This window comes from Flavobacterium sp. UBA7680, assembly GCF_002482975.1.
GTDB lineage: Bacteria > Bacteroidota > Bacteroidia > Flavobacteriales > Flavobacteriaceae > Flavobacterium.
Genome location: NZ_DLHA01000052.1, coordinates 1 through 57,671, shown reverse-complemented (window position 1 = coordinate 57,671; position 57,671 = coordinate 1). Strand labels below are relative to the sequence as shown.

Here is a 57,671-nt window from a genome sequence, read left to right as displayed (position 1 = left end):
GTATATCCAAAAATCTAGAGTTAATGTATAACGGAATTTTTACATCACTATTAATAGTAGCATTTGCATGGAATTTACACTCTATGGCATACGCATTTCCATTCTTTTCTGCTAATACATCAATTTCGTGTGTCACACATTCGCCATCTAATATTACACCAACTTTCGTTTCATATCCCTTTCGTTTTAACAAGGTTCCAACAAGCTTTTCAAAAGGGTATCCAGTTGGTCCTAAATTAAAAATAGCACGTTTTAGATTATATTTAGAAGCAAAAACAGTATTTTCTTGTTTCAATAAATTAAATGCAATTTTGTGTATTTCATTAGTTGTTATGTTATTATAAACAAGATTTTTTATAGTATTAGCTATATTATCTGACTGTTTTTTTGTTGACCCACATGATTCTAATGATTGCTTTAGTTTATTAATCGAAAAAGTTTCTTTTTCATTGGAATTCTTCTTAACCAGTATTTTTTCTATGTCCATAAATAATTTTTTAAAATCGTAAAACCTCTGTCATTATACCAAAACGAATTGTGCTAATTTGATGTTGAAAATAAATATTATAGTAATCCATGCCGTGATAAAATTGGACAAAAAAGCCAATATCTTCTAAAAACTTTGGATGATAATAAATAATTAAACTAGCATTAAGTCGATTTACATTAAAAGTATCCCAATTATTGATGTTATCAAACATCCATGTAGTTTCAGCTTTTACAGAAAAGTTTGCTCTTTGTTCTCTGTTTTTTATTAAATTACTTTTCATTGGAAGTTTATAAGCTAAAAAAGTATTGTGCCATCGAAGTCCACTATATTGACCTTGAAGTTCTTCTAACATCCATTTTTTTGGATGAATTTCAATAGAGCTTTTAATAAATTTGAAAGCATTGAGTTGGTTACTGTAGGAAGATTTTAAAAATCCAAGTTCTATATAATTAGTTGCAAAGTTTCCTGATTGTAAATTGACATCTCCATTTTCGGTATAGAAATTTCCGTTTTGACCATTCGAATGATGTGCAATTTTGCCAAATAGTGTTAATTTATTGGCTGATTCTTTATGTCCTGTTAGAAAATAAAATGCTATTTGAGGAATATAACTGGGTGTTTTTACTGGATATGAATATTCATCAAACATTCTTATAATGATTTGAGAGGTAAGCACTGCCATTAATCTTGAATCTTTACGTTCTCGAATTTTAAAATTAGGACTAACATTTGCTTCAAACATTAAAGGTTCTAAATTCCCAATATCAAAGGGAAAAGTAACATAACTTTCTCCTTGATTTACTTGCGCTATTTTATCTAAACTAAGAGATACTATTGAATCTGTTTTAGTTTGCGCAGATGCAATGTTTGATATTAAAATAACAAAAGCCAAAACTACCTTATTTTTCATAATTTAATTTATTCCATTAATAATTAGTCTAATTGCCCCGATTACTTGTAAATAATTTTTATGTTTTTAATTAAATTTTCATTAATAAGGAAACTTGCTTTAGAAAAACTGGGACGATTGCTAAGGTTTATGATTTGAAAATTTGAAAAACCAATTCCTTCAGTAGGTAAAATAAATTTTTTATCAATTTTATTGTTTTTATTTTCATCATGCAAAACAAATACAGCATAATTCCCTTTTGGAAGATTATCAAATGTCACCGTTGCTGAATTCCTTGTAATAGCAACGAATTCTTTTTTATAACATTTTTTTAATTTTTCGTCAGGAATAGAACCGTCTTTGTTGTATAATGCAAATACAACAACTCCTGTAGAATTTCTTAAATCAGTTACTTTAAGAGCTAAAGAATAAGATTCTTGACTATATGAATAATTGAAAAATAGGAGTAAAAATAGTACGGATATAAGCTTTTTCATTTGTTTCTTGTGTTTTCCAAAAACCACCATTTTGGTTTGTATTGTTTTTTTATTAATCCAAATTTTTTTATCGAGTGTGTTTCAATATGTGCTACCAAATCAGAAATTGAATCCGTTACATAAAGTAATTTGATATCATCGGCACCGATACTTCCGTTATCTACCATAATTTTAATATGACGGCATAACTCTTTATGATATTTTGAATCAAAAATGACAATCGGAAAGTCTTTAATGACCTTGGTTTGTACTAATGTTAGTGCTTCAAATAATTCGTCTAAAGTACCAACTCCACCAGGCATTACTATAAATGCATACGAATATTTTATCAAAACAACTTTTCTTAAGAAAAAATAAGGAATGTTAATCCATTTATGTAAATACGGATTTGGTTTTTGTTCAAATGGCAAAACAATATTGCAACCCACAGAATATCCTCCATTTTCAAATGCTCCTTTATTTGCGGCTTCCATTATTCCTGGTCCACCACCAGTCATTATTGTAAATCCTAATTTAGAAATTTCAGCTCCAATTTTTTCAGCATTTTTATAATGTTCTGATTCGGGTATAAACCGAGCCGAGCCAAAAATAGTTACACATGGACCAATAAAATGTAATTTTCTAAATGCTTGTATAAAATTATATTGAACCTTAAAAGTGAACATCAATTCTCTGAATCTCGACAATGGACCTCGAATAAATAAAGATTCACTAGTGATTAATTGGTTTTTATTAGTTTTCATTTATTATTTAAAATTGGTATTTACTTTTACGTTTCAAAAGTGTTTTTTTTAAAATTTATTATCTCTTTAAACCCACTCAAGTTCGAATGTTTAACTCTAAAAAATATATTATGCTAAAAATATTCATAGATTTGTATCTTAAATTTGCTAACTATAAAGTTTAGGTTTTGCACCAAAAAAAATTCCTGTTTTATATCATTATTGTAAACTTTAATTAATAAATGCCTCAAAAATATTCAACATTAAATACTCTATAATTTTGGACGAACTTCTCGCATTAGATAAAGAAATTTTTGTTTATTTAAATAATCTCGGCTCTGTACCATTTGATGATATTTGGAAAATCATAACCAATCAAATCTATTGGACACCTATGTTTATATTGGTTTTTTATTATATTCAGAAAAAAATCGGAATAAAACAATTATTTTTAATAATTGTTTTTCTTGCATTATTAATCACTTTTACGGATCAAATCACGAATCTTTTTAAAAATGCTTTCCAACGATTGAGACCATGTAATGATCCTGAAATAAAAAATGTAATTAGAATTGTAATAGAGCGAGAGTCACCAAGTTTTTTTTCTGGTCACGCTGCAAATTCTATGGCTTCAACTTTTTTTATTTATTTAATTATTAAAAAATATTATAATCATACGTATTTATTATTTTTATTTCCTTTGATATTTGCATATAGTAGAATTTATTTAGGGTTGCATTTCCCGTTAGATATACTTTCTGGTTATGTTTTTGGTTTGATGACTGGTTTTTGTTTTTATAAATTGTATAATTACTTTTATTTCAAATATAATTTTCAAAAAGTTTTTAAAAAGACTAGATCTAAGGACTAGAAATATCATTTTGAAAGAACATTTTCTATAATCTCAATTATTTCATTCGTATTCATACTATTTGTGTTTATTCCTATATTTTTGTTATAATATGGTTGATAAACCTCAGTATTGGTAATCGAAAATAATCCAATAGTTGGTGTTAGTGAGGCGCTTGCTAAATGCATCATTCCGCTGTCTGCACCCACAAAAACATCTGTATTTGCAATAAAAGAACAAATTTGGCGTATATCTTTACTGTAAAAATTAGGGGCTTTAAAATTAATTTTAGAGATATTCTCAACAGGCAAAATTTCAATTATGTTATAATTTGTATATTTTACTGTTAATGCTTCATAGAGTTCTAACCACCAAGTTTCTGAATAACATTTATCTCCAGTTGCATACGTAAATAAACAAATCGTTTTTTTGTCATTATTAACTAATTCCTTTAATAATTTTTTTCCTTCAGCAATTTCTAAATCACTTAATTTAATATCTAAAGATGGTATTTTAGTTTTATTGATATCAATACCTATTTTTGATAAATAATTTCGAAGGGCATAAACAGGACATTTAGCAATGTGAATATGGTCTTTATTTTTAAGATTCTGCACGGAATCATTATTGCAATCTCCAAAGTATTTATGTTTTGAATTTGAAAATTTGGTTGAAAGTTTTCCTGATGAAGAATTGCCTATAGCGTTTATAACTAAATCATATCGTTTTTGTCTTAACTGAATCCATCCCCACAAATACTTAAAAATATGTTTAAAATGCTCTTTTGGTAATGAAATAATAGTGTCAATATTATCGTAATTTTTAAAAATAACAGATGCTATATTTCCTTTAACAAATAAATCAATTTTGCTGTTTGGAAAAATTTCTATTAGTTCTTGTACTATGGGAGTGATTAATAATTGGTTGCCTAATCTATGGTTAGGTCTGCAAATTAAGATTCTTTTAATATCCTCTTTATTTACCAAATCGTAATTTTCATATATCTGTGTGTTTCCAATGTTTTTAGTTAATAGCTTGGTTAGCTTTCTTCTAAAGGCATTTATTTTTTTTAAAGTTTTCATATTAAATTAATTAAAATTTCTAATTCATTTTCTTATAACTCCAAACCGCCATGCCATTTACAAATACTGCAAATCCGGAAACAATTAACAGGTTTGGTAGCACTTCAGAAAATCCAGAACCTTTTAAAAGTACCATTCTTATGAACTCTACAAAGTATCGAATAGGGTTTAACAATGTTAAGCTTTGAGCCCATTTTGGCATACTTTCGATAGGTGTAAATAAACCACTCATTAATATGAAAATTACCATAAAAAACCAGGCAATAAACATGGCTTGTTGTTGGGTTTCGGTATGATTGGATATGTACAGTCCGAAACCTAAAATTAAAAGTAAATACACCGATGTGAAACCATAAACCAGCAAAATATTACCTAACATTGGAACATCAAATACAACTTTGGATATTACTAAACCCACCGTTAAAATCACTAATCCAAGTACCCAAAACGGAAATAATTTTCCAATAATAAACTGGTATTTTTTTATGGGTGTTACATTTATTTGTTCTAATGTGCCCAATTCTTTTTCTCTAACTATATTCATTGATGACAGAAATAAAGTAAGCATTGTAACCAATAAAACCAAAATACCAGGCACCATAAAAGTTTTATAATTTAAAGTATTGTTGTACCAAAAAGAGGGAATAACCATTATGTTTTGGGGGACTTCTTTATTTTCAGAGAAGTATTTTGACTGCATTTGAATGTTTTGATTGTAGGAGTTTAGTATCTGTGTTACATATACATTTTCAACGCCAGCCGTTGCGGCATCAATGGCATTAATACTTACTGAAATGCTCGCTTTTTGGTCTTTTTGCAGGTCACGATTGAAGTGAACAGGAATATTTACAATAATATCGGTTTTTCCTTTTTGCATTTCTTCGACAGCTTCTTTTTCAGAAAAATGAGGTGCTGTAACTTTAAAATAGGTTGAGGCTTTAAAAGCATTTATTAAATCTCTTGATTCCCGACTTTGGTCATTGTCGACAAAAGTAATTGCGATGTTTTTAACATCAAAAGTGGCTGCATTTGACAAAATTAATAATTGCAAAATGGGCAAAATAAATATCAGTTGGAGCATACTTTTATCTCTAAAAATTTGCTTAAACTCTTTCTGTATGATGAATAATATTGTTTTCATTGTGTGATTTTTAGCCCTGATTGCAGTGGAAATCCTTTTCTTTTTTTCTTTAAAAAAGAAAATATTGGAGCGGAAAGCAGGAAATAGCTCCTAAAAATTATTCTAATCTAATTTTATATTTTTTGATGCTCAATGTTATAAAAAATACGGTCATCCCAATTAATATAAGGGTTTCTTTCCAAATATATTGAATTCCGACTCCCTTGAGCATAATGGCTTTTACAATAATAATGAACCATTTTGCAGGAATGATGTTACTGATAACTTGCATTGGCAAAGGCATACTATTTATAGGGAAAATAAATCCCGAAAGAATGATTACCGGCAGCATTAATCCCATTAAGGAAAGCATCATTGCGGTTTGTTGTGAATTAGAAACGGTGGAAATTAATATGCCCAATGAAAGTGCGGAAATGATAAATAAAATACTTTCGAAAGCCAACAAAAACAAGCTTCCATTTATTGGCATTTTGAAAACAAAATAGCCCAATGTTAAAATTACAATTGCATTGATAATGGAAAGAAAAATATAAGGAAATACTTTGCCAATAATTACCTGAAATGGTTTTAATGGGGAAACCAGAAGGATTTCCATGGTTCCTAATTCTTTTTCTCGAGTAATAGAAATAGAGGTCATCATGGCCGAAACCAGCATTAAAATTACAGTCATAACACCAGGGACAAAATTAAAAACACTTTTGAGTTCTGGATTATAAAACATTCTCGATTGTACTTCAACCTTTACCTGATTGCTATTGTATTGTTTTTTTTGAGCCTGATAATTCTGAATAATTGCCGAGGTATAATTAGCTATGGTATTGGCTACATTAGGTTCAGTTGCATCTGTAATTGCTTGAACGACAGCTACTTTTTTTGTTTCCAGATTTTTACTGAAATTAGGTTCAAAAATCAGAACTGCTTTAATTTTTCCTTTTTTAAATTCTGATTCTATGTCACTTTCTTTTTCAATTTGGTTTGCAACATTGAAATAAGGGGAAGATTTTATTTTATAGATGATTTTCTGTGTTTCAACATCATTTGACTGGTCTAAAATAGCGATGTCAACATTGTTAATTTCATTTGTTATGGCAAAACCAAAGAGCAAAATTTGAGCAATTGGCATACCAAACAAAATAAACAAGGAGCGTTTATCTCTGAAAATATGGTAGAATTCTTTTTTTACAAATCCGATAAATCTTTTCATAATTGTCATTGCGAGGAACGAAGTAATCTTCTCCTCTTTTTTAATTATTTATTCAATATTCCGCGCTAATTTTAAAAAAACATCATTCATAGAATCTACTTTGAATTGTTCTTTCAATTTTTTTGGCGAATCCAGTGCTTCAATAGCACCATCTACCATAATTGAAACTCGGTCGCAATATTCAGCTTCGTCCATATAATGGGTGGTGACAAAAATGGTCGTTCCTTTGTAGGCTTGTGTGTAAATCATTTCCCAAAATTGTCTTCTCGTAATAGGGTCAACACCACCTGTAGGTTCGTCCAGAAAAACAATTTTTGGTTCGTGCAACAAGGCTACAGAAAACGATAATTTTTGTTTCCAACCCAATGGTAACGATCCCACTAAATTATTGACCACATCTTGAAGCTGTAATTCTTCGACTAATTGGGCTATTTTTTGTTTAATTTGAATTCTTGACAAACCATAAATTCCTCCAAAAAAAGTAATGTTTTCTTTTATCGTTAAATCATCGTACATAGAGAATTTTTGGCTCATATATCCGATACTTTTTTTAACCATTTCGGCTTGTGTATGTACATCAAAACCAGCCACATTGGCTTCTCCAGAAGTGGGATTTGAAATTCCAATCAACATTTTCATTGCCGTTGTTTTTCCTGCTCCATTGGCTCCTAGAAAGCCAAAAATTTCTCCTTTATACACATCAAAAGAAATACCTTTGACAGCCGTGAAGTTGCCAAATTGTTTGGTTAGGTTATGTACAGATATAATTTTTTCTTTGTCCATTTTTTTATTTATAAGTCCATAAAAACATCTTCAATCGTTATTATTGCGGGTTTAATAACGATATCCGCATGATTTTTATTTTTTAAATAATCGTGTAAATCATTTGGATTAAAATCTGCTTTTTTATCAATGTAATGAATGAATTCGCCAAACGCATAAACACTATATTGATTGGGATAATTTTTCAAGTCGTGAATCAATCCATGTGTGTTTTTTGCTTGTACATCATAAATTATTTTTTCATAATTATTAATGATATTTTCTGGGGAATCTATTTTTAAAATTTTACCTTTTTGTATCAGTGCAATCCTGTCGCAAAGCGAAGCTTCGTCCATATAAGGAGTTGAAACCAAAATGGTAATGCCTTTTTTTTGCAATCGTTTGAGCATAATCCAAAATTCTTTTCGGGAAACGGGATCAACTCCTGTGGTTGGCTCGTCCAGAAATAATACTTTTGGCGCATGAATTAACGCACAACACAGCGCTAATTTTTGTTTCATTCCGCCAGAAAGTGCCCCAGCTCTTCTTGTTTTGAAAGGCTCAATTTGAACGTAAATGTCTTTGATTAAATCATAATTTTCTTCGATGGTGGTTCCGAAAATAGTGGCAAAAAACTCCAAATTTTCTTCTACGGTTAAATCCTGATACAATGAGAATTTACCAGGCATATATCCCACAGAATTTCTAATTTCTTTGATTCCGTTGATTACATCATAACCAGCTACTTCTGCGCTACCTTCGTTAGCTACTAAAAGCGTAGTCAGGATTCTGAAAATAGTTGTTTTTCCGGCACCATCTGGTCCAATTAAACCAAACAGTTCGCCGTCATTTACATTAAAAGTAATGTTTTCGACTGCTTTTATGTTTTTGTAAGATTTTGATATGTTGTTGACTGAAATACTCATTATTTTATTAATAAAAAATCACTCTCTTCAATCGCTTTTACTTCATGTTTTACATTTTCTTCAATCATGACATAAACACCAGAATTGAGATTAACGACTATTCCTTTTTCATCGGTAAAAACAGCGTTTCCTGAAACGCAAACTAACAATGCTGGTACTTTTGAAACGTGTTCTTTTAGTGTTTCTCCTTTTGCAATTTGCAACGAAATTACTTTAGCGTCTTTTGGTTCAAATAACAATTGCGTTTGAACAGGTTTATTTTCGGTATGTAAGTTTTTTAAAATCATTGGAAATATTGATTAAATGTTTTGAACGAATGTTGAATCTCTGTAAATTGATTTGCCGATTTCTCTTTAGAAAACGAATCAACTAATGCTATATAAGGCACTAACCATTTGTGAAGTTCATCGTGAGCTTCTCCTTTCATGGTGCAATTGGAGGTCAGTAAATCAATATTTGTCTTTAATTTATCTGCCAATAATGAATAATTTGTGTCGCTTTCTTTGCTAAAATTGGCTACATCTTTTTCCATATTACGAATGTGAAGTATCATATTATCATCGACTTTCCACTTTTTTCCTTCATTTAATTGAATGGTTTCACTTTCTGAATGTTTGTGTTCTTCCGTTTTGATTTCAGTGGTTTTTTCTTCTTTCGATTTCGTATTACAAGAGAAAAGAAATAATGAAATTGTAGCTAAAAGGGCAATTTTTATTTTTAACATATTCTATAATTTTTTAATTAGTATTAATTTGTTTCTTCTTGTTGATAGTGAAATAGGCAAATGCAACAAAGATTAAGGTTACGGTAATTCTAAAAAGCATTGCTCCAATTGTTTTAGTTTCATGCACTCCGTCTGCGTATATATAAATAATAAAACCTATGAATGCATTTATGAGAATTAGCGTCGAAATTCCTAAAATAGTGGTTGTCCATTTTCTGTTTTTAATGAATCCATAACTTGCAACGAGATAAATTAAGCTACTAATGAAATTTGCCCAAACGATAAACAAAACATAATTTCCTTCTTTGGCTCTAATTCCAAATAAGTCAAAAATTACTGAAGCACTCAAAAACAAGGTAAGTAAACCAAAAGCAGCCAATAGAAATGCTATACTAAATGAAATTGTTTTTTGCATAATTACTGTATATTTATTTTTGAATTCATAGTAATTTTTGAAATTATTGAATTAGAAATTAAGCATGCAGTTTCCGATTTTTGTAACACTCTTTCAGCTCTTTCACGGTCTTTTTCATCAGTTATAGTTACTGTTGGTTCTAGGATTATTTCACTCATCATAAATTTCCCTTCTACTTGTTCTAAAACACCTTTTGATTTACAATTAAAACTTGTAAATTCAAGTTTAGAATTTTCTGCTATTGATAAAAAAGTAGTCATTAAACAACTATTAACAGCGGCGGTAAACAAATGTTCTGGCGACCAAATACCAGGCATTCCTTTTGGAAATTCAGGAGGAGTTGCAACTTCAATACATTTGTTTTCAGTATTAAATTGGTTTATTTCTGGAGAACATAGATTTCCTTTTCGGTCATTACTCCAATTAACATTTACATTATAATAGTGCTTTTCCATTTTTATGATTTTATTATTATTTGATTAATCGAATTCATTTTAAAGAAAGAAATTCCAAGCCATATTACCGATGCTGTCATTGCAATTGCACCAATTAAGACTAAAGCTGGAGGTAATCCAAAATATACTTCGGATAAAATACCTAATGGCATCAGTAAACCTGTAAGAGCCAACCAAGAAATTATTTTACTATTTTTTAGTTTTGTTTGAAAATGAAGTAATAAATAACCAATTACAATATTTAGAAATGCAAATAAGTTTCCATGAACGTGAGCTAATCTAGTTTCAAAATGCTTTCCAATACTATACGTATTTACCCATTCTTCCTTACCGGGAGCAAAATCTCTCAAATAAATCAAGAGAAATCCGTAAGCCATAAAAAAGCCCATTGTAAGAAAACCAATTGCGATGTTGTTTTTGCCATTCATGATTTTTAGTTTTTTATTGTTAAAAAAATTATTTGTTTCTACCTCTTCCCATTCCTTGTCCGTTTTTATGATTTTGTTGAAAATGATCTTCAAACCACTCTGGAGTTTCAATTTCATTATCATAAATGTAAGATGCAATTTTGGTTAAATCTTCTTTTGTGAATTTTTGTTTTGGCATAGCTTTAAACTTATCGACAGCTCCAATCATCAACGCATTTTCAGCTTTTGGGTCACTTGCATAAGCAACAACTGCTTTTACAAAATCTTCTTTAGAATCATATTCTTTCATATATCTTCGTTTTACAGCTGCCATTGGCGGTGCGATAATTTCTTCATGAGATTTTGTTGTAACACTATGGCAAGCATAACAATTTTGCTGAAATAGTTTTAAGGCTTCAATATTTTCAACCTCTGTAGTTGAGCTAATTTCATTTTTTGAATTTTCATTTTTTTGCTTATTACAACTTGAAAAAATAACAACTAGAGTTGCAATTAGTATAAAATTTGTTTTCATATTTATAAATTTAATTTTTGCCACAACCACCATTTGATTCGCTCAAAATAGTATTGTAATATTCAACAGAAATAAATTGAGGAATATATGTTACTCCATTTGAAGAAAGTTGACTCGTGTAGGAGCGAATATGATTTTTAGAACCACAAGTTAAATTGTCATACACGTTTAATAAATCTGATTTAGTCGTATTACTAATAAAATCATCTATATCATTAATGTCTAAATCTTCAATTGTTGCTCCTGCTTTTAATGCGTCTACAAGAGAAATATTAGATTGAGCAGTCAAACTGGTGTAAAGTGCTTGTAAATCTGTGTTGTTGAAAACTCCAATTTCCGTCGAAGCAGAGTCTGGAACTCCATATTTAGTCATTAGATTTAAAACACTATTCATGTGTTTTTGTTCACTTTGAGAAATACTACTAAAACTGCTCACTTGATATTTGTCGTAGGAAAACAAATACACATCTCTAGCTAATTTTTCCTCTTCTCTTAAAAATTTTAAATCATCAATTTCCGCTTGCGTTATCGGAGTTGAACTTTGATTGTCATTGTCGTTTGAGCAGCTACTAAACATAATTAATGTTAAAACAGTAGCAAAAAGATTTTTTTTCATAATACAAATATTTTATTGTTTAGTACTACTCAAATTTAGTTTTTGTTAAAATATTGGACAGTAACAAAAGTTACTTAATCTATTCAAATCAAATAACTTAAGTAAATATTAAGCAACTATTTAATCCACATTTCGGCAGGCATTCCAATTTTAAGACTGCCATCGTTTTTTACTTTCACTTTCACGGCATAAACCAGATTTACACGTTCTTCTTTGGTTTGGATAATTTTTGGCGTAAACTCTGCCGAAGAGGCAATCCATGAAATGGTTCCTTGATATGATTTCATATCTTTTTCAGCATCAATTTTCACCGATACATTTTGTCCTACTTTTATTTTGGATAACTGTGTTTCGCTTACATAGATTCGCAAAGTCATTTCTGAAATATCGGCAATTTTATATAGTGGTTTTCCGAATGCGGTTATTTCGCCTGGCTCTGAATACTTAGTCAAAACAGTTCCATTAATAGGATTAATAATTTTGCTTTTTGCTATTTGGTCGTTAATTTTTTCGATTTGAACATCAACAGATTTCAAGTCATTTAAAATGGGTGCGTTTTGCGTTCCAACGCTTTTTATTTGCTCTTCGATGACTTTTGCTTTTCCATCAATTTCGTCCACTTGGCGTTTGGTTGCAGCATTTTCTGCATACATATTACGGATTCTATTTTTCTCTAAATTGGTCGTTTTTAATTGCTCTTGCAAGACACTTTTTTGCGATACCACATTTGCGGATTTAGACGAAATGGTACTTTTAGAAGCAATTAATTGCTGTTTGGCAAAATATAATTGTAATGTGTCAACCAACCCAACTTGTGATTGCGATTTCAATTCATCGCCATCTTCGACTTTTAAAAACTCAATTTTTCCGTTAGCTTCGGAGGAAACCGTTATTTCAGTTGCTTCAAAATTTCCGTAACCGTCGGCTTTATCGCTATTTTTATTACAGGAAATTAATCCTATTGTTGCTAAAATTATGATACTTATTTTTTTCATTTTTTTAAATTTTTCTGATACTTTTTTATTTTCCTTTGATTATTTCGTAATTCGATTTAGTTGCAGCCAATTGGACTTCATGCGTTTTCAAAATGTTTTTTGCTTCAAATAAATTGGTTAATTCTACAAGATATTCTGATGAGGTTATCACACCATTTTTCAATTGAGCGTCTGAGGATTTAATAACTTTTTCACGAATTTGAATTATTTCGCCATCAGAAAGTAGGAGTTCTTCCATTTTTTTAACTTCATAATTGAGCTCTTCTAATTGCATTTTGTTATTCAGTTCAAATGTTTCTTTTTCTGATGTCACTATTTCTTTTGAAATATCTAATGCCTTTTTGTCTGTTTTGTTTTTACCCCAATCAAAAACATTCCAATTAGCTTTTAAGCCCACTACATAAAAGGTTTGAAAAGAATTGTCTAACATATTCAGTCCTGGATTTCCGTAACCAGCTTGACCAAAAGCATTTATTTTAGGAAGATTTGATTTAGATATAACACTTTTAGAAAACTCTAATTGCTCATTCTGTAAATCATAAAAAGCAATTTCAGGTCTTGTTGCATTGGTGTAATTTGGGTTTGATATTGGTAGTATTAAAATTGTTTCAGCATCAATTTTTGTAAAAGTTAATTCAGAAAGGTTATTTAGTAATTTGATGTTTTCAAATTTAATTTCCGTTAATTGCTGATTGATTTTAATGATTTCAGCTTCCAAAACCTGTTCGGATGCGGGAAGAATAGCACCAAATTTTACCGCCGATTTTACTTCTTTTACTTTAGATCCAAGTAACTCCTTTTTAGATAATAATAAAGCTTTCTTTTCTTGAAGTAATAAAATTGTGAAATAATATTGATTGATACGACTTTTTAATTGGTATAAACTGACCTCAATTTGTTGTTGTTGTGTTTTGGTCTGTGCTTCTTTCAATTTAGCACTTGCATCAATTACACCGCCATTATAGATTAGTTGATTTATATCTAAAGTCGCTCTATATTGGTCTTTATTTAAAGACTGAACTCCAGGTAATGTCGCAGGTAATCCTATCACTTCGGATTGATAAGTTGCTTGAGCATTTACATCAATTTTTGGTAATTTCCCTTTGCTTAGTGCGTCAATTTCATATCTTGATTTTTGTTGTATAAATCCCGTTTGTTTTGATAAAGGATAATTTTTAGTAACCAATGAATAACAATCTTCCAAGGTCAAAGTTTGTTGCGCATTTGAATTTATTGATAAAAGCAATAATAATAGTATGATTAACTTAGTTTTCATTTTTTTTCATTTTTTATAGAATTAATTATAAACTCAGCCACTTCAGTTTTTCTATTTTCTAATATTTTATTGTAGCTTTCTTTATCTACATTAACAAGAGCCATTAAAAGTGGTTCTCCGATAAATGGAAAAATGTTTAAAGAGATTATATTAATAAATAATTGTTCTGCTTCAATTGGTTTAATAACTCCTTGTTTGATAGCATCACTAACTTGAAGCTTGAATTTATCAATAGAAGGGAAATTTTTTTCTGACCGAAGCTTTAGTACAAACTCTGGATTTTTATTTAATTCTTGAATTACAAAGTTTGGCAAATAGGGATGTTTGATTACAAACGAAACATAATTTTCAGTGAACTTTCGTATTTTTTCAAATAGGTCACTATCATCATTTAGCACTTTATTTAATTGTGGTGCTAAAAGCGAAAAAGCACTTTTGAAAACGGCTTCAAATAATAATTGTTTGCTTCTATAATAATAATGCAATAATGCTTTATTAATTTTTGCTTTATCTGCTATTTCTTGCATTCTTGCGCCAGCCATTCCTTTTTGCTGAAAGATTTCTTTTGCAGCTATTAATATTTCAGTTTCAGTATTTTCAGTTTTAATTTTATCCATATTGTTTAATTATATAGTTTAACTATTTGGTTAACAAACTTAATAAAAAAAAGTTAGTAAAATGGTGTTTATGCTTTTTTTAACAAATAATAATGTCATAATAACTTTAAGTAGCCTTGATTACAAGGAATGTTTAGCTCGTGACAGAAGATTTTATTAATAATTTATTGTCTAAAATTGAAAATTTATCTTTCAAAATCTTCATATCATCACTAACTTTTCTATCCAATACTTTTGCATAATGCTGAGTTGTTCTCAAATTTTTGTGTCCAAGCATCTTACTCACACTTTCAATAGGTACACCATTAGTAAGTGTTACTGTTGTTGCAAAAGTGTGTCGAGCAATGTGAAAGGTTAATTCTTTATCAATTTCGCAAACTCCGGCAATTTCTTTTAGATAAGCGTTCATTTTTTGGTTGGATAGAATAGGCAGTAGTTTATCTTCGTTATTACATTGTGGATGATTTTCATATTTGTCGATTATCATTTGTGTAACTGGAAGTATTGGAATTTTGGAAGCACTTTCGGTTTTCTGTCTATGTGTAAATATCCATTTATCCCCATCGATACCGATACTTATATGGGACTTTGTTAAGTTTTTTACATCAATATATGCTAAACCTGTAAAACAGCTAAAAAGAAATATATCACGAACTAGAGATAATCTTTCAGTTTTAAAATCTTTTTCAATTATACTTTGAATTTCTTCTTCAGATAAATAAGTGCGTTCAACTTCTCTAACTTTAGATTTATAATTTGCAAATGGATTTTTATCTAACCAATCATTAGCCAAACATATCTTGATTATTTTATTGAAATTTTTGATGTATTTAACGGCGGTATTATTGGCGCAATTTCTAACACTTCTTAAATAGAATTCGTAATCGGTAATAAAGGCGTGGTTTATTTTGGTAATATCTATATCAGATACTTTGTATTTCCATTCAAGAAATTCAATTGTATGTTTCAATGAAGTTGTATAACGTTCTAATGTACCCGAAGCATATTCTTTGCCAACCAACTCTTTTATTTTATTGTTGTGGTCTTGAAAGATAGGGATGAGCATACGTTGTTTTTCTTCCAATCCAAAAAGTTTACTTTTAAAATTCTCAATGTTTAATTCTTGTTTTTTATGGATTAGTTCCATTTGAATATCCAATACTTTAGATTTCATTAAATCAAGATAACTATTGATTGAACGAGCTTCTTCTGTAGTGCCTTTCATTTTGGCTAAATCTGCCGACCATCTGCTAGAATCAACAAATTTCTTTGTGCTGAATTCTAATCGATTCCCGTTTACTGTAAGTCTTATATAAATTGGAAATTGTCCAGTAGTATTTGCTTTGGTGGATTTTGCATAAAAATGCAAGGTAACTTTTGCTTTCATTTTGTTGACTGATTAATTATTCTTCAAGTTAAATTCCTAATTCAAATCAAACAAGATGTTTACTGAGTGAACAAGCTATTGAACACGTTGATAAACCCAATGCTTGAAAGGGTTGAGAGAATTTAGCGAGACCCTAATTTTTGATTTTTTCTAGGGTCTCGATTTTATCTCGCATGAGATAAGATTCAATGAATAATTTGATATGTCTGTAAAAGCAAAAAACCCCGAAAATCATAGGATTTTCGAGGTTTTGATACCATTTAGGATTTTTTTCAGCGGAGAAAGAGGCTCCGCTATTCTTTAAACAATTTCAATATTGATAAGACTTCGCAAGTTAAATCATTTATAGGTGTACCAATAGGGTAACTAGTATAAAACCAATAAACTAAGTAATGTAAAAGTAGAAAATTTAGGATAAAATTTTTCATTTTTTTGTGATTATTATTTAAAGTAATTATTCCACCCAATATTTCTTGACAAGAAATTGTAATTATTAACAATTAATTATTCAAGAGGTATGATTCAAAGAAATTGATATAAAATATTATAAAAAATCAACGTTAACACATGTGTCAAAACATTAGAAAATAGGTGGTCTTTTCTCTACTGTAAAACAACTGCTTTTCAGAAATATTAAAATAATAAGCACATTAATTATAATTTGAAAAAAAATATACATAGAAACTTAACAAAATTAACACTAGATAAAATGATTTGCTTGGTTATTATATTATTATCTACTTTGAAAATTATAGTAATTGAAAGTATTGTTGTCGTAATACAATTTAATTTTTCATATGAAAAAGCCTTTCTTCTTTAAAAATTTTTATGTTAACAATCAAAATTTATTTTCAAAAAATATTCAGTAACTGTAAGTTTTTATTACATTTGCTTTTATAGAAAAAAATCCAATTATGAAAAAAATTCTAATCTTAACACTAGTTACTTTTCTATTAATTAGTTGTAGCAGTGATGACGATTCAAGTACAACCATTCCTGAAAATTTATTCAGAGTAGAGACATCATCAGTCAATAATTTAGGGCACCAATCTGCAACTGTTTTTGGCGGTTTTAATCCTACTTTCATAGGCGGAGTTTCTGCGTATGGTATATGTTATGGTTTATCACCAAATCCAACTACTGCCGGACCTCACACCACAGAAACAAATATTAATGCAACTGGTACTTTCTTTAGTAATCTAACACCGCTTTCACAAAATACAACTTACTATGTTAGAGCCTATGGAACAAATTCTGAAGGGACGTTTTATGGTGATCAAATCACATTTACTACATTGAGCCAATTATTTACAAATGCGGGTACCGTTACCGATGTTGATGGAAACAGCTATGCAAGTGTTATAATTAATACAAAACAATGGATGAAAACAAATCTGAACGTTAGTAAATATAGAAATGGTGATGTTATACCACAAGTAACAGATGTAACTGAATGGGAAAATTTAACCACTGGAGCATGGTGTTATTATGCTAATGAAACCGATAACGGAACTACTTATGGCAAATTATACAATTGGTATGCCGTTAATGACCCAAGAGGATTAGCACCTACTGGTTGGCATATTCCTACTGACCAAGAATGGACAGCATTAACCACTTTTTTAGGCGGTACAACTAGTGTTGCCGGTGCTAAAATGAGAGACACCGGAGCACTTTGGTCTCCTACTGCCGCTATAGCAACAAACCAATCAGGTTTTAGTGCCCTACCGGGAGGACAAGGCTATTTAACCACAACAGTAACAGGCGAAGATCCATTTAAGTTTTTAGGTGAAGTGGCTTATTGGTGGAGTGCCACCTCATCAAGCGCCAATTCAGCCTATACGGTAAATGTAAGCCTAACCAACTCGTTAACGAGAAGTTCAATAAGAAACAAAGCGGCTATCTCTGTGCGTTGTGTGAAAAATTAAGTTGAAGATTATATATTTATAAAACCCCAAGCGAAAGCTTGGGGTTTATTTTTTATTTTCATAAAGCATTAAACAAACTATTATTACCTGCGTTAGTGCAATAAATCGCAATATCTTGGAGATAAAATTATCCATTAATAGTCCGAAACAACATTGCTGTTAATCATGATTTGTTTTTGTAGTTCTTACTAAGTGATCTGGTTTATTTTACCAATAGCTTTGATGGCTCCAAATATTTCCTCTAATATTATGACCAATAGGTAACCAATAGATTTTATTTTTTCTAGTATTGGTATACCATTCAATCCCATCAGGAAATCAAATTTATTGGTTTATTTCCGCAGTAAACACAATGACTAATAGTTTATATCTCTATATCAATGGGTCCACAATAATAAAGCCCTCAAATGAGGGCATTAAATTTTACCAATAATTTTAAATTTAGTGTACCTCTACATCAAATGAAAGTGTGTCGTTAATGGCAGGCACAATATCATCTTTAAACTCATATTTCACGACAGCTCTTATTGTATTTTTACCTTTCTTAGTTAGAATTTCTTTTACATCAATAGTTGTTGGTGGCTTTGGAGTGATTGTTCTTTTAACTTTTACATTATCATTACCAACATTCTCTACGGTAAAACTACGCTTGGCATTTGGAATATTTGCAACCAAATATTGATGTATTAAAGTGTCACCTACTCTAAAATATTGGTTATCTTGAATATCGTTATGCTTTTTAGAATTAAATTTTTTATGATAAATATTCTTTATGGTAGGACCTTCATATTGTGTTGGTCCTTTTTCATCATAGCTGATAATAAAGTACGGTTCGCCTAAATCATTAAAGAAAACATATTTCTCAATTTTGCCATTTGGATAGTTCCAAAGATATTCTGCATCTTTTTTATTACCAAGTACGTATTTTATAGATTCTATTTTACCATTATCATAATAATAAATAAACTCCCCTTTAGGTACATTATTTATTAAATTACCTTTGGCTACTTTAATCCCCTTTTTGTTGTATACTATGACATCTCCATGAAGGATGGTATCTCCATTTCTTATAATATACTGGTGTACATAAGTTTTTTCAGAATCTGAATAATATCGTTTCAAGGTCTGTACTTTTTCATCTTTAAAACAAAAAACAAATACTATCAGTCCAATAAATATAACAAAAAATGCGATTAATATTATTTTATATTTACTTTTTTCCATTTTTCTTTTTCTCTTTTTCCTTTTTTTTCATTGCTTCATAAGCATGTGTACTCATATGACGATTATTATTTGGGTTTTCGTCGTCTTTGACAATTTGTATCATATCTGCGCTTTTTTTCCTACGTTCCTCTTCTTCTTTTATTGCATCCGACGCACTACCAACAGCATCAACACCGTAATCAATTTTATCAACAGTTGTTGGCTTTCCACCATTTGTTCCTTTATCAACAGAACCTTTTGGACTGGTAACTTTACCTGGATGTCTTCCAAGCAATAAATTAATAAGTTCTATCATGTTTCCAAAACTAAACAACCACTCCACTTTCCTGCCTCCATTTGTTAGCGTACTTCTTTCTTGAGTACCAGTTCCACTAAATGCATAACCACCATAGCTACTATCAGGGTTTTTATTAAAATCATGAAGAACTTTGCCGTTGTAAATTATTTGTTTTGTATCCCCATCCATTAAAAGTCTATTTCCATTTACATCAGTGTATCCCCAAATATACTCGAGGTGTTTATAACCAAATCGTGAATCACTACCATTTTTCCAAGAAATGCCACCAGTAAAATAATTTACATACCAATCTCGTCCATCGGGATCAATGTATAGCACTGGATTATTGGCGCAATATACATATGGTGAATAATCGGGATACTTCTCCGCCAACGGATCCACACTATACCAAATACTAACCTTAGGATCGTAATACCTCGCCCCATAATAATACAACCCAGTCTCTTCGTCTAACTCCTTACCGTTAAACTTGTATGGCGTTTGGTAGTCGCTACTTGGCAACTGCTCCGCCATAGTCTCTCCAAAAGGTAAATTTAAGAAAAATTGGTACGCATCGCCATTTATATCTGTTAAAGCGGTACTGGTACCCAAATGGTCAGGATGGTAAAAGTACAAAGGTTGTAGCGTAGGTTCTTGCTGTACCTCGGTAACAGATTTGCTTTCACCCTCATTTTCTTCATCCAGTATTTTTTGTATCTCTTCATAAGTATATGGCTTAAACTCTTTAAAGAATACATTTTTCCTACCCACTTTTTCAGCCAGTTGTTTTACATCGGTAATTTGAGCTTTTTGCAATTTTTTATCATCAAAAGTAGTATCACCGCTCATTCTCGGCTCGTTGCCACTAAAAATCTCAACTGCATTTCCGTTGCCAATTCGGCTCACTATTCGCTGGCTTCCTGCATAATAATGCTTGCTGTAAATACCCAACTGGTTGGTCACTATAAAGGCACTAGGGTACGTGGTATAACCGTTAATAGTTACAGAATTTGCAACTAAAGTACCATTTTGATACACAACTTCGATATCAGTATTGGCTTTTAATACCCGCTCACCACTGCCATCATAAATGTAATGTTGCATACTACTATTGTCATTCACTACACGCAAACGATTATATTCATCCCAACGTATTTGCGTGATATTGTCGTTATTAACATACTTAGCAATCAGGTTTCCATTGAGGTCATAATTAAAAGTCTCTTGATTGCCGCTGTTGCTATCGATAACAGTGTGCACTTTGTGTGTCCCGGGATGGTACGCATAATCATTCTTATAGGAATTAGGTATGAAACCTAATCCGTTTTTATTGTGCTTTTGATCTTTTTGTACAATACCATGTGTATTGTTATAGGTCATTGAAACATCATAATTACTACTATAATCATTCCCTAATGGTTCTTGCGAAGATTGATCACCGTTAAAATACCCTGTAGCAAATTGAAGTCGGTTTAAATTGTCATACTTAAAATCATGACGGTAATTTCCTCCCATACCGTTTGAAGCAGGATTAGCATTGTTTTTCAAACTAATTACATTACCTACTTTATCATATTCATATTCGTTTAAGAATAAGTCTTGACCGTTAGACATTTTTACATTCAAAACATTTAATCGTCTTAATGAAGGTAAATAGTTATAAAAGGTTTCTGTTTGGTTACCATACAGCAAATACTGACGTTGTTCATAGTAATCATAGTCTATCCGTTCAATATAATTGTATGGGGCGGAATCAACCACACCAGTCATCCGAAATAAATTACCTCCTAAGTCATAATTGTAAGCAATTTTTTCTCCATCAGGATACTTCATGTCTTGAAGTCTGTTCCAACTGTCATAATTAAAATAAGTATTATAAACCAATGTAGGGATGTTTGGCCCAACTACAACTCTTCTGTTATGAATCACTTCGCCCATATTACCATACTCAAACTCCTGTATCCCGGTTGCATCCTCTTGATATACCAATCTACCGGTTTCATTACCAACACCTCCATATTTATAGGAAACATTACTAATATTATCACCTAATGGAGTGTTAGGATAAAAAATCTTTTCCAATCGGTTAAAATCATAATGGTACTTGATGTATCTTTCATCAGGGTTTAGCGTGTTATCATTTGCTAAATTGGCCGTTTGTAACTTAACTAAATTACTAGCGCTATCATATTCAAATTTAGTTGTTCCATTATCAGGATTAACTACAAACATCTTTCTACCCAATAAGTCATACTTATATTTAGTGACCATGTTTTCGGCATCAGTATAGGACAATAGTTCTCCTATAGCGTTATATTCAAAACGTGTCCACAGGTCTGTAGCACCTTCGTTTTTAGTTGAAATTACTTTACCAAATACATCTTTAAATGTTTCTGTAACTATATTTTGAGTACCATTTTGATCCACTATAGTTTTAGTTTTAAGGGCTATAGTATTATCCACATCAGTTTCAATGGTGTATTGCATAGTACTCGAATTACCATCAGGATCTGTAGTTAGTGTAGGTCTGTCAAGTTCATCATATACTGTGTTAGAATTATATTGAGATTCATATTCATTCACCATATAATTCACACCACAATTTTTCTCTTCATAATAAGGATGAAATTGCGCAATAGCCCTTCCAAAATCATCAAATCTAACTTTGCCGGAGATAGACATCGATTCTTTGTAACTTGGTTTTTGCGTCGAACCAACATTCAATTGAATATCTTTTTTAACTTGAATTGGTCTAGCTAGCCCATCAATAAAAGTAACGGTTTGAATATCATTACCATTATGTTGTACATCATAATGACTGGTTATGGCAAAAGGAGTAAATAAATTCATGTCAATACATTCTCTATAAGGACGATCTTCTAAACTGGCATAATTTGGAAAATACTCAAACTTAATGGTGTATTTTTTTTCAGACTCAATTTCTTTAGGAGCAACTATCTTTGTATTTCTACCAAATGAATCGTAGTCATATTTCATCAAATTACCTGCCAAATCAGTAGTCTCTATAACTTTATCAAAATCTGAGTCATAAGTGGCTGATGATATGTAACCAAAAGCATCTTTAATAGCCACTATGTATTTGTTATAGTCAGTATCATAATTGTAATCATAATACATCGCTTGCCCGTTGTGATTTTCAGGATATTTAATCTGAATTAAATTACCGTAAACATCGTACTTCATTGTCGTTTGGGCTTCAACATCGTTAATAATTAAAGCGCTTACTGCATCAATATTTCCATTAGCGGGATTAACAGTTGTTGTCCTTTGTCTTTTGAGACCTACTGCATCACTAACAGATATTGCTTTTGGAACATTTAGAATATTTTGATTCAGTAAAGCTGAATCATCATGATACTTTATTTTAGAGTAATAATCATCTTGTACGTCTAGGATATTACCTTTGTTTTCAAACAATTTAACTCTTCCCTTTTCATCATAGGTCATGACAACCTCAGTAATTAATAATGGTTCCGGCGACAATTCATGTAAATAATTAATCGTTTTGGTCATCACAACACCGGCAGTTCTTCTTCCTTCTCTTCCGCCAACATCAAAATTATAAGGTAATACCGTTGAGCTGATTTCACTGTTATTTTCATGTAATGCTCTTAATTCATAAATATTCTCTGTTCGTGAATACTTTGCATTTTCGTCCTCTCCTTTTAAAACATAAGATTCTTTCAACAAACCATTTAAGAAATAGCTTCGGTTATGGTATTTTGAAACTGAAGTTCTATAAACGGTAGTAGGCAGATTATCTGCATCCATAGCATAATCTTGTGTTTTTACCGTTTCATACCCATAAAACTCTCTTTCTCTTCTGTCATAACGCGCATTCTCGTAAATAAAATGCTTTTTATAGACATCCCTTCCATCATTAATTTTGTCATAGCCATCTTCTATTACTAAATCACTCATTACCCATTTAGCATGTGGATTATCATAATCTACGGGCTGTACTTTGTAATCAACTGTAAACTTGCCTCCTAATGGATTGGTTACTGATTTAAGCATGTCTGTTCGTCTAATTCTAGACGAGTACACTCTTACCGTTCCCGGGTTCAATTCTTCAACAAAGTCAGGATAACCATCCCCATCAAAATCTGTAAGTGTTTTTTTGGTTCTGTTGGTAGAGGAACCTAAAGATGCTGTTACGCTTACAGACGGTATCTTAAGAGGTATAGTAACTAGAATGAGATACAATGGCCATATTGCGGCATATGTACCTGTCCCATTTATACCTGAATTTACAGTTTCTGCATTGTTTTTATAATCAAACTGATTACTAATCTGAGTTACATTACTGGCAAAATTATTTCCTAAATTATAATCAACACTAAGTGAAGAACCATTTGATGAAACTTTGTCCAGTAGACCATCTCCATTAATATCAAATAAGGTATTGTTAGTATCAGAATCTGTTCTTCCTAATGATAATCCGGCCTCAATACTACCGTTGGCAAAATTAAACCCTAAACCACCACCAATAGTGGTGCTTGAACCGGCTGCCAAAGTGAAATTACCCCAATAATTTTGAGCACTAAAAACATTATTACCCAAGTTCAAATCAATTGAGATATTGGCAACACTATCATTAACAGTCCTTTTCACTATATCCGGAAGACCATCTCCATTAACATCAGCCCACATACGAGTGGTATTATTGTCTCCCGAGCCAAAACTTCCGGAGATACCGGTAGAATTTCCTCCACCTCCAAAAGCAAATGTTACAGGTTTCCCAATATGATCTGTACCGTTTCTTTTGTCTGCGTTGGCTGCAATTGGTTTTCCAGCTTTGCTAAAAGTACCTGATGCTGAAATACCCCAGTTTCCATTATCATCATCAGACATTGAGCCTGTAATGCTCCTATCAATAGGATTGAATAGTCCTCCTGTCTTTAAAGTATATTGCAATCGGTTAGGAGTTACAATATCCGGATAACGATCCCCATTTAAATCAATGTAATCTGTTAAAGTAGTCGAACTTCCTCCTAATGAGGAGACCGCTGATGCTTGAAAACCACCATAGCCTCCACCAGCGGTAATATTTTGTCCTTTTCCTTTGGTTACTCTGTCAATTCCTATAGCACCTGTTTCATATAATCCTTGAGTAATGGTTGTAATACTTGGCAACACATAAGACTGAGCTAGCGTTGCAGCCCTAGAGGTCCTTGCAGTGGTATAATTTTCATTATGAAATCCTATCCATTTCTCTACAATCGTATTTTCAGCATTGCTTCTGACAGGATTTGCCATCATGAATGGGAAATTATTGATACCCGTTTGATCTACCAAAGTATTTAAATTATTAAACATATTGGTTGTCGCAGCCGGATCTTGGGGATTTATAGCTGGTTGATTAACAATTGTGTTGTTATTCAATGCTGTTTGTAATTGTGTAGCCTGTGCATCGGTAATAGTCAATAATTCTTCTTTTATTAACTTAATACCAAGTGTAGGATCAACAATTGAATTTGCCGCTTTTTCAGGACAATAAAAAAATTGCCCCCATTGACGATACATCGGACCAAACTGACTCAATGGTTTATGCATAAAATTAACGTCAGTGGCAGTAACACTTACTGGTGTTGCCCCATTCATTATAGTGGCAATTGTATTGGCATTCATTAATCTGAAAAGTAACGAAACATTCGTTGGATGATTTAGTACTCTTGAAGAATCATCTGTATAAATACCAACCTCAATTCTTGACCCTGCACCGGTAATAAGTATCGGAGTAGTAGCAACAGTAAGCCCATCGGCGTTGAAAATAGTTACCGAACCATTGACAACATTGATAATTCGTTTCCCTACCAGCGTATTTCCACGCTTTACAACAAAATTAAACACACCATGATCTCCATTTTGAGGTTGAAAAAAATTAGAAACAAATAGGGAACTTGGTACAACAGGTTCAATAGTCAAACCTGAACTGTTATAGGAACTGATATCAATGGTTTTATAATAACTTCCGCAATTAAATGGTTTATAAATACTATAATCCACTATTGGATATTTGGTTTCTGCATCTGTCACAACACCTTGTGATGTTCCGCCTGCTGTAGGTGTTACATTTTGAGACGTGGTACAAATAATCTTCGGCTTCCATTCAAATGATTTCCAATCAACGTTAGAAGTCGAACGCACTCTAAATAAAAATTGCGCTAGCGAATTAGCTGTTACAACAGCACTTGCCGAAATCGCATTTAGTGCTGCAGTAGGAGATACAGTAGTAGTGGCACCTGGCTGACATACTTGTGAATATATTACGGTTTCAGGATAGGTAATAGGGTAATTACTATTCTGACTATTGGCTTGTCTTGTTACTATTTCATAAGTTACTATATCTGATGGATTATCTACTGTGATATCATCCCATGTGATTTGAGCAGTACCATTGCCGGGAAAAGTTACCGGTTCACTCTGAGAAAGGATAAAACCTTCACTGTAACTACTGGAATATGGTTTTAATCCATTTTGATCTGTTGTCCCCAACATCGCAACATCAGTATAAGAAACTTTTGGGTCCCAACTAATGGTCGGATTACCGGTAGAAATAGAATGTATCCTAAAATAAATTCGATCCCCTTTTCTAACATTTAATAACCCTCCTTCAGGATTACATTCTGTATTCCAAGTTGTTATATTATGAGTTATGGGCGTATTACTATTGCTTGCATTTAACTTTATGCCATACAATAAGCATAAATCTGATGATGGAGTGTAGGTGCAAGTATTTGTATTTGTTATTCTATTGGTATTGTACTTTAGATTACCTACTTTTTGCTTTTTATAATATTCTTCAAGCCAATCTTTTGCTTCTCTTTGAGCTTGCTGTCTTTCTTTGACAATTTTTACTTTCAATTCTTCAGATACATCGTTAATAGATTTTTCAATAATTTTACCATTATCATCTACAAGAACTTTTTGGTTAAATATCCATTCTTCTTTAGAAATATTTTTTTTCTGAATAACTTTTAATTCTTCTTGTGTGTATCTAAATGAGGACCAGTCGCCTTTCTCAGCAAATAAATCAGAGTCATTCTTAAATTTATTTTGATTACATTGTATTTGAGAAAAATTATAGTTGTTGGAATCATTGCCGTTAGTAGCTGAAAGAGTTAAAACGTCGAAGTTATCAAATGTATTATTAACAGTTATAGTTATAATGTTTGTCTGACTATCTAAGGTAACTAATGAATTTGGATACTGATTTTCAAAATCGTTCTTAAACATCAAAAAATCACCTGAATCTGCAAGTGTGTATGGTGAACTTGAAAGACTATTCCCATTTACAGTAATAGCTGTACTTATTCCATCTAGGGAAATTATAGTACTTGGAACATTATATATAACTTCCTCATTATAATTAGGACCTGACGGACAATTTGTTCTATCTAAAGGTAAACCATTATGTTCCCATTTACTATTAAATACTAATGTGTTTACACTTTGAGATAATAATTCAAAGTGCAGGTATGAATCATCAATAATATTACCATAACAACATGGAGAACCACTGCATGGATGCTGGAGAGCTGAATAATTTATCAAGTTAAAAGACGAATTTGTAAAATCGTTTTCTATAGTGTTGAAGAAAGTGTTACAACTACTTAAAAAGTCAGGAGAATAAATAGCATAATGAGTCTCCTGTGGAGTAGTTATCAAATTTAAATAATCAAGACAATCATTTCGATAACCGTTAATATCACCATTTGTAATATACAATTTTGGAAGCGGACTATAATCTGCACCATTAACTACTAACTTATTAAGAAACAGTGAAACATTTACAGGACTAATCCTATCTAGACGTAAAAATGAAGCCCATGTAAACTTTTTTATTGTTGAGTAGGGAATTGGAAAACTTACAGAATAGCATTTTGGTTCTTGAAATTGCTCCATTTCAATTGTTGCTATAGCTTCTTTAGTCGGGTCAGTATTTTCAATCACATTATCAATTCTAATGGTCCCATCTGCCGGAGCTTCCCACACTTTAACAACATCATAAGCTGGCGTTACATCTTCTAAGATTTCATCAGGAGGAGTAATTTCATTTGGTGCCGCTTTAATAATCATATTCTCAGTACGTTCACTTTCAGGTTCAAAAAAGGGAATGTCACCTTGAATTCTATTAAAATAAACTGTACCATAACTTTCAATATCCATCAATCCATCACCATTAGCATCAGTAAAATAGACGTTACTTCTTGATTTATTATTGGAGCCATCCCAACCAAAAATGGCACTTCCTGCTGAAACACCGGCATTTAATTGAATGTTATAACTTGAAGATTCTCCATGAGACTTATAAAAGTCTTTAATAGAACCATCAATACTGGTAATGTTTTTTAAACCACTAAAGGAATGGGAAATAACCGGCTCATTATTGGAATCATAAGTTCTGGTAACTAAATGTTTCTTCCAATACAACCTATCATTTAGCTTGTAAACGCAATCTTCAAGTCCATCTCCATCAATATCAATTAAAGCGGTTAATGATTCACTTTCTTCCCAACTATGGCTATATCCACCCCCAACGGTCATTAACTTGTGACCATTATTCCATTCAAAATCAATTCCAAAACTTAGGTGTCCCCCGGCATTAAAAGAGGAAGAGGCCGAAGAACCTAAAATAGCACCCACACTAACAAAAGAAGGAATAACTCCATTTATAAAAAAACTGGCATTATAAAGTGGTGGACAATCAGGATTAATAGTGCTTCCAACTCCTTCATAACTTATTGAATGGTTATTTAACAAATTATGAAAATAATTACCCGCAGGAAATAATCCCTTATTTAATTTACTATTATTATTTCCTTTGAAAATATTGTTTTTTAAACTTAATTCATCTTTAGTTGCCATTAGTGAATTATTATTTACTACAGACAAAAGTTTTTTTGAAATGCTAGACAATTTTTCTTTTAAAGTAGTACAATCTAACTCTTTGAATGAGTAACTTTTGGACACACCATCGGTTGAAACCAAATTAATAGTATCAAATCCCATATAAGAATTAGTAGCAGTAATAGTTATTGTATTTTCATCTACAATTACTTTACACCCAAAAGTATGCTCTATATCTGATATAAAATCTGATAAATTATAATTTACATTTGTATTAGATAGTTTAACATCAAAACGATAACCTTTCCCAAACTGATTTACCGGTATATTATTAATCTTTACAGTTGTAGAAAAATCATTTTCATTTGATGACGTTTTAGGAATTGGAAAACTAACGCTGTAACACTTTTTGCTTTCAGTTTCGCCAACAATAGATTTTGGGTTAATTCCTGTTCTGCCTGTCTTGGGCGCAGGAGGTGGACATACTGTTTTAATATTCCAAAAAGTCTGCAATAAGGGAGCAGTTACAGTAACATTTATAGTAGTAGGATAAGCACTGGCTTTATTCACTAAAAGAGTTCCTATCGCAGCAGTTCCGGGAGGAACTAAATTCATATCAGAGGCTGGAACCCCTAAATTTAAAAGCATTTGATAATAATAGATAGAGCCAACAAATTTAGAACTACTATAAGCTCCACCATTTGAGGAGGTACCGTTATTCCATGACACCTCAAATTTATCGGGTATACCTAATGCATTATAATCTATTCCAAAGCTACCTGTCCCTGTACCGACTTCAACTACATAATTATAAACTCCTGTTTGACCATTGTTTACAGCTAAGTACTGTCCACAACTTAAAGTTGAAGGACATCCATCATTATCTGCATTCCCTGCTACCTCGGGGCAACTATCATCTGCGTCACAAACACCATCGCTATCCTGGTCGGGACACAAAGGACATCCTTTATTACTAGGTGGACCAAAAACACTAGGACATTCATCATCAGCATCACATACTCCATCTCCATCGCTATCAGGACATTCATTTGAGGTATCAAAACAAATGGTTTGATCGACACCTGATGAAAAATAAATATCATTCCCATTTCCATCGGCTAAATCATCGTAATATTCAAAAGTATGTCGATAGAATTCTTTTTCATGCTTATCCAATTCGGCAACTGATATAAGTTGTGATTTTCTAAATTTACTCAGATTGGGATTATAAGCAAAAATATATTTTCTGATAGGAAGCTCACTTGCAACTTTCCTAACAACAATATCGGTTAGCAAAAATGGCTCAACTTGCTTTACACCCAAACGAGCGTTGATTGCTATATCAGGTCGTGATTCTTTTGCTATAAAAACTACCTCATACAAACCATCTTCATTATTAAAACCAGTATATTTTATACTATTCAGTTTGAATAAATAACTTCCCTCTAAATTAGCTTGAGAAGGTGAACCATTCCCTGAAAAGTTAGGATCATTATCGTACTTATATTTCACATTATTAGTAAAAACATCTTCAATCATATATATACCCCAATATACAATTTGCCCAGCTGAATTTTTAATAACTGAATTTTCAACAACTCCATCCTTACCTCCATACCAGCTAATTGTTCCGTCTGTTGCAGTAACTTTCCAATAATAATTGGTTGGATTATCACCAAGTCTTTGAATTAAAGTAAAACTACCTTGCTTTCTGGGTGTAAAAATGGCGTCTGTTATTCGTAAAACGGGGCTTGTATCATAAATACCCCCAATTTCTTGATGACGATTGGGCATCCAATCTTGGCCATTTACCTTTGGATACATCAATTGTTCTCCGTTTAAAGTGTAAATTTCTGTTTCGAACTCAGTGTCAAGTTTTGGCACTCCCCATCGGGTGTCTATTGTAATTGCAGGAGCACTTAGATTCCATCCATCTCCAAGCCAACTATTACTGCCATCATTACCATATTGAACAGCGAGTTGTGGCTGCATCCCTTTCCTTCCAGCAGGTAACTTAATAGGATAACTAAAACTAGCATCTCCTTTTTGTGACACTTCTGGCGGACTAATAAGTGTCATTTCTGATGATGGGTCTGCCGCTTTAATATCATTCATCATGGTGGGAGTAAAACCTGCTGTTTCAGGACTCTCAGGCGTTTGTATAATTCCGTTTACATAATCGGTAAAATGAGTGGTTAACGAGAGTATCGTTTTCTCTTCCTTATCAATAGTATCTCTTTTTACAGCAACCCAACTTTTTGAATCGGTATTAAAATAAAAAGTTTTAATATCATTTGATGTATATCCTTTAGGTATTAAGTTTTCATCATATGCAATGGATAGTATAACTGGCTTTTCAAATTTTGTTCCATCAGGCAAAAATCGATAACCAAGACCTCCTTTGGTAACATTAATCATACCTGAAGCCATTGGAGCGATATCTATGGCTCGCAATTTTTTTATAGTTATCTCTTTATCCTCCACTAAAGCACTGTCTTTTAAAGTCACTTTAGCGCCATCTGCTTGGAGATAATTTGATTGTTGCGCTTTAAATATTTTTGAAACTTTATCTTCAACTTTGTCTAATGTAAATATTCTATCAGCCTCAATTAAGTTATCCAAAGTAATAATCTCTTGCCCTATAAGCCCTTTGCTATCAAGAGCCTTAATGATAATAAATTTTCTCTTCTTTAAGGCTTCCGTTAAAGTTAAAAATCCTTCAAACTCTCCATCTGTAAATGAAACTAAATTATCTTCAAAGTATACTTTAACATCATTAGCAGATGAATTTCTCAGAAAACCTTTTAGATAAATTTGATTATTTTTAAAATAATTAATCGTTAAATTTGGAATTACTATGTTAGAAGACACACTAGCAACTTTAAATTCCTCAACCTCAATCTTTAAATTTTTAATTTGATACTGATAAGAGGCACCTACTGGTATTCCAAACATAATTTTATTCTCACCTGTTTTTAACCAATTAACATCTATTTCTTCCTTTTGGGTAGTCCATCCCAATTGATTTTTGACCACATAACCTCCAGTTGATAAGCGATTATTAATACTTCTTGAAACTGCTGTATAATCCTGAGCACCAAACAACTCATAGGTAAGATAAACTTTGCTATTAGTAGTCGGTAAGTCTTTTAAATGGACTTTGAATAGGTTATCACTAGAGTCATCCAATGGTTTTTCTTTTGAAACCCCTATAAAACCAGAGGTAATATCTGAAGGTACTGAATAATGAGCATTCAAATCCTCATTTTTCGATTTACTCTCACTATTACTATTTACTGGTATATTAGCTTCTTCAATAAGATTTTTTCCATTCAAAATACTATTAATAGGAGCTTCCATTTTTGTTTCTTCCTTATTAAGTAAATATCCTTTATAGCTCAAGGGTTCTTTATAATTTAAAGAAGCAGTAATCAAGTTTTGAGAGGGTGCTATAAAACTACTATGTAGTATAGCCAATAACATTAACCTATGAAAAATGTTAAGCACATTTCTTTTTACTCCAAAAGTTGTAGTTCTGTTTTGCATAAATATAATATGAAAGGATGATTATTGGATGATTAATTTACTGGCATGCGAAACTCCATCTTTAGTTATGATAACCAAATATGTGCCCGAAATACTTAAAACATCTTTATATTCAAATTGTTGTATCGCTCCTAAATCAGTCTTTTTAATGGTTCTTCCATTCACATCAAGCAAGGTCACAGAAACATTCTCAATTTTTTTAAGTGTAAAACTAATCGTGAAATTCTCATTGGTTCTTGTGGGATTTGGATAAATCTTCCAGTCATCGTTAACTCCGGTGTCTTTTTCAATAACAGTAAAATCAAATGTTTTGACACAACTATTTTCATTGGTCAACACTAAACTGTAATTACCCGGATTTGTGGCTACTAATTCTTTCTCTGCAGAAATTAACTTAGTATCATAAAACCATTCGAAACTTTTAATTGAAGTAGCATTTTCAATCTCAGGTTTTACTATAACGTTGCCATTGTCACTCAATACCCATTCTTTAAACAAAGAAACATTGCTATTAACAAACCCATCTACTGTAAATGCAGTTTTTTGAACTTTTAATGTGGCGTCAGTTACTTCTAGTTGGTAGTTTCCGTCTTTTAATTGTGTAACTTCTAAAGAATTATTATTCAAATCGTAGTCTTTAGAAAAATGCTCAGAAAACAATCGCAATTTGAAAGGTGCATTACCACCTACAATAGTGATTTTAACTTTGCCTAATTGCCCCAAACCACAATTAGAAGCTTCTATTTCTTCTTTAACAATAAAATCAGATGCCTTTACAAAAGTGAATAAACATGAAGTATTACTCTTTAATGATACATTATTAAAAACCAAATTATTTTCCCTAACTTCAGGCTTAATATAATATGCAGATTTAAAGTTAAATGTACCATTCTGTGTTGTATCTATAGCCAACCAAACTATATCACTATCAAATTTATCTTCCTTTTTTAAATCCTCAATAATCATTTCTTCTTTATTAAGGATTATTTGAGTAGAGAGTACACTATTTAATTTTCCATGCGACTGTAGCTTCCAAACCCTTTTCATCTTTTTATAATTACCTTCATTCTCTTTAATAAAAGTAGTTTCATTATTGTCTCCCCACATTATAAAAGTCTTGTCTTCAATCTCACTACTATTGAGTTTGTTGCTTTTTTCAATCTTGTTGAATCCAATATACAATCCGTCTTTTTCATAATTCCCTGATTGTTTTTGATTAAGCTCATACAAATCATCTCTTCCTATTCCGGACACTCTATAATTATAATCCTTGTTATCCTTGAAAGTCCATATCTTTTCTCTATTTGAATTGTAATAATCTTTGTCTCCATTCAATGAAATACCATATTTAATAGACAAATAACTCTCTATCATATTTTGCTCCAACTCATTTAAATATTTTGGAAAATAGATCAACTCCATCATCAGATTTTTACCATCTTTATCCTCATAAAATAAATCGTCAATAGTTATACTTCCTTTCTTTTTTGTCAAAGTGGAGTTCTTATTACAAGCGTAAGTAATCAATGTTCCCTTCTCGGAATTGCCTTTATTGAGAAGTAAATCTTTATCAGATTGAATCTTTTTGGTAGTAAAAAAAGTTTTATCACCTCCCTTTTCCATAATTAAGACTGTATTGTCTTCCTTTGACGGACTTTTAATAACCATAAAAAGTGTAGATTCCTTTTTAACAATATTTTTAAAGTTCTTTTTAATTTTATCTTTTGTAAAATCAACTACAGGATTAAAATTAAAATGCTTTTTTAACGCTCTTTCTTTGTTTAAAGTACTATCACTAGGTTTTTTGAGGGGTGTATCCGAAGATTTAATCCAGAGTCCACTGTCTAAGATTTGCTTTTTTTCTTGAGAATAAATTGTTGTAAAACACAAGAAAAGAATAGTGTTAAAAACATACTTTTTTAAGAATTGATTTTTCATAGATATAGTTATAAACATTACTCGAAAAAATAAACAATACAGATAACTGCAGTGTTACTCTTTTGGGAGCACATTCCGTTAAAATTCAAAAACGATAGCAGATAAATCTGCAATAAAAAATTCTTGTTGGACGACTCCAGCCAAACAAATAGCTGGTTTTGATAGAACTACGAAGTGGTATTTGAGTTCTATTTGATGACGAATATATATATAAAATTATAAGAAAAAAAAATTTAATTAACTTTTTTGATAACAAGTATTACCAAAATGCATAGTAAAACTTAAAAAAAGTGATATTAAAAATAACAAGTTGAACACTAAGACAGACCGAGTAATTCCTTTCCCAATTCCTAACGTACATAAGAAACTTTCTTCTTACAATGGAGTAAAAGATGCATACTTAAAATTTTATGCGAACCCAATTATCAGATGCCAAAAAGTTTTTTAAATAACAACATTTTTAAAAAACTTTACATTAAAATGGCTTTATAAGTGCTTCTGCACCCTATATGGCAAAACAGACGCCGAACTTACTAATTTTTACAACCGTGAAATAGACAATCTTGAAAACGTATTAAAGTCCGATTTCATCATTGGGTTCAGTTACCCCAACTTGCCAGTTATACTCAATGCAAAACCGGAAATAATCACAACCAATTTCACTTGGAGATTGATACCAATAAATAGAGGCATTTTTTTTAAGTAATCTAAATGCAAGAATAGAATCAGTAAAAAAATGTCTCATTCGCACCGTCAATAAACAATAGGTGCTTGGTTATTGTAAGTGATATTACGATTAACGCTGTAACGACCCGACAGGTAACTAAGGTGAAAAGCTAGCATTGATGAATTCTTTCTCGACATAACCGGTATGGATAGATTTTACAATTGTTATAAATATACCAACGAATTGATTAATACTATACCAAAAGAAAGCACTCCGGAACCTATAAGAGTTTCTTAATATTTGTAGGGCTTTATGAAGGGATATTTTTACGGGTGTAGTTATAGGGCAACTTAGCTTTTTTTTTCAATTATTGTATTTCAAAACCCGATTGATAAGTAATTACGGTGTCTTTCTTTTTGAGGGGTAGTCGCTCTCCTTTGAAGCTAATTTTATGCAATAGTTCTTGATGATTAATTGACAAAGTTTGAAATTGAAAATCTTCTAAATAAATTTTATTGGGTGTGACATCTATTTCCATCGATTCTAATAAACCTTTTTCTTTTTTTAAAAGATAAAAACCTTTATGCTTTATTTCAATTATTTTTTGATTGATGTTATAAATGGAGAATAAAAGTTGAGTGTTGTCAAGTGCTGTCGCATTGCACTTATGAACTTTATGGCGTCCAAACCAAATTTCGAGACTGTTTTTCGAATTAATAAACATGCCGTTTAACTGAATGGAAGGAATATCCTCTAAGGTTTCAAAGTCCTTTTCTCTAAAATCATAAAAAAAGAAAGGATCTTGAAGCAGTTCCTGCAAAGATTTTCTTTTTTCGTCAGCATAAATTTTCCAATCCGACAACTTATGTGTCGGAATCAATAATTTTTTAATCTCCAGCCCTTCACCAAAAAGGTTGATTTTTATTTTTGGCATCTTAATTATGGTTATGATTAAAAACTTCAATATCTGCTAGACTCAATATTTTTAGAAATATGAAAAAATGTTCATTTTTTCACATACTTTTCAATCATATGCTTAGTAATGGGGTGCAATGCTTTGTCCAAGATTGGATGATGTCCATCTCCTATTCCATTAAAATATTCAAGTTCATCGGCATTTATTTTGCAATACCAAACAACTGCTTTTTCTCCTCTAAAAAAAGTAGTAGTATCACATACTTCAATCTTTTTTAAATCTAATACTTTTTCGTCTTTAGGTTCAATAGTTGCCTCAGAATAAAGACTATTAATTTCACTATTACAATCCACTAACTCGTAATGATCATTTTGCCATTGCATACATTCTTTCGCGGGAAGAATAAATTGTTTCGTGGTATAGCCTACTGAAAAAACGAATACTATAGTACAAATCCCAATAGCCACTTTCTTTTTTAGACTGCTTTTGGGCTTATCAATTGGAACTCCTATGGGATTTCTAACAAAAAGAGTGTCTCGGTTTTTAAGGGTGTCAATTTCTTTATTAACCTCAAGCGCATTGGAATCTTCTGTTTTTATATCATTTGTATGATCTGTAGAGTCTCCTTTAGAGAATTTATTATAAGGTCTTGGATTAAAATCAACCAAAACCGCTATTAGATTTAAGTTTTGAATATTAGTTTTCTTATTCTCTTCAATCAAAAAAGATTGGACAGATTTAAACTTGGGAATGTGGTAATTATAGATAGCTTCTCTAAGGTTTTCAGTTTCATTTACTTTGAAGTAGATTCTAAAAATTGCTTCATCAATTTTATTCAGTCCATTGTCAAATTTCAACAGGCAAAATTCTCTTAATTGTGCAGGAGATGGATTTTCCAAAAAACCATGAAAATCTCCTGATTTTTCTATTTCATATTTTGCTTTGATAGCATTTCGATAATCATTTTCGGTATTGTTCTTCATGTTTTGGACGAAATTTATCGGAAATATTAGAACTCTTCGGAATTATCGGAATTACCGGAATTCGCTATAAACACTCACACAAAAACCACATTCCTTTGTCTCAGAATTAGTTCTTGTTCTACATCGCGATAGAACAAATGTACAAAACTACTTCTTAAAAAGTGACGCTTAACAGGACTGAATTTTTATTCGGGAAGTATAATCAAACGGTTCTGTAACAGCGCACTTCACTTCCCAAAATAGTATTTCAAATACTCAAAATTCCGCATTGGTTTTAGCCTTTGCAACGGCTTCGGGAAAGACCTGGACAGCCACAGCTATGTCAAATTTTTAATAAACAATATCATGAAAAAAATACTTTTATTTTCGTTTTTTATCTTGTCGTCAATCGTGATGACCTCTTGTACTGCTGATGAAATGCAGGCACCTGCTCAAAACCAAGTAGCCGATGATACCGGTGGACAACAAGGTATTCCTATACCTCCGCCACCGCCACCGCCACCGGGAATGGGAGGTGGTAAAAGACTATAATTTATAGTTTTGCATTCAAGACTGAAAATTATTTAATAACTTCGGGAAATGATACGAAAAAAGGTATGTTTCCCGATTTTGTTTTTTGTAATCCTCGGGATTTTATTTTCTTGTAATGATTCTATTTCAAATCAAGAATATAAGGAGTATACTTTATTGAAGACCAAAGGCGATACTGCTTTGTACAAAAAAGTACAATTAGACAGCGCCTACTTTTTTTACAATCAGGCAAAGGATAAGTGCAACAACAAGTCAGGAGAGGAATACGCTTATGCGTTACTTCAAATGGCAACCATTCAGCAATATGTAGGTGATTTTTATGGTGCAGAAGAAACCATCACAGAAGGATTGGCCAACTATAAAGGTAAAACGTATCAGCCTTATTTTTATAACATGCTGGCAATTAGTTATGACAAGCAAAAAAACTTCGATGGTGCACTTGAGTATTATAAAAAAGCCTTTGAAACCTTTTCTGATGATACTGCCAAAGCTATAGCGCAAAATAATATTGGTTTGGTTCATTTGGAGAATGGGCAATATGAAAAAGCTTTAGCTGTATTAAGACCGCTTTTGAAAAATCAGTCTTTAAAAAACAATAAAATTGAAACTGCTCGTGTTTTTGATAATTTAGGGTACGCCCAATTTAAGTTGAAACATCCCGACACCTATACAAATTTGTCAGAATCATTACAGCTAAGAGATAGTTTAAAGGATCATATCGGCCTTATCCCTTCTAATATTCATTTGTCTGAATACTTCAAAGAAAGAGACAAAGCGATGGCACATAAGCACGCGATAAAAGCCCTACTTAGTGCGCAAAAAATAAACAGTCCGGATGATAAATTAGAGGCATTAAGATGGATAATTGAAAACAGTGAACCGACTATTGCCAACAAATATTCGCCGCAATTTTTTCAGCTAAATGACAGCTTACAACTGGTTAGGAGTGCTGCAAAAAACCAGTTTGCAAAGATAAAATATGATGCAACCAGAGCACTTCAAGCTGTTGAAATTCAAAAGGGACAAAAACAACTTTATTTCATCTTTTTTCTTTCGGCAGTCTTGCTAAGCATATTATTGTACTTTTTGATTCGCTCCAAAAATAGAAATAAGTTAAAAACCATTTCCTATGCAACTGAAACACATATCTCAAAAAAATTGCATGATGAATTAGCCAATGATGTCTATAATGCTATGACCTTCGCTGAAACTCAAGATTTACAACTTCCGGATAAAAAAGAAGCACTGATTGATAACCTCGACAAGATTTATAACCGAACACGAAATATTTCCAAGGAAAACAGTAGTATCAATACGGACGACAAATTTGAGAATGATTTAAAAGATATGATATCCGGTTATAGTAATAGCAAAGTAAATGTCATTACCAAAAACCTAAATACAATTGGCTGGTCAAAATTGGCTGTCGAAAAGAAAATTGCTATTTATAGAGTTTCACAGGAGTTATTGGTAAACATGAAAAAACACAGTGAAGCCAATTTAGTGATGCTTAGTTTTGAAAGCACACCAAGATTTGTTGACATACAATATACAGACAACGGAAAAGGAATTGACAATGATCATTTTTCAAAAAAAGGACTGCAAAATGCGGAAAACCGTATTCACGCCGTGAAAGGAACTTTTATTTTTGACCAAGAAACAAGTAAAGGTTTCAAAGTCACCATTCAAATACCAAAGTAAATTACTATGTTTAAAAGAGTATTAGTTGCCGAAGATATAGATAGTATTAATATTGGCGTAATTCAGGCACTGAGTGAATTAGGAATTGTCCATATAGAACATGTTAAATATTGTGATGATGCTATTTTAAAAGTAAAAAAAGCAATTTTAGACAATACACCTTATGATCTTTTTATATCTGATTTGTCTTTTGAGCAAGATCACCGTGATGTAAAAATTAAAACAGGTGAAGAAGCTATACAACAAATCAGAATATTGCAACCCAAACTAAAAATCATTGTTTATTCTGTTGAAGATAAAATTTTCAGAATTAAGACTCTTTTTGAAGAGTCACAGATTAATGGCTATATCCAAAAGGGTAGAAATAGTATTGACCAGCTTAAGATGGCTGTCAATCATATAACTCATAGTCAAGAACCTTATCTTTCTCCAAGTTTACATCACATTTTTAAAGATAATTCTTCTCGCGAAATTGACGATTATGATGTTCAAATTATCAAGCAATTATCGATTGGCATAACACAAGACGAGTTAGAATCCCGATTTAAAGAGTTGGGAATAACTCCCAACAGTAAAAGTACTATTGAAAAAAGAATCAGTAAGCTCAAAGACCACTTCAGAGCCAATAATACAGTACATCTTATTGCTATTGCCAAAGACTTAGGAATAGCTTAATTACCTTTTTTATTTTATTATGCCTTTACGGTAATCCGTAAGTAATACTTTTTTATTACTCATAAGTTTGATTACTAATTCAAAATAATCAAACACATGAAAAAAATTACATTATCATTATTTCTACTATGTCTTTTGGCATCGTGTAATGCAGTAACAACCTATTATCAGGTTTATGAAACCAAATCAGAAACGGTAAAGTTATCCGGGAATGCAATCGTATTCGAAGACAATAACTGTAAAATAAGCTATAATCTTTGGTCAGAAAGTGGAAACGCCGGCTTCGCTTTCTACAACAAAACTAATGATGTGATTTACTTGCAACTTGATGAAAGCTTTTATGTAATCAACGACAAAGCCTATGATTATTACCAAAACAGAATCTTTAGCAACTCAAGCAATACAGCTGCAAAAACAACTAAAACAACTGGTTTTTCACAATTGGGTTGGTTGGCCTTGTCAGGATATAATTCAACTACTTTAGCTACCAACAGCACAAGCGGAGTAGAAACAATTGAAGCAAAAGTAATAGCGATTCCACCAAAAACATCAAAAGCCATTTCCGAATTCAATATCAATCAAACAGTTTTCAGGGATTGCGACTTACTTCGTTTTCCATCAGCAAAACAAAACAGTAATAAAACATTTTCGGAACAATCAACACCTATGCGCTTCTACAATACAATTACTTATAAGTTAGCCGATAAAGTAAACAAAGTAAAAAATGACTTTTACGTTTCAGGGATAACCAATATAGCATCAAAAGATGCCTATCAACAAGAGAAAAATGCATTTTGTGATCAAAAAGGAGGTGGTACTATTAATGTTTTCAAAGACATAGCACCCAACAAGTTCTATGTTACTTACACTAAAACTCAAGCGGATACTTGGAAGTATTAGTTTTCCGATTTGTGAGAACAAGACAATTACTGATAGGACACTTTATGACACTATGCTTGGGTAGCTTTATCTATCTGTTTTTTAGAACCACTGATTTAAAAATGTTTCATTGGATTAATACTATCGGATTTTTAGAGGAGTTACTAAAGATCCGGCAAACATTAACTCCGGTTAAAGTTATAATCCCTGAATGGGTACTCTTTGCTTTACCTGATGGTCTTTGGATGTTTTCCTATATGAGTTTAATACTATTGGTCTGGAAGAATAATATCAGCCGAGAAAGTGTCATTTGGATATTTATCATTCCATTCGTCTCCCTACTTTCAGAAGTATTACAGGCGATAAAAGTAATTCCCGGAACCTTTGATAAGATCGATCTAGTAATGTATTTACTTGGTACAAGCTTGCCATTTATTTTTTATAAAAAAACAATAACACAAAAATTAAAATAAGGATGAAAAAAAGAATACAACATTTAGGTTCAGCCCTAATTTTCATAGCATTTTTAATAATGGCTTTTGGAAGCGAAGATGATAAGCAAGATAGTTTAAACTCAGATGGAACACCAAAGTCCGAAAGACAAATTGAATTAGAAAAGCAATTTAGCGCCTGGGATGGTTCACATCCTGGACTGACTAAAATGATTAAAGAGGCAATGAATGATCCCGATAGTTACGAGCATGCAGAAACCAAATATTGGGATATGGATGACCATTTAATTGTCTTGACTACATACAGAGGGAAAAATGCATTTGGAGGTGTTGTTAAGAATTACGTAAAAGCAAAAGTTGATTTAAATGGGAATGTGCTAGAAATTATTGAGGAAGGACCATAAGGTTGTTTTTTAATGTCTTTACGGTTTTCCGTAAAGAACTCATTTATAATGAGATTAAGTTTGACATGTATAACTATAAAATATTAATCATGAAAAAGTATTATGTAAACAACAACGCACAGTCGAATGGAGATCACGAAGTACACAATGAAGATTGCAAATACCTTTCAAGTATTGCAAGTAAAAAATATCTAGGTGAATTTTCTAATTGTAAATCTGCAGTAACTGAAGCCAAAAAGACCTATTCCCAATCAAATGGCTGTAAAACTTGTTCGCCGGATTGTCACACAAGCTAAAAAATAATTGTGGTAGTATTTGCGCCGGAGCAGTTATGCATACAGCTGTTCCGGAAGCAAATGCTTAACCACTACAAATGTTTATAAAGACCAAAGTTTTCATTTTGGTTGCATTACTGTTGGTTTAGATTACAAACAAAATTAATTATACGTATTATCACAAAGTTAAATGAGCTAATAAAAACAGGGAGAACAGGAGATAATAAAGAGTTGTCTTGTAACTAAGGTATTGTTTCTATGATATTTATATTTAATTGCATGAAGTTTTATTAAATCCTACTATATTTTATTGTAGTTAGAGAAATATTTATTTCAATAATTAGATGTGTAATTTACTTTAACAAATAAATGATTTATCCCCCAAAAGATAATTTCCATCAATTTGTCGATAAGTTTATTTTTTTTTAAGTTTTTTTCTATATTTTAGCGATTGATTATTCTGACTTAAATTGATATAAGAAATATTAAAATTTATCTAAGCTCAATATATTTTGTTCAAATATGACTCAGAAATCAAACAAAAATATGTATTAATAATATTTAATTATGGCAATTAATTTACAAAAAGGACAAAAAATTGATATTGGATTATCAAGGATTACTGTTGGGTTAGGATGGGATCCAAATGAGGGAACTGGTCATGACTTTGATTTAGATGCTTCAGCAATTATGATAAATGAAAACAGAAAATTATTAGCTGAAGATTATTTTATATTTTACAACAATCTAAAATCACCTGATGGTTCTTTGGAGCATACAGGAGATGATCCAGATGGCAAGAGCAGTGATGGGGATGATGATGAAGCAATAAAAATAGACTTAAACAAAATCAATAAAGATGTCAATGAAATTTTATTTGTAGTAACAATAGAAGATTTTGAAAGAAGAAAGCAAAATTTTGGTCAAGTTAGAAATTCATATATTAGAATTGTTGATGAGGACAGTAATGTAGAGATAGCCAAATATGAATTAGATGAAGATTTTTCCGTTGAAACTGGTGTAGAATTTGGGAGACTTTACAAAAGAAACAATCAATGGAAATTTGAGGCATCTGGAATTGGTTATAAAGCAGACCTTGGATTTTTCCTTGAGAAATATTACTCTGGTCAGATAATAAAATAAAATAAAATATGGCTATAAATCTTCAAAAAGGTCAAACAATTGATTTAAGAAAAAATGACAAAGGTGAATCTTTTGATTTGTCTCAAGTAACAATTGGATTGGGCTGGGATGTTAAAAAAAAAGAAAGTGGTTTTTTAGGTAAACTTTTCGGTGGTAAAGAGGAAGAGTATGATTTAGATGCCATAGCTTTTTTATTGGATGCCAACGGAAAAGTTGCCGATTTAGGTAGAACTGTCAGAAATACTGGTGGTGGTCAAGTCGGACTATATGAGGGAGATGTTATTTTTTTTAACTCAATGCGACATCCATCAGGAAACATATGGTTAACAGGAGACAACAGAACAGGAGCCGGTGATGGTGATGATGAACAGATTATTGTAAAATTAGATTCTTTAGACGCTAGATATCAGACAATAATTTTTTTAGTAACGATTTATCAAGGAAGACAAAATAATCAACATTTTGGATTAATAGAAAATGCCTTTATCAGAGCAGTAGATTCTCGAGGTAAAGAAATTGCTAAATTTAATTTGTCAGGTGATGCATCACTTAACGGAATGTGTGCAATGGTTTTTGCTGAAGCCTATAGAAAAGATACTGAATGGAAATTTAGAGCTATAGGTGAACCAAAACAAACTGATAATTTTGTTGATATATTAAAGACATACTCTTGAAAATAGACATCAAAAATTACAAGCATATTTCATTTGATTTATGGCTGACCTTAATAAAATCTAATTCTGAATTTAAAACCAAAAGAAATAAATTATTTAAAGATTTTTTCGAAATTGAAGCAGATGAGAAAACCGTTGCAGATAAGATTCGTTATTACGATTTAGCATGTAATAATATTAATGAAAAGACAGGTTTAAATATTGATACGTTTGAAATTTACAGCCTTATTTTAAATTCACTGAACCATAATTATGAAAACATTAGTTTTGAAAAACTCAATGATTATTATATTGAGTCAGAATTATTGTTATTGAATTATAAACCGGTTTTAATGTATTCTGATTTAAAAAAATATCTTAAAACAATACAATCAGAAGGGAAAACAATGAATTTGTTGAGTAATACTGCTTTTATAAAGGGATATACATTAAGAAAAATTATTTCATTTTATGAATTAGATGATTTTTTTTCGTTTCAGATTTATTCAGATGAGTGTGGCTTTTCAAAACCTAATTATAAAATATTTGAATTGGTTTACAATGAAGTCAACAAGATAGAGTTAATGTCAAAATCAGCTATCTTACATGTTGGGGATAATAAAAATGCGGACTACAACGGGGCAAAGAATTATGGTTTTGACGCATTACTAATTAATAATTAATGATTAACAGATATAGTTTATATAAAATTCTTGATAAAGATGATTGTCCATTTAACGAGGATGATTACAGCTGGTTCAAGTTTGGAGACAAGTATTTTGCAGAAAAATTTGCTTCAGATTTGTTTGAAGGTTTTATAAGTGAGTATAGAGAAAAATTGTTGTTGCAGGATGAAATAATAATATTGCCTAGTCCTTATTTATCGATACCAACAGCTTCAAATTTTTTGTGTTTGTATTTTAAAAGAAAGCTAAATGATTTTTTGTTCCAACATAACAAAAAAGCATGTTTAGAATCTAAAATTTATAGAAATCAAACCTATGTTACTGATTACGGTAATTTAGATTTTGAGGAAAGAGTAAGATTAATTTCGAATGATACTTATTACATTGATCGACATTTTATTGATGGTAAGTTTTGCATTTTTGTGGATGACATTAAAATAACAGGTAGTCACGAGTTTACAGTTAACAAAATACTAAACCAATATAATATTCAGGGAGATTTTGTTTTTGTCTATTTAGCTGAATTGTTAAACAAAGAGATTCATCCAAATATTGAAAATCATTACAACTATTTTGCAGTTAAAGGTGTAAACGAAATTGTTGAGATTATCAATAGAGAAAGTTTTCAATTTAACACACGGATTATTAAGTACATATTGAGCCTAAATGAGCTAGAATTTAATCTTTTAATTAAATGTATATCTTACGAGAAAAAAGAAGAACTTTTTCATTTGGCCATTAGTAATAATTATCATCAATTGACAGAATACAAAATGAATATTAACTCAATTAAAGTTGATTCAATTAAAACTGAGTCAATAAATATTAACACAATAAACATTAATTAAAATGGCAATTAATTTACAAAAGGGGCAGCGTGAAAACATAAATGCTCCTAAGTTTACCATCGGATTAGGATGGGATACAAACGAATCTTCTACAGGTTCTGGTTTTGATTTAGACGCTTCTATTTTTGTCTTAGGAGAAAACAAAAAGATACTTTCTGACAGCCATTTTGTTTTCTTCAATAATTTGAAAACTCCTGATGGTTCTGTTGAACACACTGGTGATAATTTAACAGGTGATGGTGATGGAGATGATGAACAAATCAAAGTTGATTTATCAAGGATTGATAAAAACGCATCGGAGATTTGTATCGTAGTAACTATTCATGATGCTGAAGCTAGAAAACAAAATTTTGGTCAAGTTAGAAACTCTTTCGTTAGAATATTTGATACAAATTCAAATGCGGAAATTTTAAAGTACGAACTTGACGAAGATTTTTCTGTAGAAACAGCTGTTGAATTTGGAAGAATATACAAAAGGAATGATGAATGGAAGTTTGAAGCTGTAGGGATGGGTATGAAAGGCGGATTAGAAGATTATTTAAACAAGTATAACTAATAAAAAATTAAAAATAATGGCAATTAATTTAACTAAAGGGCAAAAAATTGATTTAAGAAAAACATCAGGTGAAACATTAACTAATTTTTGTGTTGGTGTAAACTGGGGAGCAATTGAAAAAAAGGCATTATTTGGTCTTTCAAAATCTGTTCATAATATTGATTTAGATTTAAGTTGTGTTTTAATTGATGACCAAAATAATATTTGCGACCATTTGTATTCTCCTCTTTACAGAGTAGAAGTTTTACAACAATTTGGTTTGCCAAAAGGGAAATTAGTAACCATTGACGGCGCGATGAAACATACCGGAGATGATTTGGAAGGAGACAAGGGAGGTGATGATGGCTTAGACAATGAGATTATTACTGTTGATTTAACCAAACTAAATTCAAATGTTTCTCAAATATTTTTCTTCTTAAATAATGCAGGAAATGAAGATTTCTCTCAGATACCTTATGCTAAAATTAGAATGTATGAAGGCACTCCTACTCGAGTGACTTCTGTTTTTGCAGACTATAACGTGTCAGCGGAAAGCCAATATGTTGGTAAACGTTCTATCATAATGGGGAAACTTTATAAAAGAAGCGGTGAATGGAAATTCAGTGCCATCGGTGATCCAACTGAAGATACTTTTTTAGGACAAACAATTCACAAAATTCTAAAATCATATTTATAAAAAATGGAGATTAAAAATATTCAAGGTCTCAGAGTTTCGGAAATAAAGCAATTAGTTAATCAAGGTGCAAAATTTGTGATTTTTCCTTATACCATTTCATTAATACTAATGACATTAAGGAGAAATTCAAGTATCTATTTTATTAGACCTGGTGAAAACACCGTGAAATATTCTTATGGCCATGTCGGGGTTAATTTACTGTTTGGCTGGTGGGGAATTCCTTGGGGACCAATTTATACAATTGGCGCTGCTTACAGACATATAGTTGGTGGTAAAGATGTAACTCAAATAATTTTGAGTGAGTTAATTCAAAATGATCCTGATGCTGACACCAGTTCATATGCTATTAATAATATAATCAATCCAAACAATGAAAGTGCGAGTAATAACAATCAAACATACAATATTCCTAGATAACCAATAAAAATATACACGATGAGAAGATTACCAGTTTATTTATTATTAGATACTTCAGGTTCAATGAGTGGTGAGCCAATCGAAGCTGTTAAAAATGGTGTTCAAGTAATGATAAGTTCATTACGACAAAACCCACAAGCAATTGAAACAGCTTTTATTAGTGTAATAACTTTTGATACTTCAGCTCAACAGATAATTCCTTTGACAGATTTAGCGTCTTTTCAAATGGTGGATATCAAAGCCACTGGAGTTACAGCTTTGGGTGATGCACTTAAATTAGTTTCAAGCAAAATAGATAATGAAGTTGCCAAAACTACAGCTGAACAAAAAGGAGATTGGAAGCCTCTTGTATTTATTATGACTGATGGTATCCCAACAGATGATTGGCAATCTGGACTCAACGAATTCAAACAGCGTAAAACGGCTTTTACAGTTGCATGTGCTGCCGGCAGTGGCGCAGATACAGGAATATTGAAACAAATAACTGACAATGTTGTTAGTCTAGATACAGCTGATAGTGCTAGTATTAGTAAGTTTTTCTTATGGGTAACAGCTTCAATTGGAGTCTCTTCAACAAGAGTTGAAGATAGTGGTAAAGAAGTTACCGGACTAAATGAACTGCCACCTCCTCCTGCCGAGTTAAATATTGTTGTCTAAAATATTATAAGTTATGTCTAAATTTGGTTTTTCATTTTCTTTAAGTAGGCTATTAGGAATAGCTGGAGCAAAGCAAAGTTTTGCACGTAAAACAGGAGTGCCAATGACTAAAGGTGGTATGGAACGTAAATTAGGCAGTATATTAATTAAATCATTTTTTGGAAAAAAATAATATGAGAAGATTACCAGTCTATTTTTTACTTGATACTTCAGGCTCTATGTATGGAGAACCTATACAAGCGTTGAATAATGCATTGAGCAGTATGATTAATACGCTTAGACAGGATGCACAAGCTCTAGATTCTTTATGGATAAGTATTATTACATTTGATAGAGAGGTTAAAGAAATTTGTCCTCTTACTGAATTAGCATTATTTCAATTACCCGAAATTGTTTGTCCACAAAGTGGCCCCACTCATACCGGTAAAGCACTTGAAATGCTTCATGAAAAAGTTAAAGTTGATGTCAAAAAAGGTACAGATACTCAAAAGGGTGATTGGAAGCCTTTATTTTTTTTATTTACAGATGGAAAACCAAACGATTTAATGGTATACCGAGAAATGATTCCGAAAATCAAAGCTTTGAATTTTGGTGCTATCGTTTGTTGTGCTGCTGGTAATTTAGCTGATGATAGTTTACTAAAAGAACTTACAAATGATGTGGTTCATTTAGACAACGCAGACAGTGCTGCATTGAAACAATTTTTTAAATGGGTTTCAGAGACCATTGAACAAGGAAATAAAAGTCAAGGAACAGGAGAAAGTGTGGCACTACCACCACCTCCCAGTGAAATAACTTTAGTTATATAAGCAAAAATGGAAGTCATTTCAGCCATCATAACTATTGGAACCATTTTGTATCATATCATTTCTAAAATTAGTGAATCCTCCGGAAGCAGTAGCTCAAGTAGTAATGCTAATTCTTATGTAAACACATATGAATTAAGTCAAAACGAAAAGCTACAAAGCATGAATGTTGACGAGCTTAACCATTGTTATGCTACTTCAAAGATTACTAATTTTAGTCCAAGAAGAGCAGAACAAGTCTTAAGAAGTGGATTGTTGAAAGGATTTGATGTTAAAGATATTGTGATACAAGGTAGTTGTGTTAATATCAGGATCAAGCATTCTATTCCTTACAATAGCGGTACAAATGATTATGGCTCGAGTTTTTCGATTAATTGCATTGAACCGACCCAAAACGTAATCATATATGGTTTAGATACCTATAATGTAGGAGAGAGAAAAGCTTTTTATTGTATTGCAGATGAAATAATAAAAAAATTGTCAAAATGATAAAAATACTTATATCGGTGTTAATTATAGGATTGTTTCTTTATTCAAAATTATTGCCATACAAAGACAGATTAAATAATAAATACAGAGGTTTTTTTAATTTTTTTAATACAATTTTTGAACCTATATTCAACCTAATGAAAAGATTTATAAAGCCATTTCAGGTTGGTGCCGGACTTTCAGTTGACATGACACAAATTGTCTTATTAATTTTATTATTAATGATATCAAATTTATTTTAACACAATGAGAAGATTACCTATATATTTCCTGATAGATATATCTGAATCTATGGTTGGTGAACAAATCCAATTAGTAGAAGACGGAATGGCAACAATAATTAAAGCCATAAAACAAGACCCATATGCCATTGAGACAGTTTGGGTATCTATTATTGTATTTGCCGGTCAAGCCAAAACATTGGTGCCACTTCAGGAGATAGTTAGTTTCTATCCTCCAAAGTTTCCAATAGGTGGAGGCACATCATTAAGTAAAGGTTTAGGACATTTAATGTATGAATTGAGAAAAAATATTGTCAAAACAACTTTCGAGCAAAAAGGTGATTGGAAGCCTATTATATTTTTATTTACCGATGGTGTACCAACGGATGACACTAAAACTGCAATTTCAGAATGGAGACAAAATTGGGCAAAGACAGCCAATATGGTTGCGATCTCTTTTGGTGAAGAAACCGACACTAAAATACTTGGTGAATTAACTGAAAACGTTTTACATTTCAAAAACTCTACCGAAGAGGATTATAAAAAATTCTTTAAATGGGTAACAGATTCCATCAAAACAAGTAGTATTAGTGTTGAAAATAATGCATCAGGTTTTGAACTGGCTTCTATTGATAATGATACTTTGTCGAAAATTGATTTATCAAAATCACCACCGCCAAACTTATATGTGGACAATAATTTTGTTGTTTTAGCTGCAAAATGTCAAAACACTAAGCGGCCATATTTAATGAAATATAGAAAATTTATACAACCTTCTGGATTTGCAGGTCTGGAAACAAGAGGCTATCGTTTAGTTGGTGGTTTTCAGGTTGATAATTCATATTTTGAATTATGTGATGAGAATAGCTCACAGGCTAGAGTCAACAGTGATGAACTAATGGGAGCACCATCTTGTCCGTGTTGTGGTAATCAATTTGGTTTTGCTTTATGTGTTTGTGGAAAAATTCATTGTATTGGAAATGAAGAAATGAGTACATGTCCTTGGTGTGGTAATCAAGGTTCATATGGCGCTGGAGAGGGTGGATTTGATATTAATAGAACATTAGGTTAATTTTTTTATATGTCAAATACCAAAGAATATATTGAAAAATTATTTTCAGCACATAATATCATTATACCATTGAATAGAAATATCATGTTCAATGAATTTGTTACAAACGAAAAAAATGCTGAAACGGTAAAAATTATACTCGAAAGTCAAAAAATAATTATGAATAAGTGGGTACTTAGTAACAGGATAACAGATATTATACAACATCCGGTTCAGATTCCAAACGGTACTGTCGGAAAACCGTATGAAAGCAAATTTGATTTTATACAATTAGGTTGGAATGATGTCATTCTTTCAGAATTTGAAGGACTTGAAGAATATGGTTTGCAATATGATAACGAATCTGAGTTAATTTATGGAACACCAACCCAAAATGGAGAATTTAAAATAAAGTTGAAATTTAAGGTAACAGGTGAAGCCGAAGATTCTGTATTGAATGAAAAATTAATTAATCTAATTATCAATGCAGATCCAAAATCATTATGGAAGAATTTAGAAAGTGATAAGAATGACCCATTTTGGAAAGCTGATAATGTACAAGAATTTAATTCAATTGGAGATAAACACATTGTTGTTTCTTCAAAGAGAGGTCGCTCTCATGCCAATGTTGGTTCTTTTAGAGATGACGATTATGCTTTTAACCATTTTGAAAATACAGGTTGGAGTGTTGTAGCAGTTTCAGATGGAGCTGGAAGCGCTAAAGCTTCACGCAAAGGCTCAGAAATTGCCTGTCAGGAGGTAATTCATTATTTCCAAAATAATTTAACAAAAGAAGTAACAAACAGTTTTGATGAATTACTAAAAGATTTTAATAAAGAAAGTAACGAAGTAACTGATTCTCTTGCTACTGTTCCAAGTAAAAATTCAGAAATCGCGAATGAAAGTGCTGAAGTTGAAGAAGTAGTTGAAACGACTAAAAATAAAATTGGAAAATTCATCTACAACAATTTGGGAGGTTGTGCTAAATCGGTTTACAACAAATTGGAAGAGTTTGCCAATAAAAATGAGTTAAATATTAAAGAACTTCACAGTACCTTGATTTTTACACTTTTTAAAAAGTATGAATTCGGTTATGTAATATTAACATTTGGTGTTGGAGATTGTCCAATTGGTGTACTAAATAAAGATAAAACTGATTTTAAATTAATGAATTGGCTCGATGTTGGCGAATTTGGAGGTGGGACTCGTTTTATTACGATGCCGGAGATTTTTGTTAGCGATAAATTTTCAACCCGATTTGGTTTTAAAATCATTGATGATTTCTCTTATCTGATGCTAATGACTGATGGAATATACGACGCCAAGTTTGTAGTAGAGGCCAATCTGGAGAAATTAGAAAAATGGCACGAGTTTATTGCAGATTTAGAAGGAAATAATGAAGATAAAGCTAAAGTAGTTTTTGATAAAAATAATAAAGAAATAGCTAATCAATTGTCTGTTTGGATGGACTTTTGGAGTCCGGGAAATCATGATGACAGGACATTAGCTGTAATCTTTTAAATTGAAGTAATATGTCAATAATTACGGTTAAATCAATAATAAATGGAGCCAATTATCAATATGTTGATAACGGGGAGCCTAAAAGCGGTACTGCTAAAAATGTATATTTTAGTCCTGACCGAAAGTATGTTGTAGCTATTTTTAAGGATAAGCAAGATTTTAATCAAAAAGAAAGGCTAAAAAAAATCACTTCTGATTATTTAAACAGAATAAAAAAGAATGAAGGAGGTGATTATTATTTGGATGAAATCTATAGATGGCCAACAGATGTAATTGAAAGTAATGGTCAAATAGGTATAATAGTGCCTATTTATAATTCAAAATTTTTCTTCAACAAAGGTTATGCTAGTCAAGATTTAATTAAAGGTGAAGAGAAAAATGGTAAATGGTTTGCTGGTGCAAAATTTAGAAACAAACAATTTCCATTAAGCCTTGACCATTCGGAATTAGGTAAGTGGCTAAATTATTTTCAGATTGGTGTAAACCTTTCTAGGGGTGTGAAAAAAATGCATCAAATGGGACTTTCACATTCTGATTTATCATATAATAATGTTTTAGTTGATCCACAAACTGGCTCTGCATGTATGATAGATTTAGACGGATTAGTTGTTCCTGGTTTATTTCCAGCTGAAGTAATAGGTACTGCAGATTTTATTGCTCCAGAAGTATTGGCAACAAAACATTTGAGCAAGACAGATCCTAACAGAAAACTCCCAAACAGATTAACTGATCTTCATGCCTTGGCATGTCTAATCTACATGTATTTACTTCATAGGCATCCATTAAAAGGGGGTAAAGTCCATGATTTAGATACTGAAAAAGACGATTTGTTATCCATGGGTGAAAAAGCATTATTCATCGAGCATCCAACTGATAAAAGCAACAGACCAAAATTACATCAAGTATCAAAATGGGACCATTATTGGGCAGACGTTAATAAACTGCCATATACAATAACCGGCCCCTATCTTAAACCGCTATTTGACAGAGCTTTTATTGACGGCCTACACAATCCTATGCAACGCCCTACAGCTGAAGAGTGGGAAATTGCATTATTAAAAACTACTGATTTGATTCAGGTGTGTAGCAATAGTAATTGTGAACAGAAATGGTATGTTTTTGACAATACTAATACACCAAGATGCCCATTTTGCGGAACAAATCACCAAGGAACTTTACCGGTACTTGATTTATATTTTCAATTTAAAGAATCAGTTTGGAAACCCGAAAACCATCGTTTGATGGTTTACAAAGACCAATATTTATTTCAATGGCATGTCAATCGAAATATAATCCGAAATGAAAGATTAACCCCAGCACAAAAAGTTCCTGTGGGTTATTTTACATTTCATAATAATAAATGGGTTTTTGTAAATCAAAAACTTACATCATTAGTTGACAAATCAGAGGACAAAGAAATTGCCATAGGTGAAATGGTAGAATTAACAGATGGTAAAAAACTTTTATTATCAAAAGAAGATGGCGGTCGTGTGGTTGTTGTAACAATGGCAAATAAATAACAAAAATAAATTAACTAACCTTTAAATTAAATTAATTATGTGGGAAAATAATCCGTGGCTAATAGTCACATTTGCATTAGCAATATTAATAATGCTTCTTCTAGATTTAGGTGTTTTTAATAAAAAAAGTCATGAAGTTTCTAGTAAGGAAGCAGTTACGTGGTCATTAGTATGGATTTCTCTTTCTATGGCTTTTAGTGGGTTAGTTTACTATTATGCAGGTTCGACAAAATTCTTTGAGTTCCAATCTGCTTATTGGGTAGAGAAAGCACTATCAGTAGATAATCTCTTTGTATTTATTTTAGTATTTAAGTTTTTTGATGTTCCCAACTCAAGCAAGCACAAAGTCTTATTTTGGGGTATTATTGGAGCCTTAGTACTAAGAGCTATTTTTATTTTTTCAGGTGCTTTTCTAATTCAACTTACATATCTAAACAAAATTTTAAGCTATTTTGGGGTTGATGGATTCAAGTATGACATTAATATCATTATGACACTTTTTGGTTTATTTTTAGTGTATGCTGGTATAAAATCTTGGTCATCAGGTGACGACGACGACGAGCAGGACTATAATGACACAAGGGGAGCTAAGCTTATTAGAAGATTTTTCAGTGTGAGCGAAAAATATGATGGTGCCAAATTCTTTACTTATGAGAATGGGAAAAAATTAGCAACACCATTGTTAGTTGTTGTAGCAGTTATTGAATTTACCGATTTACTTTTTGCCGTAGATTCTATTCCTGCAATATTTGCAATCTCAAATGATCCATTTATTTTATATACTTCAAACATATTTGCTATATTGGGTTTAAGAGCCTTATTCTTTTTGCTTGATAATTTTATACATCTATTTAACAAACTGCCATATGGTTTAGCTTTTATACTTTCATTTATTGGTGTCAAAATGATAATTTCACCTTTTTATCATATTGAATCGGTAACATCATTATTGGTTATTGGTGGGATATTAGTTTTGTCTGTTGTTTTATCAATAATGTTTCCTGACAAAGCAGAAGTATAATAGATTATTAGTTAAAATTTCTGTAAATAGACATCCTGATGGGTGTCTATTTAGTTTAGTAAAGGTTGTGGTTTATGGGAAACCGTATTTTTTTCAATAATTTTCATTTAACTTTCAAAAAAAAAATTAAATTTTAATGAAATTAAAAATACTTCAAATACTCCTACTTACACTAACAACCTCCCTCCACGCACAAGTAAAAATCCTAACTTGGAACGTCGAAAACCTTGGCAGTTCAAAATCAGATAGTACCATCACTTACATCGCCAATACAGTCAAAGATTATGATATAATAGCATTGCAAGAGGTGGTAGCCGGTTATGGCGGTGCACAAGCCGTAGCCAAACTAGCTGACGAACTCGACCGCAAAGGAGCCAAATGGGATTACGCCATTAGCGATCCAACAAGCAGTTCAGTCTACAAAACGGAACGTTATGCTTTTATCTGGAAGACAGTCAAAGTAAGACTAGTAAACAAACCTTGGTTAGAAAAAAAATACGGTTTATTAATTGACCGTGAACCTTATTATGCCACTTTCGAGTACAATAAAAAGCAATTTACCCTAGCCAACTTCCACGCTATAACCAAAAGCAAGCAGCCTGAAACTGAAATTAAGCATTTCAAAAACTTACCTGGTCAATATCCCAATCTGAATATTGTTTTTGTTGGTGATTTTAATTGCCCTGAGTCACATACTGTATTCAATCCATTAAAAAAAATGGGATACAAACCCGCCTTTGAAAACCAGAAGACATCACTAAAAAAGAAATGTGAAAATAATAATTGTCTTTCTAATGAATTTGATAACATCTGGTACAACAGTGGTAAAATTGGAGTGAGGAATGCAAAAGCAATTCATTTCTATAAAGATTTTAAAGATTTTGCTAAGGCTAAAGAGGTTTCTGATCACATTCCTTTAACTACAGAGCTAATAATTAAATAATCGATTAGTTATGATAAAAACACTACTTAAATCAATTCGAGTAATTCTAATTTTTGCACTTCTTAGTTTAAATAATTGTAAACAAAATGAACAAGAGCTTCAACAAAATTTTGTTCCGGCTAACGCAGAAGATTTGACGGTAGAAGAATTAAAAACGGTGCATACAGACTCTAATTACAAATATGAATACAGAACCGGAACCAGCGGCGACTATGGTTATAATTATGACGTTTCAGGATATGATGAAAATGGAAACGAAGTTACCGGTAATGTAAGTATGGAAGATAAATACGGAACCGGAACAATCACTAATGCAGAGGGTGATAAAGTAGATGTGGAAGTTGAATGGGTTGATTATGGCGAATTAAAAGCAACGGACCAAGACGGAAATGAATACGAACTCACAGTTGATTAAAATCGGTATCTTTATAAAACTTTAATAGCGTCCAATGAAAAAAGCAGTTTTACTTTTGATCTTCATGACCTTAACATCATTTATTGATGTTGCTGATAATGTTTATATCTGCAATAGTAAGGGAGCTAAAAAATATCATTTAAAAGAATTTTGCAGAGGATTAGGTGCTTGTAAGCATGAAATCATTAAAGTAACTTTAAAACAAGCAAAAGAAAGAGGACTAGATTTATGCGGATGGGAAGATTAACTACTTTTAATAACATTCTTCCAATAAAGTATTAGGCCCTACAGGCCTCAAAAAGGTCCCTCCATCTTCATCATCACCATCTTTTGTTTTTGCAACTGCAACACCAATACAAATTTTATATAAGGGAGCGTTGTTTTCTGGATTTAAAGCAGTAAATATCATTTTCTGCTTCATGCCATCGTGTTTCAATCCAATATGAGAATTTTGATATTTTTTTCTAGTATAATCAAGTTCTAGGTAAAAATTATGCTCTTCAATAAAAGTGTTATCTTTTTCATATGAAGAAACAATCATCTTAACCTTTTCAGGACTATCTTTTCTTGGAAAAAAATGCAAGAAATTATAAGTGCTATTTTTAACTAAAAGGTCAAAAGAAAATTCATTTATTCCTTCATGAGTGTAAGCAGTAAAAGTTTCCATAAATTTTTAATTAATTAGTAATCTCTTCCTTGAATTATTTTTTTCTTCTCTTTAGTTTGAATCTCATTATATTTCTCAATTTTTGCCTGTAAATCTTCAGGAAGTTTTATCGGTCCAAATAGTGCAACATAAATTCCATGTTGCAATTTGTTTAAATATGATCTTTTAATTTGATAACTTGTTTGCCAGTCCGAATATGTTCCATCCATGTAATTTTTAGTACGTCTTTCAATTTTTATAGAAAAACTCAGTCTATAAGGTTGCTTGTCGTTTGCAATTTCTATTGTCAAAGTTTCTTTAAACAAATCTCCTTCGGCATAATACTCACAAAAACCACGACTTTCACTTTCACGCAATATTTTTTGATATTCAGATGCAGCAACTTGATTCATTGCTTCAAATAATTTATTCTTCTCAACATCATATGGTTTATCTTGATAAATTGATTTTTGATAAATATCTATTTGTTCAAGCAAATCATTTTTTGATTGAGCGACTGCAATTTGGGACAAAAACATAATAACTATGCCGAATTTAAGTGTTTTCATTTTTTATTTGTACACCCTCGTCCCATAGAGTTTAAGAGTTAGTAAAAACAACAGCGTGGGACAAACTCATTACCCAACTCCGCTGGTACCGGCAAGTACCTGAAATATAGATAAGAGAAGCCCACGCATGCGAGAGCATCTGCTTAATAATCTATATTTCTTCTGAAAATTTTGCCGGTTTTGCGGAGAAAGATTATTAGCTTACGCTATTGATATGATTATATTCTTTTTATTTCATCTATTAAATTAAATTTCAATTCAAATATATTACAATTTCAATATAAAAAACTAAGCTATTAATTGATTCATCTAAAATATGATTCAAATGAAATAAACTTTAAAGTACTTGTGTACATATTCAAAATGCTTTTCTTACATATTAATGCAAGTTTATCCAAATTAATTTGGTTAGTTATTGAAAATAAAAAACTCATTTTTCTTTATTTTGCTCCTGAATATTGTAATTAATAATACAAGCCGCAATTACAATTACCAATACAGAAAAAAGCACAATTGTTGTGTTTTTTAATTTCTGATTGCTTTCAATCAAGGACTGTCGTTGAATGTCTGGAGTAACCATTTCTATGTTTCTAATATCTATCATTTTTTAAAATTTTAATTTGTTCGTTTGGGAGTGTAATAATCATAAATTCATAAATGCAAGGAATGTTTCTTTCTTCCCATTTGTCATAATGAGTAATCACATTAAAATTGTAGCCTCTACCTCGTAAAAACTCTTGATGGACAATAGTTTCTTTCTTGTTAGCCAACAATTCTAAAAGTATCAATTGGTTTTGATGTAAAGGCTTATCTACAAAGCTCCTTTTCGTCCTAATCTGAGACGCTTTTTCATTATTGAATTTGATTCTGTTTGCTGGAGTAGCAAATCGCTGTGAGACTTTTTTAGGTATAAATTCTTCACCGGTTAAAGGGTCTTTTCTTTTATCTGTTTTCATAAGGCAACTCGATTAGCTTTTAAGATTCCCTCTATCTCTTTAATTTCATACAGGTAGATATCCCCAAATTTCGTATGGGGTAAAATACCGGTTTCACGATACTTAATAATCGTATTATTTGATAGCCCAAATATCTTTTTCAGATCTTGGTTTCGATAGTATTTTGTGTGGCCTGTGTTAACTTGCTTTTTATTGAGGGTGGTGTCAATATTATCAAGTCGCGAATAGATTGGCTCTAATAGTTTTTTAATATTTCCAACTGTTGGAATTATCAATTCTTCTTTAGTATCATTCATAACTCATTATTTAGAAATGAGTTACAAACTTTGATAAAAACATTTCTATAACAAAGCCTTTGAAGCGAATTCGGTGCGAATATTTATTTACTTTTCGGTTTCCGAAAGTCTAAAATTATTTTTTTTCTATCCTCAAGTTTAGCAATTAATTCATCTATGAATTCAATTTGAATTTCCTGATGCTGCCATTTAAGCTCTGAGAATTCCTGATTTATTTGCCCGATATCCGATTGGGTGCCATTCTTATTAAAAGTAAAGTTAGCGGCCAAAAATCGTTTAACCATTGTTTCATTTTTAACGTCATTCTGTTTATCCATAAAC

At 31.5% G+C, this 57,671-nt stretch carries 59 protein-coding genes (1 of these 59 running past the window's edge); 28 read left to right on the top strand and 31 right to left on the bottom strand.

Annotated features, from left to right (window positions below; all coding sequences use genetic code 11):
* The 4 genes in view from B3C18_RS22055 to B3C18_RS22040 are tightly spaced (at most 41 nt apart) and all read right to left on the bottom strand, a layout consistent with a single transcriptional unit that may run on beyond the window.
* Nucleotides 1-487, bottom strand: the 5' portion of a protein-coding gene (locus B3C18_RS22055) for an ATP cone domain-containing protein (protein WP_291151912.1). It extends 356 nt beyond the left edge of the window; the window shows 487 of its 843 coding nt (coding positions 1-487); its start codon is at nt 485-487; the stop codon falls past the left edge of the window.
* A 10-nt stretch (nt 488-497) separates the two neighbouring features.
* Entirely contained in the window at nt 498-1,400 is a 903-nt protein-coding gene (locus B3C18_RS22050) for a hypothetical protein (RefSeq protein WP_291151909.1), read from the bottom strand.
* A 41-nt stretch (nt 1,401-1,441) separates the two neighbouring features.
* Complete coding sequence (locus tag B3C18_RS22045; RefSeq protein WP_291151907.1) at nt 1,442-1,876, bottom strand: DUF2141 domain-containing protein; 435 nt, start codon at nt 1,874-1,876, stop codon at nt 1,442-1,444.
* Nucleotides 1,873-2,619: a TIGR00730 family Rossman fold protein gene (locus B3C18_RS22040; protein ID WP_291151905.1), complete on the bottom strand. Its 747-nt coding sequence runs from the start codon at nt 2,617-2,619 to the stop codon at nt 1,873-1,875. Before B3C18_RS22040 ends, B3C18_RS22045 begins: the two co-directional genes overlap by 4 nt.
* 373 nt (nt 2,620-2,992) lie before the next feature.
* On the opposite strand from B3C18_RS22040, the gene B3C18_RS22035 reads away from it, so the two are divergent.
* A complete protein-coding gene (locus tag B3C18_RS22035; protein ID WP_349680592.1) occupies nt 2,993-3,469 on the top strand; it encodes a phosphatase PAP2 family protein in 477 nt (158 codons plus the stop codon).
* Nucleotides 3,470-3,474: 5 nt separating this feature from the next.
* On the opposite strand, the gene B3C18_RS22030 is transcribed toward B3C18_RS22035, so the two are convergent.
* From B3C18_RS22030 to B3C18_RS21955, 16 genes are all read right to left on the bottom strand, one after another.
* On the bottom strand, nt 3,475-4,530 hold the full coding sequence (locus B3C18_RS22030) for a glycosyltransferase family 9 protein (RefSeq protein WP_291151903.1): 1,056 nt from the start codon (nt 4,528-4,530) through the stop codon (nt 3,475-3,477).
* A gap of 19 nt (nt 4,531-4,549) precedes the next feature.
* The gene (locus B3C18_RS22025; protein WP_291151901.1) at nt 4,550-5,671 is read right to left on the bottom strand and encodes an ABC transporter permease; all 1,122 of its coding nucleotides are present in this window, start codon (nt 5,669-5,671) and stop codon (nt 4,550-4,552) included.
* Nucleotides 5,672-5,768: 97 nt separating this feature from the next.
* A complete protein-coding gene (locus tag B3C18_RS22020; RefSeq protein WP_291151899.1) occupies nt 5,769-6,875 on the bottom strand; it encodes an ABC transporter permease in 1,107 nt (368 codons plus the stop codon).
* 48 nt (nt 6,876-6,923) lie between these two features.
* Complete coding sequence (locus B3C18_RS22015) at nt 6,924-7,658, bottom strand: ABC transporter ATP-binding protein (RefSeq protein ID WP_291151897.1); 735 nt, start codon at nt 7,656-7,658, stop codon at nt 6,924-6,926.
* Nucleotides 7,659-7,666: 8 nt separating this feature from the next.
* Entirely contained in the window at nt 7,667-8,563 is an 897-nt protein-coding gene (locus tag B3C18_RS22010; protein ID WP_291151895.1) for an ABC transporter ATP-binding protein, read from the bottom strand.
* Nucleotides 8,563-8,850, bottom strand: coding sequence for a hypothetical protein (locus tag B3C18_RS22005; protein WP_291151868.1), 288 nt, complete (start codon nt 8,848-8,850; stop codon nt 8,563-8,565). The genes B3C18_RS22010 and B3C18_RS22005 overlap by 1 nt, the downstream gene beginning before the upstream one ends.
* Entirely contained in the window at nt 8,847-9,287 is a 441-nt protein-coding gene (locus B3C18_RS22000) for a hypothetical protein (protein ID WP_291151865.1), read from the bottom strand. Before B3C18_RS22000 ends, B3C18_RS22005 begins: the two co-directional genes overlap by 4 nt.
* Before the next feature lie 13 nt (nt 9,288-9,300).
* A complete protein-coding gene (locus tag B3C18_RS21995; RefSeq protein ID WP_291151862.1) occupies nt 9,301-9,702 on the bottom strand; it encodes a hypothetical protein in 402 nt (133 codons plus the stop codon).
* Nucleotides 9,703-9,704: 2 nt separating this feature from the next.
* Nucleotides 9,705-10,157, bottom strand: coding sequence for an OsmC family protein (locus tag B3C18_RS21990; RefSeq protein ID WP_291151860.1), 453 nt, complete (start codon nt 10,155-10,157; stop codon nt 9,705-9,707).
* A 2-nt stretch (nt 10,158-10,159) separates the two neighbouring features.
* The gene (locus B3C18_RS21985) at nt 10,160-10,585 is read right to left on the bottom strand and encodes a hypothetical protein (RefSeq protein WP_291151857.1); all 426 of its coding nucleotides are present in this window, start codon (nt 10,583-10,585) and stop codon (nt 10,160-10,162) included.
* Nucleotides 10,586-10,613: 28 nt separating this feature from the next.
* Complete coding sequence (locus tag B3C18_RS21980) at nt 10,614-11,099, bottom strand: c-type cytochrome (RefSeq protein WP_291151854.1); 486 nt, start codon at nt 11,097-11,099, stop codon at nt 10,614-10,616.
* 10 nt (nt 11,100-11,109) lie between these two features.
* Entirely contained in the window at nt 11,110-11,715 is a 606-nt protein-coding gene (locus B3C18_RS21975) for a DUF2202 domain-containing protein (RefSeq protein WP_291151851.1), read from the bottom strand.
* A 116-nt stretch (nt 11,716-11,831) separates the two neighbouring features.
* Nucleotides 11,832-12,710, bottom strand: coding sequence for an HlyD family secretion protein (locus tag B3C18_RS21970; RefSeq protein WP_291151848.1), 879 nt, complete (start codon nt 12,708-12,710; stop codon nt 11,832-11,834).
* A gap of 25 nt (nt 12,711-12,735) precedes the next feature.
* Complete coding sequence (locus tag B3C18_RS21965; RefSeq protein ID WP_291151845.1) at nt 12,736-13,986, bottom strand: TolC family protein; 1,251 nt, start codon at nt 13,984-13,986, stop codon at nt 12,736-12,738.
* Nucleotides 13,983-14,603, bottom strand: coding sequence for a TetR/AcrR family transcriptional regulator (locus B3C18_RS21960; RefSeq protein ID WP_291151842.1), 621 nt, complete (start codon nt 14,601-14,603; stop codon nt 13,983-13,985). Before B3C18_RS21960 ends, B3C18_RS21965 begins: the two co-directional genes overlap by 4 nt.
* A 133-nt stretch (nt 14,604-14,736) precedes the next feature.
* The gene (locus B3C18_RS21955) at nt 14,737-15,990 is read right to left on the bottom strand and encodes a site-specific integrase (RefSeq protein WP_291151838.1); all 1,254 of its coding nucleotides are present in this window, start codon (nt 15,988-15,990) and stop codon (nt 14,737-14,739) included.
* A gap of 914 nt (nt 15,991-16,904) precedes the next feature.
* Here B3C18_RS21955 and B3C18_RS21950 point away from each other — a divergent pair.
* Nucleotides 16,905-17,918, top strand: coding sequence for a fibrobacter succinogenes major paralogous domain-containing protein (locus B3C18_RS21950; protein ID WP_291151834.1), 1,014 nt, complete (start codon nt 16,905-16,907; stop codon nt 17,916-17,918).
* 441 nt (nt 17,919-18,359) lie between these two features.
* Here B3C18_RS21950 and B3C18_RS21945 read toward each other — a convergent pair whose 3' ends face one another.
* The 5 genes from B3C18_RS21945 to B3C18_RS21925 all read right to left on the bottom strand — a co-directional run bounded on the left by B3C18_RS21945 (nt 18,360) and on the right by B3C18_RS21925 (nt 36,343).
* The gene (locus B3C18_RS21945) at nt 18,360-19,142 is read right to left on the bottom strand and encodes a hypothetical protein (protein ID WP_291151831.1); all 783 of its coding nucleotides are present in this window, start codon (nt 19,140-19,142) and stop codon (nt 18,360-18,362) included.
* Nucleotides 19,129-31,839 carry an RHS repeat-associated core domain-containing protein gene (locus tag B3C18_RS21940; RefSeq protein WP_291151923.1) on the bottom strand — a complete coding sequence of 4,237 codons (12,711 nt, stop codon included), beginning with the start codon at nt 31,837-31,839 and terminating at the stop codon, nt 19,129-19,131. The genes B3C18_RS21945 and B3C18_RS21940 overlap by 14 nt, the downstream gene beginning before the upstream one ends.
* A gap of 21 nt (nt 31,840-31,860) precedes the next feature.
* On the bottom strand, nt 31,861-33,777 hold the full coding sequence (locus tag B3C18_RS21935; RefSeq protein WP_291151828.1) for a T9SS type A sorting domain-containing protein: 1,917 nt from the start codon (nt 33,775-33,777) through the stop codon (nt 31,861-31,863).
* Nucleotides 33,778-34,811: 1,034 nt separating this feature from the next.
* Nucleotides 34,812-35,378, bottom strand: a complete 567-nt coding sequence (locus B3C18_RS21930; protein ID WP_291151825.1) for a hypothetical protein — start codon at nt 35,376-35,378, stop codon at nt 34,812-34,814.
* A 71-nt stretch (nt 35,379-35,449) separates the two neighbouring features.
* A complete protein-coding gene (locus B3C18_RS21925; RefSeq protein WP_291151823.1) occupies nt 35,450-36,343 on the bottom strand; it encodes a hypothetical protein in 894 nt (297 codons plus the stop codon).
* Between the two features lie 393 nt (nt 36,344-36,736).
* Here B3C18_RS21925 and B3C18_RS21920 point away from each other — a divergent pair, with 393 nt between their 5' ends.
* From B3C18_RS21920 to B3C18_RS21795, 26 genes are all read left to right on the top strand, one after another.
* On the top strand, nt 36,737-36,874 hold the full coding sequence (locus B3C18_RS21920) for a hypothetical protein (RefSeq protein ID WP_291151821.1): 138 nt from the start codon (nt 36,737-36,739) through the stop codon (nt 36,872-36,874).
* Between the two features lie 48 nt (nt 36,875-36,922).
* Complete coding sequence (locus B3C18_RS21915) at nt 36,923-38,575, top strand: tetratricopeptide repeat protein (RefSeq protein ID WP_291151818.1); 1,653 nt, start codon at nt 36,923-36,925, stop codon at nt 38,573-38,575.
* A 6-nt stretch (nt 38,576-38,581) separates the two neighbouring features.
* Complete coding sequence (locus tag B3C18_RS21910; protein WP_291151815.1) at nt 38,582-39,250, top strand: response regulator; 669 nt, start codon at nt 38,582-38,584, stop codon at nt 39,248-39,250.
* Nucleotides 39,251-39,346: 96 nt separating this feature from the next.
* On the top strand, nt 39,347-40,150 hold the full coding sequence (locus B3C18_RS21905; RefSeq protein WP_291151812.1) for a hypothetical protein: 804 nt from the start codon (nt 39,347-39,349) through the stop codon (nt 40,148-40,150).
* A gap of 101 nt (nt 40,151-40,251) precedes the next feature.
* Nucleotides 40,252-40,602 carry a hypothetical protein gene (locus tag B3C18_RS21900; protein WP_291151809.1) on the top strand — a complete coding sequence of 117 codons (351 nt, stop codon included), beginning with the start codon at nt 40,252-40,254 and terminating at the stop codon, nt 40,600-40,602.
* 2 nt (nt 40,603-40,604) lie between these two features.
* Nucleotides 40,605-40,985, top strand: coding sequence for a hypothetical protein (locus tag B3C18_RS21895; protein ID WP_291151807.1), 381 nt, complete (start codon nt 40,605-40,607; stop codon nt 40,983-40,985).
* Between the two features lie 89 nt (nt 40,986-41,074).
* Nucleotides 41,075-41,281 (top strand): hypothetical protein, encoded by a 207-nt coding sequence (locus B3C18_RS21890; RefSeq protein WP_291151804.1) that lies wholly within the window; start codon nt 41,075-41,077, stop codon nt 41,279-41,281.
* 546 nt (nt 41,282-41,827) lie between these two features.
* Nucleotides 41,828-42,403 (top strand): TerD family protein, encoded by a 576-nt coding sequence (locus B3C18_RS21885; RefSeq protein WP_291151801.1) that lies wholly within the window; start codon nt 41,828-41,830, stop codon nt 42,401-42,403.
* Between the two features lie 8 nt (nt 42,404-42,411).
* A complete protein-coding gene (locus B3C18_RS21880) occupies nt 42,412-43,077 on the top strand; it encodes a TerD family protein (protein ID WP_291151798.1) in 666 nt (221 codons plus the stop codon).
* Nucleotides 43,074-43,739, top strand: a complete 666-nt coding sequence (locus B3C18_RS21875) for an HAD family hydrolase (protein WP_291151795.1) — start codon at nt 43,074-43,076, stop codon at nt 43,737-43,739. Before B3C18_RS21880 ends, B3C18_RS21875 begins: the two co-directional genes overlap by 4 nt.
* Nucleotides 43,739-44,590 (top strand): phosphoribosyltransferase family protein, encoded by an 852-nt coding sequence (locus tag B3C18_RS21870; RefSeq protein ID WP_291151792.1) that lies wholly within the window; start codon nt 43,739-43,741, stop codon nt 44,588-44,590. Before B3C18_RS21875 ends, B3C18_RS21870 begins: the two co-directional genes overlap by 1 nt.
* Before the next feature lies 1 nt (nt 44,591).
* Complete coding sequence (locus B3C18_RS21865) at nt 44,592-45,146, top strand: TerD family protein (RefSeq protein ID WP_291151789.1); 555 nt, start codon at nt 44,592-44,594, stop codon at nt 45,144-45,146.
* A gap of 16 nt (nt 45,147-45,162) precedes the next feature.
* Entirely contained in the window at nt 45,163-45,822 is a 660-nt protein-coding gene (locus tag B3C18_RS21860) for a TerD family protein (RefSeq protein ID WP_291151786.1), read from the top strand.
* 108 nt (nt 45,823-45,930) lie between these two features.
* A complete protein-coding gene (locus tag B3C18_RS21855; protein WP_291151783.1) occupies nt 45,931-46,239 on the top strand; it encodes a hypothetical protein in 309 nt (102 codons plus the stop codon).
* Between the two features lie 18 nt (nt 46,240-46,257).
* A complete protein-coding gene (locus B3C18_RS21850) occupies nt 46,258-46,896 on the top strand; it encodes a vWA domain-containing protein (protein ID WP_291151780.1) in 639 nt (212 codons plus the stop codon).
* A gap of 13 nt (nt 46,897-46,909) precedes the next feature.
* Entirely contained in the window at nt 46,910-47,068 is a 159-nt protein-coding gene (locus tag B3C18_RS21845) for a hypothetical protein (protein ID WP_291151777.1), read from the top strand.
* A 1-nt stretch (nt 47,069) separates the two neighbouring features.
* A complete protein-coding gene (locus B3C18_RS21840) occupies nt 47,070-47,705 on the top strand; it encodes a vWA domain-containing protein (protein ID WP_291151918.1) in 636 nt (211 codons plus the stop codon).
* Nucleotides 47,706-47,711: 6 nt separating this feature from the next.
* Nucleotides 47,712-48,191, top strand: a complete 480-nt coding sequence (locus B3C18_RS21835; RefSeq protein ID WP_291151774.1) for a hypothetical protein — start codon at nt 47,712-47,714, stop codon at nt 48,189-48,191.
* Nucleotides 48,188-48,433 (top strand): YggT family protein, encoded by a 246-nt coding sequence (locus B3C18_RS21830; RefSeq protein ID WP_291151770.1) that lies wholly within the window; start codon nt 48,188-48,190, stop codon nt 48,431-48,433. The genes B3C18_RS21835 and B3C18_RS21830 overlap by 4 nt, the downstream gene beginning before the upstream one ends.
* 4 nt (nt 48,434-48,437) lie before the next feature.
* On the top strand, nt 48,438-49,484 hold the full coding sequence (locus B3C18_RS21825) for a TerY-C metal binding domain-containing protein (protein ID WP_291151767.1): 1,047 nt from the start codon (nt 48,438-48,440) through the stop codon (nt 49,482-49,484).
* 9 nt (nt 49,485-49,493) lie between these two features.
* On the top strand, nt 49,494-50,984 hold the full coding sequence (locus tag B3C18_RS21820) for a PP2C family serine/threonine-protein phosphatase (protein WP_291151764.1): 1,491 nt from the start codon (nt 49,494-49,496) through the stop codon (nt 50,982-50,984).
* A gap of 11 nt (nt 50,985-50,995) precedes the next feature.
* Entirely contained in the window at nt 50,996-52,504 is a 1,509-nt protein-coding gene (locus B3C18_RS21815; protein WP_291151761.1) for a helix-hairpin-helix domain-containing protein, read from the top strand.
* Nucleotides 52,505-52,541: 37 nt separating this feature from the next.
* Nucleotides 52,542-53,525, top strand: a complete 984-nt coding sequence (locus B3C18_RS21810) for a TerC/Alx family metal homeostasis membrane protein (protein ID WP_291151758.1) — start codon at nt 52,542-52,544, stop codon at nt 53,523-53,525.
* 136 nt (nt 53,526-53,661) lie between these two features.
* Complete coding sequence (locus B3C18_RS21805; RefSeq protein ID WP_291151755.1) at nt 53,662-54,468, top strand: endonuclease/exonuclease/phosphatase family protein; 807 nt, start codon at nt 53,662-53,664, stop codon at nt 54,466-54,468.
* 10 nt (nt 54,469-54,478) lie between these two features.
* Entirely contained in the window at nt 54,479-54,883 is a 405-nt protein-coding gene (locus B3C18_RS21800) for a hypothetical protein (RefSeq protein WP_291151752.1), read from the top strand.
* Between the two features lie 34 nt (nt 54,884-54,917).
* Nucleotides 54,918-55,130 (top strand): hypothetical protein, encoded by a 213-nt coding sequence (locus B3C18_RS21795; RefSeq protein WP_291151749.1) that lies wholly within the window; start codon nt 54,918-54,920, stop codon nt 55,128-55,130.
* Nucleotides 55,131-55,136: 6 nt separating this feature from the next.
* Here B3C18_RS21795 and B3C18_RS21790 read toward each other — a convergent pair whose 3' ends face one another.
* The 6 genes from B3C18_RS21790 to B3C18_RS21765 form a co-directional block, all read right to left on the bottom strand.
* Nucleotides 55,137-55,550, bottom strand: coding sequence for a hypothetical protein (locus B3C18_RS21790; protein WP_291151746.1), 414 nt, complete (start codon nt 55,548-55,550; stop codon nt 55,137-55,139).
* Between the two features lie 14 nt (nt 55,551-55,564).
* Complete coding sequence (locus tag B3C18_RS21785; protein ID WP_291151744.1) at nt 55,565-56,098, bottom strand: hypothetical protein; 534 nt, start codon at nt 56,096-56,098, stop codon at nt 55,565-55,567.
* 430 nt (nt 56,099-56,528) lie between these two features.
* Nucleotides 56,529-56,702, bottom strand: coding sequence for a hypothetical protein (locus tag B3C18_RS21780; RefSeq protein ID WP_291151741.1), 174 nt, complete (start codon nt 56,700-56,702; stop codon nt 56,529-56,531).
* Nucleotides 56,689-57,054 carry a hypothetical protein gene (locus B3C18_RS21775; protein ID WP_291151738.1) on the bottom strand — a complete coding sequence of 122 codons (366 nt, stop codon included), beginning with the start codon at nt 57,052-57,054 and terminating at the stop codon, nt 56,689-56,691. Before B3C18_RS21775 ends, B3C18_RS21780 begins: the two co-directional genes overlap by 14 nt.
* The gene (locus tag B3C18_RS21770; protein WP_291151736.1) at nt 57,051-57,350 is read right to left on the bottom strand and encodes a helix-turn-helix domain-containing protein; all 300 of its coding nucleotides are present in this window, start codon (nt 57,348-57,350) and stop codon (nt 57,051-57,053) included. Before B3C18_RS21770 ends, B3C18_RS21775 begins: the two co-directional genes overlap by 4 nt.
* 83 nt (nt 57,351-57,433) lie before the next feature.
* Nucleotides 57,434-57,671, bottom strand: a 238-nt coding sequence (locus B3C18_RS21765) for a hypothetical protein (protein ID WP_291151733.1), incomplete at its 5' end; no start/stop codon positions are given.

Bases quoted from the DNA above. Each gene is read 5' to 3' on its own strand.
- B3C18_RS22050 (WP_291151909.1), bottom strand. From the start codon at position 1,400: ATGAAAAATAAGGTAGTTTTGGCTTTTGTTATTTTAATATCAAACATT.
- B3C18_RS22045 (WP_291151907.1), bottom strand. From the start codon at position 1,876: ATGAAAAAGCTTATATCCGTACTATTTTTACTCCTATTTTTCAATTAT.
- B3C18_RS22040 (WP_291151905.1), bottom strand. From the start codon at position 2,619: ATGAAAACTAATAAAAACCAATTAATCACTAGTGAATCTTTATTTATT.
- B3C18_RS22035 (WP_349680592.1), top strand. From the start codon at position 2,993: ATGTTTATATTGGTTTTTTATTATATTCAGAAAAAAATCGGAATAAAA.
- B3C18_RS22030 (WP_291151903.1), bottom strand. From the start codon at position 4,530: ATGAAAACTTTAAAAAAAATAAATGCCTTTAGAAGAAAGCTAACCAAG.
- B3C18_RS22025 (WP_291151901.1), bottom strand. From the start codon at position 5,671: ATGAAAACAATATTATTCATCATACAGAAAGAGTTTAAGCAAATTTTT.
- B3C18_RS22020 (WP_291151899.1), bottom strand. From the start codon at position 6,875: ATGAAAAGATTTATCGGATTTGTAAAAAAAGAATTCTACCATATTTTC.
- B3C18_RS22015 (WP_291151897.1), bottom strand. From the start codon at position 7,658: ATGGACAAAGAAAAAATTATATCTGTACATAACCTAACCAAACAATTT.
- B3C18_RS22010 (WP_291151895.1), bottom strand. From the start codon at position 8,563: ATGAGTATTTCAGTCAACAACATATCAAAATCTTACAAAAACATAAAA.
- B3C18_RS22005 (WP_291151868.1), bottom strand. From the start codon at position 8,850: ATGATTTTAAAAAACTTACATACCGAAAATAAACCTGTTCAAACGCAA.
- B3C18_RS22000 (WP_291151865.1), bottom strand. From the start codon at position 9,287: ATGTTAAAAATAAAAATTGCCCTTTTAGCTACAATTTCATTATTTCTT.
- B3C18_RS21995 (WP_291151862.1), bottom strand. From the start codon at position 9,702: ATGCAAAAAACAATTTCATTTAGTATAGCATTTCTATTGGCTGCTTTT.
- B3C18_RS21990 (WP_291151860.1), bottom strand. From the start codon at position 10,157: ATGGAAAAGCACTATTATAATGTAAATGTTAATTGGAGTAATGACCGA.
- B3C18_RS21985 (WP_291151857.1), bottom strand. From the start codon at position 10,585: ATGAATGGCAAAAACAACATCGCAATTGGTTTTCTTACAATGGGCTTT.
- B3C18_RS21980 (WP_291151854.1), bottom strand. From the start codon at position 11,099: ATGAAAACAAATTTTATACTAATTGCAACTCTAGTTGTTATTTTTTCA.
- B3C18_RS21975 (WP_291151851.1), bottom strand. From the start codon at position 11,715: ATGAAAAAAAATCTTTTTGCTACTGTTTTAACATTAATTATGTTTAGT.
- B3C18_RS21970 (WP_291151848.1), bottom strand. From the start codon at position 12,710: ATGAAAAAAATAAGTATCATAATTTTAGCAACAATAGGATTAATTTCC.
- B3C18_RS21965 (WP_291151845.1), bottom strand. From the start codon at position 13,986: ATGAAAACTAAGTTAATCATACTATTATTATTGCTTTTATCAATAAAT.
- B3C18_RS21960 (WP_291151842.1), bottom strand. From the start codon at position 14,603: ATGGATAAAATTAAAACTGAAAATACTGAAACTGAAATATTAATAGCT.
- B3C18_RS21955 (WP_291151838.1), bottom strand. From the start codon at position 15,990: ATGAAAGCAAAAGTTACCTTGCATTTTTATGCAAAATCCACCAAAGCA.
- B3C18_RS21950 (WP_291151834.1), top strand. From the start codon at position 16,905: ATGAAAAAAATTCTAATCTTAACACTAGTTACTTTTCTATTAATTAGT.
- B3C18_RS21945 (WP_291151831.1), bottom strand. From the start codon at position 19,142: ATGGAAAAAAGTAAATATAAAATAATATTAATCGCATTTTTTGTTATA.
- B3C18_RS21940 (WP_291151923.1), bottom strand. From the start codon at position 31,839: ATGCAAAACAGAACTACAACTTTTGGAGTAAAAAGAAATGTGCTTAAC.
- B3C18_RS21935 (WP_291151828.1), bottom strand. From the start codon at position 33,777: ATGAAAAATCAATTCTTAAAAAAGTATGTTTTTAACACTATTCTTTTC.
- B3C18_RS21930 (WP_291151825.1), bottom strand. From the start codon at position 35,378: ATGCCAAAAATAAAAATCAACCTTTTTGGTGAAGGGCTGGAGATTAAA.
- B3C18_RS21925 (WP_291151823.1), bottom strand. From the start codon at position 36,343: ATGAAGAACAATACCGAAAATGATTATCGAAATGCTATCAAAGCAAAA.
- B3C18_RS21920 (WP_291151821.1), top strand. From the start codon at position 36,737: ATGACCTCTTGTACTGCTGATGAAATGCAGGCACCTGCTCAAAACCAA.
- B3C18_RS21915 (WP_291151818.1), top strand. From the start codon at position 36,923: ATGATACGAAAAAAGGTATGTTTCCCGATTTTGTTTTTTGTAATCCTC.
- B3C18_RS21910 (WP_291151815.1), top strand. From the start codon at position 38,582: ATGTTTAAAAGAGTATTAGTTGCCGAAGATATAGATAGTATTAATATT.
- B3C18_RS21905 (WP_291151812.1), top strand. From the start codon at position 39,347: ATGAAAAAAATTACATTATCATTATTTCTACTATGTCTTTTGGCATCG.
- B3C18_RS21900 (WP_291151809.1), top strand. From the start codon at position 40,252: ATGTTTCATTGGATTAATACTATCGGATTTTTAGAGGAGTTACTAAAG.
- B3C18_RS21895 (WP_291151807.1), top strand. From the start codon at position 40,605: ATGAAAAAAAGAATACAACATTTAGGTTCAGCCCTAATTTTCATAGCA.
- B3C18_RS21890 (WP_291151804.1), top strand. From the start codon at position 41,075: ATGAAAAAGTATTATGTAAACAACAACGCACAGTCGAATGGAGATCAC.
- B3C18_RS21885 (WP_291151801.1), top strand. From the start codon at position 41,828: ATGGCAATTAATTTACAAAAAGGACAAAAAATTGATATTGGATTATCA.
- B3C18_RS21880 (WP_291151798.1), top strand. From the start codon at position 42,412: ATGGCTATAAATCTTCAAAAAGGTCAAACAATTGATTTAAGAAAAAAT.
- B3C18_RS21870 (WP_291151792.1), top strand. From the start codon at position 43,739: ATGATTAACAGATATAGTTTATATAAAATTCTTGATAAAGATGATTGT.
- B3C18_RS21865 (WP_291151789.1), top strand. From the start codon at position 44,592: ATGGCAATTAATTTACAAAAGGGGCAGCGTGAAAACATAAATGCTCCT.
- B3C18_RS21860 (WP_291151786.1), top strand. From the start codon at position 45,163: ATGGCAATTAATTTAACTAAAGGGCAAAAAATTGATTTAAGAAAAACA.
- B3C18_RS21855 (WP_291151783.1), top strand. From the start codon at position 45,931: ATGACATTAAGGAGAAATTCAAGTATCTATTTTATTAGACCTGGTGAA.
- B3C18_RS21850 (WP_291151780.1), top strand. From the start codon at position 46,258: ATGAGAAGATTACCAGTTTATTTATTATTAGATACTTCAGGTTCAATG.
- B3C18_RS21845 (WP_291151777.1), top strand. From the start codon at position 46,910: ATGTCTAAATTTGGTTTTTCATTTTCTTTAAGTAGGCTATTAGGAATA.
- B3C18_RS21840 (WP_291151918.1), top strand. From the start codon at position 47,070: ATGAGAAGATTACCAGTCTATTTTTTACTTGATACTTCAGGCTCTATG.
- B3C18_RS21835 (WP_291151774.1), top strand. From the start codon at position 47,712: ATGGAAGTCATTTCAGCCATCATAACTATTGGAACCATTTTGTATCAT.
- B3C18_RS21830 (WP_291151770.1), top strand. From the start codon at position 48,188: ATGATAAAAATACTTATATCGGTGTTAATTATAGGATTGTTTCTTTAT.
- B3C18_RS21825 (WP_291151767.1), top strand. From the start codon at position 48,438: ATGAGAAGATTACCTATATATTTCCTGATAGATATATCTGAATCTATG.
- B3C18_RS21820 (WP_291151764.1), top strand. From the start codon at position 49,494: ATGTCAAATACCAAAGAATATATTGAAAAATTATTTTCAGCACATAAT.
- B3C18_RS21815 (WP_291151761.1), top strand. From the start codon at position 50,996: ATGTCAATAATTACGGTTAAATCAATAATAAATGGAGCCAATTATCAA.
- B3C18_RS21810 (WP_291151758.1), top strand. From the start codon at position 52,542: ATGTGGGAAAATAATCCGTGGCTAATAGTCACATTTGCATTAGCAATA.
- B3C18_RS21805 (WP_291151755.1), top strand. From the start codon at position 53,662: ATGAAATTAAAAATACTTCAAATACTCCTACTTACACTAACAACCTCC.
- B3C18_RS21800 (WP_291151752.1), top strand. From the start codon at position 54,479: ATGATAAAAACACTACTTAAATCAATTCGAGTAATTCTAATTTTTGCA.
- B3C18_RS21795 (WP_291151749.1), top strand. From the start codon at position 54,918: ATGAAAAAAGCAGTTTTACTTTTGATCTTCATGACCTTAACATCATTT.
- B3C18_RS21790 (WP_291151746.1), bottom strand. From the start codon at position 55,550: ATGGAAACTTTTACTGCTTACACTCATGAAGGAATAAATGAATTTTCT.
- B3C18_RS21785 (WP_291151744.1), bottom strand. From the start codon at position 56,098: ATGAAAACACTTAAATTCGGCATAGTTATTATGTTTTTGTCCCAAATT.
- B3C18_RS21780 (WP_291151741.1), bottom strand. From the start codon at position 56,702: ATGATAGATATTAGAAACATAGAAATGGTTACTCCAGACATTCAACGA.
- B3C18_RS21775 (WP_291151738.1), bottom strand. From the start codon at position 57,054: ATGAAAACAGATAAAAGAAAAGACCCTTTAACCGGTGAAGAATTTATA.
- B3C18_RS21770 (WP_291151736.1), bottom strand. From the start codon at position 57,350: ATGAATGATACTAAAGAAGAATTGATAATTCCAACAGTTGGAAATATT.